Annotated in this window: 50 protein-coding genes (1 of these 50 running past the window's edge); 19 read left to right on the top strand and 31 right to left on the bottom strand. The window is 64.2% G+C overall.

Translation table 11 applies throughout. From position 1 onward, the window contains the following. Nucleotides 1–531 carry the 3' portion of an SDR family oxidoreductase gene (locus tag AC27VQ_RS13810; protein WP_488716711.1) on the top strand. 246 nt of this gene lie to the left of the window's left edge, so 531 of the gene's 777 nt are visible here — the last part of the coding sequence; its start codon lies off the left edge, out of view; the stop codon is at nt 529–531. A 3-nt stretch (nt 532–534) separates the two neighbouring features. Here AC27VQ_RS13810 and AC27VQ_RS13815 read toward each other — a convergent pair whose 3' ends face one another. Further along, nucleotides 535–792 (bottom strand): hypothetical protein, encoded by a 258-nt coding sequence (locus AC27VQ_RS13815; protein ID WP_421593047.1) that lies wholly within the window; start codon nt 790–792, stop codon nt 535–537. Nucleotides 793–857: 65 nt separating this feature from the next. Continuing rightward, nucleotides 858–1,706 carry a LysR family transcriptional regulator gene (locus AC27VQ_RS13820; RefSeq protein WP_488716712.1) on the bottom strand — a complete coding sequence of 283 codons (849 nt, stop codon included), beginning with the start codon at nt 1,704–1,706 and terminating at the stop codon, nt 858–860. A gap of 129 nt (nt 1,707–1,835) precedes the next feature. Between AC27VQ_RS13820 and AC27VQ_RS13825 the strand changes: the two genes are divergently transcribed. The 4 genes from AC27VQ_RS13825 to AC27VQ_RS13840 are packed head-to-tail and all read left to right on the top strand — an operon-like array spanning nt 1,836 to nt 9,106. Beyond that, nucleotides 1,836–4,286 carry a GcvT family protein gene (locus AC27VQ_RS13825; RefSeq protein ID WP_488716713.1) on the top strand — a complete coding sequence of 817 codons (2,451 nt, stop codon included), beginning with the start codon at nt 1,836–1,838 and terminating at the stop codon, nt 4,284–4,286. Beyond that, nucleotides 4,283–6,730 (top strand): GcvT family protein, encoded by a 2,448-nt coding sequence (locus tag AC27VQ_RS13830; RefSeq protein WP_488716714.1) that lies wholly within the window; start codon nt 4,283–4,285, stop codon nt 6,728–6,730. The genes AC27VQ_RS13825 and AC27VQ_RS13830 overlap by 4 nt, the downstream gene beginning before the upstream one ends. After that, nucleotides 6,727–7,572 carry an isocitrate lyase/PEP mutase family protein gene (locus AC27VQ_RS13835; RefSeq protein ID WP_488716715.1) on the top strand — a complete coding sequence of 282 codons (846 nt, stop codon included), beginning with the start codon at nt 6,727–6,729 and terminating at the stop codon, nt 7,570–7,572. Before AC27VQ_RS13830 ends, AC27VQ_RS13835 begins: the two co-directional genes overlap by 4 nt. Continuing rightward, nucleotides 7,565–9,106: a trimethylamine methyltransferase family protein gene (locus AC27VQ_RS13840; protein WP_488716716.1), complete on the top strand. Its 1,542-nt coding sequence runs from the start codon at nt 7,565–7,567 to the stop codon at nt 9,104–9,106. Before AC27VQ_RS13835 ends, AC27VQ_RS13840 begins: the two co-directional genes overlap by 8 nt. Nucleotides 9,107–9,166: 60 nt before the next feature. Here AC27VQ_RS13840 and AC27VQ_RS13845 read toward each other — a convergent pair whose 3' ends face one another. Continuing rightward, complete coding sequence (locus tag AC27VQ_RS13845; RefSeq protein ID WP_488716717.1) at nt 9,167–9,613, bottom strand: Lrp/AsnC family transcriptional regulator; 447 nt, start codon at nt 9,611–9,613, stop codon at nt 9,167–9,169. Between the two features lie 109 nt (nt 9,614–9,722). On the opposite strand from AC27VQ_RS13845, the gene AC27VQ_RS13850 reads away from it, so the two are divergent. Further along, the gene (locus AC27VQ_RS13850; protein ID WP_488716718.1) at nt 9,723–10,283 is read left to right on the top strand and encodes a cysteine hydrolase family protein; all 561 of its coding nucleotides are present in this window, start codon (nt 9,723–9,725) and stop codon (nt 10,281–10,283) included. On the opposite strand, the gene AC27VQ_RS13855 is transcribed toward AC27VQ_RS13850, so the two are convergent. The 10 genes from AC27VQ_RS13855 to AC27VQ_RS13900 form a co-directional block, all read right to left on the bottom strand. Beyond that, nucleotides 10,280–10,795, bottom strand: a complete 516-nt coding sequence (locus tag AC27VQ_RS13855) for a hypothetical protein (protein ID WP_313530000.1) — start codon at nt 10,793–10,795, stop codon at nt 10,280–10,282. The genes AC27VQ_RS13850 and AC27VQ_RS13855 overlap by 4 nt on opposite strands. Before the next feature lie 59 nt (nt 10,796–10,854). Then, on the bottom strand, nt 10,855–11,958 hold the full coding sequence (locus tag AC27VQ_RS13860; RefSeq protein ID WP_488716879.1) for an ABC transporter substrate-binding protein: 1,104 nt from the start codon (nt 11,956–11,958) through the stop codon (nt 10,855–10,857). Nucleotides 11,959–11,960: 2 nt separating this feature from the next. Continuing rightward, nucleotides 11,961–12,638, bottom strand: coding sequence for a siderophore-iron reductase FhuF (fhuF, locus tag AC27VQ_RS13865; RefSeq protein ID WP_488716880.1), 678 nt, complete (start codon nt 12,636–12,638; stop codon nt 11,961–11,963). A 100-nt stretch (nt 12,639–12,738) separates the two neighbouring features. Continuing rightward, a complete protein-coding gene (locus tag AC27VQ_RS13870) occupies nt 12,739–14,907 on the bottom strand; it encodes a TonB-dependent siderophore receptor (protein WP_488716719.1) in 2,169 nt (722 codons plus the stop codon). 141 nt (nt 14,908–15,048) lie between these two features. Beyond that, nucleotides 15,049–15,222 carry a DUF1328 domain-containing protein gene (locus AC27VQ_RS13875; protein WP_421593055.1) on the bottom strand — a complete coding sequence of 58 codons (174 nt, stop codon included), beginning with the start codon at nt 15,220–15,222 and terminating at the stop codon, nt 15,049–15,051. A gap of 157 nt (nt 15,223–15,379) precedes the next feature. Further along, nucleotides 15,380–16,807, bottom strand: coding sequence for a gamma-aminobutyraldehyde dehydrogenase (locus tag AC27VQ_RS13880; protein WP_488716720.1), 1,428 nt, complete (start codon nt 16,805–16,807; stop codon nt 15,380–15,382). Nucleotides 16,808–16,829: 22 nt separating this feature from the next. Then, the gene (locus tag AC27VQ_RS13885) at nt 16,830–17,645 is read right to left on the bottom strand and encodes an ABC transporter permease (protein WP_313530010.1); all 816 of its coding nucleotides are present in this window, start codon (nt 17,643–17,645) and stop codon (nt 16,830–16,832) included. After that, a complete protein-coding gene (locus AC27VQ_RS13890; RefSeq protein ID WP_421593057.1) occupies nt 17,635–18,585 on the bottom strand; it encodes an ABC transporter permease in 951 nt (316 codons plus the stop codon). Before AC27VQ_RS13890 ends, AC27VQ_RS13885 begins: the two co-directional genes overlap by 11 nt. Further along, entirely contained in the window at nt 18,582–19,577 is a 996-nt protein-coding gene (locus tag AC27VQ_RS13895; RefSeq protein WP_488716721.1) for an ABC transporter ATP-binding protein, read from the bottom strand. The genes AC27VQ_RS13890 and AC27VQ_RS13895 overlap by 4 nt, the downstream gene beginning before the upstream one ends. Nucleotides 19,578–19,821: 244 nt before the next feature. Beyond that, nucleotides 19,822–20,982, bottom strand: a complete 1,161-nt coding sequence (locus AC27VQ_RS13900; RefSeq protein WP_421591405.1) for an ABC transporter substrate-binding protein — start codon at nt 20,980–20,982, stop codon at nt 19,822–19,824. 199 nt (nt 20,983–21,181) lie between these two features. Here AC27VQ_RS13900 and AC27VQ_RS13905 point away from each other — a divergent pair, with 199 nt between their 5' ends. Next, the gene (locus tag AC27VQ_RS13905) at nt 21,182–22,243 is read left to right on the top strand and encodes an acyltransferase family protein (RefSeq protein ID WP_488716722.1); all 1,062 of its coding nucleotides are present in this window, start codon (nt 21,182–21,184) and stop codon (nt 22,241–22,243) included. Between the two features lie 9 nt (nt 22,244–22,252). Here AC27VQ_RS13905 and AC27VQ_RS13910 read toward each other — a convergent pair whose 3' ends face one another. Then, entirely contained in the window at nt 22,253–23,161 is a 909-nt protein-coding gene (locus AC27VQ_RS13910; protein ID WP_488716723.1) for a LysR family transcriptional regulator, read from the bottom strand. Nucleotides 23,162–23,284: 123 nt separating this feature from the next. On the opposite strand from AC27VQ_RS13910, the gene AC27VQ_RS13915 reads away from it, so the two are divergent. Genes AC27VQ_RS13915 through AC27VQ_RS13925 form a run of 3 tightly spaced genes read left to right on the top strand, consistent with a single transcriptional unit; the run spans nt 23,285 to nt 24,959 of the window. Beyond that, nucleotides 23,285–24,196: an alpha/beta hydrolase gene (locus tag AC27VQ_RS13915; protein ID WP_488716724.1), complete on the top strand. Its 912-nt coding sequence runs from the start codon at nt 23,285–23,287 to the stop codon at nt 24,194–24,196. Further along, on the top strand, nt 24,193–24,612 hold the full coding sequence (locus AC27VQ_RS13920; RefSeq protein WP_488716725.1) for an ACT domain-containing protein: 420 nt from the start codon (nt 24,193–24,195) through the stop codon (nt 24,610–24,612). Before AC27VQ_RS13915 ends, AC27VQ_RS13920 begins: the two co-directional genes overlap by 4 nt. Further along, complete coding sequence (locus AC27VQ_RS13925) at nt 24,609–24,959, top strand: PAAR domain-containing protein (protein ID WP_488716726.1); 351 nt, start codon at nt 24,609–24,611, stop codon at nt 24,957–24,959. Before AC27VQ_RS13920 ends, AC27VQ_RS13925 begins: the two co-directional genes overlap by 4 nt. A 198-nt stretch (nt 24,960–25,157) precedes the next feature. Here the strand turns inward: AC27VQ_RS13925 and AC27VQ_RS13930 are convergent, their stop codons facing one another. The 9 genes from AC27VQ_RS13930 to bcoG form a co-directional block, all read right to left on the bottom strand. Further along, nucleotides 25,158–26,789, bottom strand: a complete 1,632-nt coding sequence (locus tag AC27VQ_RS13930) for an ABC transporter ATP-binding protein (RefSeq protein WP_488716727.1) — start codon at nt 26,787–26,789, stop codon at nt 25,158–25,160. Continuing rightward, nucleotides 26,782–27,609: an ABC transporter permease gene (locus tag AC27VQ_RS13935; protein WP_488716728.1), complete on the bottom strand. Its 828-nt coding sequence runs from the start codon at nt 27,607–27,609 to the stop codon at nt 26,782–26,784. Before AC27VQ_RS13935 ends, AC27VQ_RS13930 begins: the two co-directional genes overlap by 8 nt. Further along, on the bottom strand, nt 27,606–28,715 hold the full coding sequence (locus AC27VQ_RS13940; RefSeq protein ID WP_488716729.1) for an ABC transporter permease: 1,110 nt from the start codon (nt 28,713–28,715) through the stop codon (nt 27,606–27,608). The genes AC27VQ_RS13935 and AC27VQ_RS13940 overlap by 4 nt, the downstream gene beginning before the upstream one ends. Beyond that, nucleotides 28,715–30,304 (bottom strand): ABC transporter substrate-binding protein, encoded by a 1,590-nt coding sequence (locus AC27VQ_RS13945; RefSeq protein ID WP_488716730.1) that lies wholly within the window; start codon nt 30,302–30,304, stop codon nt 28,715–28,717. Before AC27VQ_RS13945 ends, AC27VQ_RS13940 begins: the two co-directional genes overlap by 1 nt. Before the next feature lie 275 nt (nt 30,305–30,579). Beyond that, a complete protein-coding gene (locus AC27VQ_RS13950; protein ID WP_488716731.1) occupies nt 30,580–31,362 on the bottom strand; it encodes a carnitinyl-CoA dehydratase in 783 nt (260 codons plus the stop codon). Then, nucleotides 31,359–33,419 carry an acetate--CoA ligase family protein gene (locus tag AC27VQ_RS13955; RefSeq protein ID WP_488716732.1) on the bottom strand — a complete coding sequence of 687 codons (2,061 nt, stop codon included), beginning with the start codon at nt 33,417–33,419 and terminating at the stop codon, nt 31,359–31,361. Before AC27VQ_RS13955 ends, AC27VQ_RS13950 begins: the two co-directional genes overlap by 4 nt. Nucleotides 33,420–33,426: 7 nt before the next feature. Then, on the bottom strand, nt 33,427–34,587 hold the full coding sequence (locus tag AC27VQ_RS13960) for an acyl-CoA dehydrogenase family protein (protein ID WP_488716733.1): 1,161 nt from the start codon (nt 34,585–34,587) through the stop codon (nt 33,427–33,429). A 132-nt stretch (nt 34,588–34,719) separates the two neighbouring features. Continuing rightward, complete coding sequence (locus tag AC27VQ_RS13965) at nt 34,720–36,213, bottom strand: carnitine 3-dehydrogenase (protein ID WP_488716734.1); 1,494 nt, start codon at nt 36,211–36,213, stop codon at nt 34,720–34,722. Continuing rightward, complete coding sequence (gene bcoG / locus AC27VQ_RS13970; RefSeq protein ID WP_488716735.1) at nt 36,210–37,121, bottom strand: 3-dehydrocarnitine:acetyl-CoA trimethylamine transferase BcoG; 912 nt, start codon at nt 37,119–37,121, stop codon at nt 36,210–36,212. The genes AC27VQ_RS13965 and bcoG overlap by 4 nt, the downstream gene beginning before the upstream one ends. A 114-nt stretch (nt 37,122–37,235) precedes the next feature. Between bcoG and AC27VQ_RS13975 the strand changes: the two genes are divergently transcribed. Beyond that, a complete protein-coding gene (locus AC27VQ_RS13975; RefSeq protein WP_488716736.1) occupies nt 37,236–38,210 on the top strand; it encodes a GlxA family transcriptional regulator in 975 nt (324 codons plus the stop codon). Here the strand turns inward: AC27VQ_RS13975 and AC27VQ_RS13980 are convergent. Beyond that, nucleotides 38,207–39,361, bottom strand: a complete 1,155-nt coding sequence (locus AC27VQ_RS13980) for a LysR family transcriptional regulator (protein WP_488716737.1) — start codon at nt 39,359–39,361, stop codon at nt 38,207–38,209. The two genes, AC27VQ_RS13975 and AC27VQ_RS13980, sit on opposite strands and share 4 nt — an antisense overlap. Before the next feature lie 167 nt (nt 39,362–39,528). On the opposite strand from AC27VQ_RS13980, the gene AC27VQ_RS13985 reads away from it, so the two are divergent. The 6 genes from AC27VQ_RS13985 to AC27VQ_RS14010 all read left to right on the top strand — a co-directional run bounded on the left by AC27VQ_RS13985 (nt 39,529) and on the right by AC27VQ_RS14010 (nt 47,740). Next, on the top strand, nt 39,529–41,067 hold the full coding sequence (locus AC27VQ_RS13985) for an aromatic amino acid lyase (protein WP_488716738.1): 1,539 nt from the start codon (nt 39,529–39,531) through the stop codon (nt 41,065–41,067). Between the two features lie 10 nt (nt 41,068–41,077). Continuing rightward, entirely contained in the window at nt 41,078–42,454 is a 1,377-nt protein-coding gene (gene ertD, locus AC27VQ_RS13990; RefSeq protein ID WP_488716739.1) for a hydantoin-5-propionate amidohydrolase, read from the top strand. A 2-nt stretch (nt 42,455–42,456) separates the two neighbouring features. Beyond that, entirely contained in the window at nt 42,457–43,725 is a 1,269-nt protein-coding gene (locus AC27VQ_RS13995) for a Zn-dependent hydrolase (protein WP_488716740.1), read from the top strand. Beyond that, nucleotides 43,725–44,813, top strand: coding sequence for a thiohydantoin desulfurase (ertC, locus tag AC27VQ_RS14000; RefSeq protein ID WP_488716741.1), 1,089 nt, complete (start codon nt 43,725–43,727; stop codon nt 44,811–44,813). Before AC27VQ_RS13995 ends, ertC begins: the two co-directional genes overlap by 1 nt. Nucleotides 44,814–44,847: 34 nt before the next feature. Continuing rightward, complete coding sequence (gene ertB, locus AC27VQ_RS14005) at nt 44,848–46,515, top strand: thiourocanate hydratase (protein WP_488716742.1); 1,668 nt, start codon at nt 44,848–44,850, stop codon at nt 46,513–46,515. Nucleotides 46,516–46,699: 184 nt separating this feature from the next. Beyond that, nucleotides 46,700–47,740, top strand: a complete 1,041-nt coding sequence (locus AC27VQ_RS14010; RefSeq protein WP_313532293.1) for a glycoside hydrolase family 25 protein — start codon at nt 46,700–46,702, stop codon at nt 47,738–47,740. Nucleotides 47,741–47,765: 25 nt separating this feature from the next. Here AC27VQ_RS14010 and AC27VQ_RS14015 read toward each other — a convergent pair whose 3' ends face one another. Continuing rightward, the gene (locus tag AC27VQ_RS14015; RefSeq protein ID WP_488716743.1) at nt 47,766–48,365 is read right to left on the bottom strand and encodes a YdeI/OmpD-associated family protein; all 600 of its coding nucleotides are present in this window, start codon (nt 48,363–48,365) and stop codon (nt 47,766–47,768) included. Nucleotides 48,366–48,529: 164 nt separating this feature from the next. Between AC27VQ_RS14015 and AC27VQ_RS14020 the strand changes: the two genes are divergently transcribed. Continuing rightward, on the top strand, nt 48,530–49,252 hold the full coding sequence (locus AC27VQ_RS14020) for a L,D-transpeptidase (RefSeq protein ID WP_313532296.1): 723 nt from the start codon (nt 48,530–48,532) through the stop codon (nt 49,250–49,252). Between the two features lie 57 nt (nt 49,253–49,309). On the opposite strand, the gene AC27VQ_RS14025 is transcribed toward AC27VQ_RS14020, so the two are convergent. From AC27VQ_RS14025 to AC27VQ_RS14045, 5 genes are all read right to left on the bottom strand, one after another. Beyond that, on the bottom strand, nt 49,310–50,071 hold the full coding sequence (locus AC27VQ_RS14025; protein ID WP_117366595.1) for an SDR family NAD(P)-dependent oxidoreductase: 762 nt from the start codon (nt 50,069–50,071) through the stop codon (nt 49,310–49,312). Between the two features lie 5 nt (nt 50,072–50,076). Next, a complete protein-coding gene (locus AC27VQ_RS14030; RefSeq protein WP_488716744.1) occupies nt 50,077–50,901 on the bottom strand; it encodes an ABC transporter permease in 825 nt (274 codons plus the stop codon). Continuing rightward, entirely contained in the window at nt 50,901–51,767 is an 867-nt protein-coding gene (locus AC27VQ_RS14035; RefSeq protein WP_421591428.1) for an ABC transporter permease, read from the bottom strand. Before AC27VQ_RS14035 ends, AC27VQ_RS14030 begins: the two co-directional genes overlap by 1 nt. A gap of 90 nt (nt 51,768–51,857) precedes the next feature. Continuing rightward, the gene (locus AC27VQ_RS14040) at nt 51,858–53,018 is read right to left on the bottom strand and encodes a polyamine ABC transporter substrate-binding protein (protein WP_488716745.1); all 1,161 of its coding nucleotides are present in this window, start codon (nt 53,016–53,018) and stop codon (nt 51,858–51,860) included. A gap of 38 nt (nt 53,019–53,056) precedes the next feature. Beyond that, complete coding sequence (locus AC27VQ_RS14045) at nt 53,057–54,130, bottom strand: ABC transporter ATP-binding protein (protein WP_488716746.1); 1,074 nt, start codon at nt 54,128–54,130, stop codon at nt 53,057–53,059. A 196-nt stretch (nt 54,131–54,326) separates the two neighbouring features. Here AC27VQ_RS14045 and AC27VQ_RS14050 point away from each other — a divergent pair, with 196 nt between their 5' ends. Beyond that, nucleotides 54,327–55,124: a helix-turn-helix transcriptional regulator gene (locus tag AC27VQ_RS14050; RefSeq protein ID WP_488716747.1), complete on the top strand. Its 798-nt coding sequence runs from the start codon at nt 54,327–54,329 to the stop codon at nt 55,122–55,124. A 280-nt stretch (nt 55,125–55,404) separates the two neighbouring features. On the opposite strand, the gene AC27VQ_RS14055 is transcribed toward AC27VQ_RS14050, so the two are convergent. Further along, nucleotides 55,405–55,908, bottom strand: coding sequence for a 6,7-dimethyl-8-ribityllumazine synthase (locus AC27VQ_RS14055; RefSeq protein ID WP_488716748.1), 504 nt, complete (start codon nt 55,906–55,908; stop codon nt 55,405–55,407). Between the last annotated feature and the right edge of the window lie 31 nt (nt 55,909–55,939).

Genomic DNA, 55,939 nt, shown 5'->3' on the forward strand with positions numbered 1-55,939 from the left:
AAGCGGGAATTCGGCCGGCTCGACGTACTCGTCAACAATGCCGGCTCCAATGTGTCGCCGGCCCTGCTGGAGGACATTCCCTTCGAGGAATGGTCGAGCATCCTCGCCGCCAACCTCACGGGCGCCTTCCTCTGCACCCAGCATGCCTTCCGGATCATGAAGGCGCAAGCGCCGCGCGGCGGGCGCATCATCAACAACGGCTCGATTTCCGCGACCGCGCCGCGCCCGAATTCCGCGCCCTACACAGCGACGAAACACGCCATCACCGGCCTCACCAAATCGACGGCGCTCGACGGGCGCAAATACGACATCGCCTGCGGCCAGATCGATATCGGCAACGCCGCCACCGACATGACATCGAAGATGAATGCCGGCGTGTTGCAGGCGAACGGCGAGGTCGCGAGCGAACCGACCATGTCAGTCAAGCACGTCGCCGAGGCCGTGATCTACATGGCGAGCCTGCCGCTGGACGCGAATGTTCTGACGATGACCGTGATGGCGACCAACATGCCGTTCGTCGGGCGGGGGTAGGGGTTATCGCCGCCGGGGCTCGCCCCCCTCGGCATAGACCGTCTTCTGCTGGAACTTGAAGATGTGGCCGCAGCGGCAGCGGATCATGTGCCTGTCTGGATATTTCGACGGGCGCTCCGTGAGGAAGCCCGGCGGCAGCGCGTCGATCTTGAAATCCGGGTCCTTGCGCGTCGGCATGTCGTCTTCCGAGACTTCAGCATAGCCGGAATTGCCGCACATGGCGCATTCGAGTTTGCGCGAATAGCGGTCGCGGGCGGCCATGGGCGATTCCTTCGTTGGGTGCGGTTTGCCCGTTAATAGGCATCGCGCCTGTTGGTTTCAATGCCTCATGCCGCAAGCAGCGCCTGGAGCACGGCGATGATGCGCCGGTGCTGGTGGGCGTGGCGGGTGCGCACGTTGACGGCGGCATAGACGGCCTGGGCGATCGGCTCGGCGCCTCCCACGCGGCTGACGGCGCCAGTTCGCAGTAGCCGTTTCGCATCCGCCTCCGTCACGAAGGCCGAGCCGCCGAGTTTCTGCATCAGGGCCAGGATCGCCGTCGTCTCGCCGCTGGCGATCGGCGCGGTGGAAAGCGCCGGATGGGCCTGCCGGTGCAGCCGGTCGAAGGCGGGGGAATAGACGGCCTGGATATAGTCCTCCGGCCGCACATCCTCGATCCGGCTCACCTTGTTGCTCACCATCTCGTAATGCACGTCGCCGATACGCTCGTAGTGCAGGTCGGGCAGGTAATGCGGCGTGAAGAGGATGGCGAGATCGAGGTCTCCCGCGCCGAGATCGCGGTTCATCTGGCTGGAATAGTCCACTTCCAGATAGATCGAGGTTCCCGGCAATTCCTTGCGCACCGCCGCCAGCCAGTCACCGGCATAATGGGCGGCCAGATCATGCTGCAGGCCGATGCGCATCGAGCGTTCGTAGGCGCCGGCCGTCTCCACCGCGCGCGTCGCCTCATGCCATTGATGTTGTAGGGCTTTCGCGTGGTCGAGAAAGCGCAGGCCGGCGGCGGTCGGCTGCGTGCCGCCCTTGTTGCGGGCGAAGAGTTTTCGCGCAAACAGCGCCTCCAGCGCATTGATGCGATGGGTGACCGTCGATTGCGTGATGTTCAGCCGCTCCGCCGTCCGGTTGAAGTTGCGGGTTTCCATCAGGTCGAGGAATGTCTCAATCAGAACGATCTGCATGAATGCGCCGTGTTTTTCCGAGTGTTTGACGGAAGTGTAATCGGTACTGTCGATTAATAAAGCGATTTTCGCCCGCTTGCCGCAAAGGCCTTTGGTTGCCACAAATCCGGGGCAACGAAGGGGAAAAGAATGTCTGCACTGCCAAGCCATGCCCGTGTCGTCATCATCGGTGGAGGTGCCATCGGGGCGTCGGCGCTGTATCATCTAGCCAAGGCCGGATGGACGGATTGCGTGCTGCTGGAAAAGAACGAGCTGACTGCCGGCTCGACCTGGCATGCCGCCGGCAACGTGCCGACCTTCTCGTCTTCCTGGTCGATCATGAACATGCAGCGCTATTCGGCATCGCTTTATCGCGAGCTGGGCGATCTGGTCGATTACCCCATGAACTACCACGTCACCGGCTCGATCCGCCTCGGCCATTCCAAGCAGCGGTTGCAGGAGCTCAAGCGCGTCGTCGGCATGGGGCGCTATCAGGGCATGGACCTCGATATCCTCTCGCCCGACGAGATGCGCTCGAAATATCCTTTCCTCGAAACGCATGACCTGACCGGCGCACTCTATGATCCCTATGACGGCGACATCGACCCCGCGCAGTTGACCCAGGCGCTCGCTAAGGGCGCGCGCGATATGGGCGCGAAGATCTTCCGCTTCTGCCCGGCCACCGGCGCGCGCCGCGAGGGCGACGAATGGGTGATCTCCACGCCGCAGGGCGAGATCCGCTGCGAGAAGGTCGTCAACGCCGCCGGTTATTATGCCCGCGAGGTGGGGAAATGGTTCGGCCGCGATGTGCCGATGATGGTGATGAGCCATCAATATATGCTGTTCGAGGAAATCCCGGAACTGGCCGCCTGGTCGCGCGAGGCGGGCCACAAGCTGCCGCTGCTGCGCGACGTCGACAGCTCCTATTACCTCCGTCAGGAAAAGACGGGCATGAATCTCGGCCCCTATGAACGGAACTGCAAGGCGCATTGGGTGACGCCTGATGATCCGATGCCCGACGATTTCTCGTTCCAGCTTTTCCCCGACGATCTCGACCGTCTCGAATGGTATCTGAACGACGCCGTCGAGCGCGTGCCGATCCTCGGCACCGCAGGCCTGTCGCGCATGATCAACGGCCCGATCCCCTATGCGCCTGATGGCAATCCGCTGCTCGGCCCTATGCCCGGCGTGCCGAACGCATTCGAGGCCTGCGTCTTCACCTTCGGCATCTGCCAGGCAGGCGGTGCCGGCAAGGTGCTGGCCGAATGGGTAACGGAAGGCGAGACGGAGTGGGACATGTGGTCCTGCGATCCGCGTCGCTACACGTCCTTTGCCGCCGACAAGGACTATTGCGTCGCCAAGGGCATGGAAATCTATGGCCACGAATATGCCATGCACTTCCCCAAGCACGCCTGGCCGGCCGGTCGCGACCGGAAGCTCTCGCCGATCCATGACCGCATCAAGGCACTCGGCGCGCAGTTCAAACCCTATAACGGCTGGGAGCGCGCCAACTGGTATGCAGCGCCGGGCGATGATCTCTCGGAGCAGTCGACCCAGACCTGGAACCGCGAGGGGCCGTGGCGGCCGCGCATCGAGGCGGAGTGCCGCGCCGTCACCGAGGCCGCCGGCATTCTCGATCTTCCCGGCTTCTCGCGCTTCCGCGTGAAGGGCGAGGGGGCGACGGCTTGGCTCTCATCCCTCATCACCGGCAAGGTGCCGAAACCCGGCCGCATCGGCCTTGCCTATTTCTCCGACGACAAGGGCCGCATCGTCACGGAAATGTCGGTCATGATGCTGGACGAGGATTTCTTCTTCCTCATCACCGCCGCGACCGCCCAGTGGCACGATTTCGAATGGCTGCAAAAGCACTTGCCCAAGGATACCGCCTTTACCATCGACGACGTGACGGAAAACTTCTCCTGTCAGATCCTGTCCGGCCCGAAGTCCCGCGCCATTCTCGCGGATGTCACCGATGCCGACCTTTCCAAGGGCTGGCTGACGCATCAGAGCTGCCAGATCGCCGGCCGCTGGTGCCAGCTGGTGCGCGTTTCCTTTGCCGGCGAGCTTGGCTGGGAAATCCATACGAAGGTGGAAGATACTGCCGTGATCTTCGATGCCGTCTGGGCCGCCGGCCAGAAGCATGGCCTGAAACCCTTCGGCATGGAGGCGCTGGACAGCCTGCGCATCGAGAAGAGCTATCGCGCCTGGAAGGGCGATCTTTCGACCGACTACACGATCCTGCAAGGCGGCCTCGACCGTTTCGTCGATTGGGCGAAACCCGATTTCAAGGGCAAGGCGGCGTTGGAGCGGGAGAAGCAGCAGGGCGTGACCAAGCGCTTTGTGACGCTGACGGTGGAGGCCGGCGAGTGCGATGCGCCCTACATGTCGACGCTCTGGCATGGCGGCAAGGTGGTCGGCGAGACGACCTCCGGCAACTGGGGCTATCGCGTCGGCAAATCCATCGCGCTCGGCATGCTGAGGGCTGAGCTTGCCGTGCCGGGCACGGAAATCGAGGTGGAAATCTACGGTGAGCGTTTCAAGGCGGTGGTCCAGCCCGACGGCCCGCTCTTCGACCCGAACAATGAAAGACTGCGCGCATGAGCAAACCCATTCCCTCCAAGGCGAGAGCCGTCATTATCGGCGGCGGTGTCTCCGGCTGCTCGGTCGCCTACCATCTGGCCAAACTCGGCTGGACGGATGTGGTGCTGCTGGAGCGCAAGCAGCTGACGTCGGGTACCACCTGGCATGCCGCCGGCCTCATCGGCCAGCTGCGCGCCTCGCAGAACATGACGCGGCTCGCCAAATATTCCGCCGATCTCTACACCAAGCTCGAGGCCGAGACCGGCATCGGCACGGGCATGCGCCAGTGCGGCTCGATGACGGTCGCGCTGACGGAAGAGCGCAAGGAAGAGATCTACCGTCAGGCCTCGCTCGCCCGCGCCTTCGATGTCGATGTGCGCGAAATCTCCGTCGACGAGGTGAAGGCGATGTATCCGCACCTCAACACGGCGGATGTGAAGGCGGCCGTGCATCTGCCGCTCGACGGCCAGTGCGATCCGGCCAATATCGCGATGGCCTTGGCAAAGGGCGCGCGGCAGAACGGCGCGACCGTCATCGAGAACGTCAAGGTGACCTCCGTCGTCACCAAGGACGGCCGCGTCACCGGCGTGACCTGCGAACAGAACGGCGAGACCTTCACCATCGAGACGGAGAATGTCGTCAACGCCGCCGGCATGTGGGGGCGCACACTGGCCGATATGTCCGGCGTGACGCTGCCGCTGCATGCCTGCGAGCATTTCTACATCGTCACCGAGCCGATCCCGAACCTCCAGCGCCTGCCGGTGCTGCGCGTTCCCGACGAATGCACCTATTACAAGGAGGATGCCGGCAAGATGCTGATCGGCGCCTTCGAGCTGAAGGCCAAGCCGTGGGGCATGGACGGCATTTCGGAAGATTTCTGCTTCGACCAATTGCCGGAGGATTTCGATCACTTCCAGCCGATCCTCGAAAACGCCATCAACCGTTTGCCGATGCTGGAAACCGCCGGCATTCACACCTTCTTCAACGGACCGGAAAGCTTTACGCCCGACGACCGCTACTATCTCGGTGAAGCGCCGCAGCTGAAGGGCTATTGGGTCGCCGCCGGCTACAATTCCATTGGCATTGTCTCCTCCGGTGGCGCCGGCATGGCGCTGGCGCAGTGGATGAACGATGGCGAGGCGCCCTTCGATCTCTGGGAGGTCGATATCCGCCGCGCCCAGCCCTTCCAGCGCAACCGCACCTATCTGAAGGATCGCGTCTCCGAAACGCTTGGCCTGCTCTATGCCGACCATTTCCCCTACCGCCAGATGGCGACGGCGCGCGGCGTGCGGCGCTCGCCGCTGCATGAGCACCTGAAGGCGCGTGGCGCCGTCTTCGGCGAAGTCGCCGGCTGGGAGCGCGCCAACTGGTTCGCCAAAGAGGGGCAGGAGCGGGAATACCGCTATTCCTGGAAGCGGCAGAACTGGTTCGAGAACCAGAAGGAAGAACACCTCGCAGTCCGCAACGGCGTCGGCTTGTTCGACATGACCTCCTTCGGCAAGATCCGCGTGGAGGGCCGCGATGCGCTGGCCTTCCTGCAAAAGCTGTGCGCCAACCAGATGGATGTCGCGCCTGGCAAGATCGTCTATACCCAGATGCTCAACGCCCGTGGCGGCATCGAGAGCGACCTGACGGTGACGCGTCTTTCGGAGACGGCCTTCTTCCTCGTCGTGCCCGGCGCGACACTCCAGCGCGACCTTGCCTGGCTGCGCAAGCATCTGAAGGACGAGTTCGTCGTCATCACGGATGTGACGGCGGCGGAAAGCGTGCTCTGCGTCATGGGGCCGAAGGCGCGCGATCTGGTGCAGAAGGTCAGCCCGAACGATTTTTCTAATGCGGCGCATCCCTTCGCTTCGGCGCGCGAGATCGAGATCGGCATGGGCCTCGCCCGCGCACACCGCGTCACCTATGTCGGCGAACTCGGCTGGGAGCTTTATGTCTCCACCGACCAGACCGCGCATGTCTTCGAGGCGCTGGAGGAAGCGGGGGCCGATGTCGGTCTGAAGCTCTGTGGCTTGCATACGCTGGATTCGTGCCGCATCGAAAAGGCCTTCCGCCATTTCGGCCACGATATCACCGACGAGGACCATGTGCTGGAAGCTGGCCTCGGCTTTGCGGTGCGTACCAAGAAGGGCGATTTCATCGGCCGTGATGCGGTGCTGCGCAAGGAGGAGGAGGGGCTGAAGCGCCGCATGGTGCAGTTCAAGCTGACCGATGCCGAGCCGCTGCTCTTCCACAATGAGGCGCTGGTGCGAGACGGCCAGATCGTCTCGACCATCACCTCGGGCAATTACGGCCATTTCCTCGGCGGCGCCATCGGCATGGGCTATGTGCCTTGCGCCGGAGAAAGCGAGGCGGATGTGCTGGCCTCGAGCTACGAGGTCGAGATCGCCGGCACACGCGTGAAGGCGGAAGCCTCGCTCGTGCCGATGTACGATCCGAAGTCGGAGAGGGTGCGGGCATGACCAGTCTTGCCGCACGCCACCAGCGTTTCCACGACCTGCATCAGTCGGGTTGCTTCGTCATCCCGAACCCCTGGGATATCGGTTCCGCCCGCATGATGGCGGCGTTGGGCGCCGTGGCGCTCGCCACCACCTCCGCCGGTTTCGCCTTCACGCTCGGCCGGCCGGATATGGGCCGGGTGACGCGCGAGGAATCCTTGAGGCACGCGGAAGACATCGTGCGCGCCACGCCGCTTCCCGTCTCCGGCGATTTCGAGAACGGCTTTGCCGATGCGCCTGACGATGTTGCCGAGACGATCCGGCTTGCCGCCGAAGTCGGCCTGTCCGGTTGCTCCATCGAAGACACGCAAATGGTCGACGGCAATCCGGCCTATGCGTTCGACCTTGCCGTCGAGCGCATCCGCGCCGCCGTCGATGCCGCCCGCTCGCTCGGCCGCCCCTTCATTCTCTGTGCCCGCGCCGATGGCGTGATGAACGGCGTCTATGATCTCGACGAGGCGATCCGCCGTATCCAGGCCTTCGAAAAGGCCGGCGCCGATCTCGTCTATGTGCCGGTACCGCCGGGCGAGGCGGAGTTGCGCCGCGTCGTGCAGTCGGTGTCGACGCCGGTCAATGCGCTGGCCGCCGGGCCGCTGCGCCAGCTCACTGTGCCCGAGCTTGCCGCCATGGGTGTGCGCCGCATTTCGCTCGGATCGATGATCGCCCGCGTCACCCACGCGGCCATCGCCGAGCAGATGGACGCCATCGTCAAGGATGGCAGTTTCGCTAAATTGTCCGCCGCTGCGTCGGGGGACCTCATCAACAGAATGCTTGCCGCGGGAGCGGGGGAGACGGATCATGAGTGAAGCAGCAACCTTGTCCTCCCGCCGCGCCGGCGGCCGCGCCGCCCGCGTCGCCATGCGTGCCGCGCCGCTCGCGGAAAACGTTCGGCCGATCCGTCCGGGCCTGCCCGGCGGCCAGTACAAGCCGCTGACGGATGCGAATGTGCGCCGCATCCACGAGGCGGCCCTCGATGCGCTGGAAAATATCGGCCTTGCCAATGCCCCGAAATCCGGCGTGGAGATCATGACCCGCGCCGGCGCCATCCTCGGCGAGGATGGGCGGTTGCGTTTCCCGCGTGCGCTGGTGGAGGACATGCTGGCTATCGCAGCGCGCGACATCACGCTGCATGGCCGCGATCCGAAATACGACCTCGAATTGTCGGGCACGCGCGTCTATTACGGCACGGCGGGTGCTGCGGTGCATATCGTCGATGTCGAGAAACGGGAATACCGCGAATCGACGGCGAAGGACCTCTTCAACGCCGCCCAGCTCGTGCACCATCTCGACAACATCCATTTCTTCCAGCGCGCGATGGTCTGCCGCGACGTGGCCGACAATTTCCTGATGGACATCAACACGCTCTATGGCTGCTGCGCCGGCACGTCCAAACATGTCGGCACCAGCTTCTCCGATCCGTCGCATGTCGCCGGCTGCTTCGACCTCATCCACATGATGGCGGGCGGCGAGGACAAGTGGCGGGCGCGGCCCTTCGTGTCGAACTCCAACTGCTTCGTCGTGCCGCCGATGAAATTTGCCGAAGAGAGCTGCATCACCATGGAGGCCTGCATCCGGGCCGGCATGCCGATCCTGCTGCTCTCGGCAGGGCAGGCGGGCGCGACGGCCCCGGCGCCGCTCGCCACGGCCATCGTGCAGGCGGTTGCCGAGTGCCTCGCGGGCGTCGTCTATGTCAACGCCATGGCGCCCGGCCATCCGGCAATCTTCGGCACCTGGCCCTTCGTCTCGGATCTCAGAACCGGCGCGATGTCCGGCGGCTCGGGCGAGCAAGCGCTGCTGACGGCCGGCTGCGCGCAGATGCACCAGTTCTACGGCCTGCCGGGCGGTGCCGCCGCCGGCATCGCTGATTCGAAACTGCCCGATATGCAGGCCGGCTGGGAACAGGCGATCTCCAACGTCATGGCGGGCCTTTCCGGCCTCAACATGGTCTATGAATCGGTCGGCATGCACGCCTCTCTGCTCGGCTTCTGCCTTGAAAGCCTCGTGCTCGGCGATGACCTGCTTGGCCAGGTACAGCGCTGCGTGCGCGGCATCGATGTCACGGAAGACTCCGTCTCGCTGGAGACGATGCGCTCCGTCTGCCTCGATGGCCCCGGTCACTATCTCGGCGACCCGCAGACGCTGTCGCTGATGCAGACGGAATATGTCTATCCCGTCGTCGCCGACCGCACGAGCCCGAAGGAATGGGCCGAGATCGGCCGGCCGGACCTTGTGCAGAAGGCCATCGAGCGCAAGAACCGCATCCTCTCCGAGGCCGGCGGGCCGCTCTTCGACTTCGCGACGGACCAGGCGGTGCGCGAGAAGTTCAAGATCTATTTCTGAACGGATGGGTGAGCGCTCTCGTGCATTGATTCACGGAAGCGCTCCATCCCTTTGATTTGCCTAGCCCGCGCGGCGATCGAAATGGGTGCGCAGCGAGACATGTGTCTGCACGGTCGCGATGCCCGGCGTCGTCGCGATCTGGCGGCGCACCGTGTCCAGTTCGGCATTGGACGTGCATTCGACGAGCAGCATCAGATCCGTCGGCCCCGCGAGCGACCAGCAGGTCACGACATTGGGGATACCGGTGAGATGCGGCACGATATGGTCGCAGTTGCGGCCCTGCTGGAAGCCGACGGCGATTAGCGCTTCCACACCGGCGCGGTCCCTGTCGATGCCAAGCTTCACCGTATAGCCGGCGATCACGCCCTTCGCCTCCAGCCGCCGGATGCGCTCGTGCACGGCACTGCGCGAAAGGCCGGTGTGGCGCGCGAGCTCCACGAGGCTCTGGCGGGCATCGGCGCGAAGGGCGGCGATGAGCAATCTGTCCTTCTCATCAAGCTCGTTCATCCGGAAAATTCTCCTCCGGCCGGACGATCGTCCGGCACTCCGTCTCCTTGCTGCGCGAAACCGGACGGAAAAGCAACTATTCGTCTGGTATCGCTTCAAGGAGAAACCGATGCCGACCCTACCCCACAATGCCGTCCTGATCCCGATCGACATGCAGCAGGCTTTCGATGCCGCGCCCTGGGCGTCGCGCTGGAACGACAGGCTGGACGAGAATGGCCTTGCGCTTCTTGCCGCCTGGCGCGGCGCCGGCCGGCCGGTCATCCATGTCTGCCACGACAGCGCGGAGCCGAACTCGACGCTGCGCCGTGAAAACCCCGGCAACGCGCTGCGCCCCGGCTTCGAGCCGCAAGCGGATGAGCCGCTGGTGCGCAAGAGCGTCAACGCCGCCTTCATCGGCACGGATCTCGATCTGCGCCTGCGCCGCCTCGGCGTCGATACGGTCGTGTTGTTCGGCATTTCGACGGATATGTGCGTATCGACCAGCGTGCGCGTCGGCGCCAATATGGGCTATCGGGTTCTGCTCGTGGAGGATGCCTGCGATTGCTTCGACCTGCCGGACGGCGCCGGCGGCACGATTGCCGCGCGCGATGTCCACCGCACCCATATCGCGACCCTGCGGCACGAGTTCGCCACGGTGCTCAGGACCGCCGACGTTCTGGCCGCCCTTTAACGGGTGAGGGCGCGCACGTTCCTGACGCCGTAGTCGAATTTCGGCGCCGTGATGGGCGTGAGATCGCTGCCGGGGAAGACGGCGAAGGTCGAGAAATCGGCGCTTTCCCCCGGCAGCACGCGCAACACGATGAGCGCATCGTCGCGCCCGACCTCGCGGCAGGTGCCGGCGGGGCAATCGGAGAACACCACGTCCAGCCAGAAGGATTGCATCGGCACCGTGCCGCTGTTCGTCACCTGGCCGGTGACGCGGTAGCTGGTCTTCGGCTGGCCGACGGTCGCCTGCATTTCGGAGAGCGTGACGACATCGGCCGACAGCGCCGGGGTCTCGGCGGTGGGGGTAGCGACCGTGCCGGACGGGCTGCGGTCCTCGACGAACCAGATGAGCAGGGCGGCGGCAAGGCCGATGGCCACGACGATGGTGAGGACGGGCTCGACCCAGCTCTGAAACCGCCGGAAGCGCAGTGCGAGATAAAGAATGGCCGCCGCCGCAACCGCAAATGCCCAGATCATTCAGGTCCTCCTGGGCATGATATAGCCTGCGCGGCGGATCACCGGAAGGGTGGAGCCGTTCAATTCGGCTTGAGCGCGATCCAATAGGCGCCGTCGAAGGGCACGGCGGCGAACTTTTCGTTGATTTCCTTCAGTGTCGCATCGGGATCGACATCGGCAAAGAGGTCCGGGCGCAGCCAGTGGGCGAAGGCTTCGGCGGCGAGCACGTTGAGCGGCACGGCGTTGAAGAAGTTCCACAGGCCGTACACGCGCTCTTCCTTCACAGCCTTCAGGCCTGACAGCATGGGGCCTTTCACGGCGCGGCCGAGCGTCTCGCGCGCTTCGGCGGGATCCACACCGGGGCCGACGGAGAAGGTACTGTAGGTGCCGCCCGGCGAGGCCGTCGCGATATAGACATCCGGCTCCGCCGCGACGATGAATTCCAGATTGACGATGCCACCCTGCGCCGGCAGGCTTTCGGCGATGTTGCGGCTGCCGGTGATGGCGATGAAGGCGCCGAGGCCGCCGGTGCCATAGGCATAGCAGCACTTTTCCGGGTTCGGGAACGCGTCCATCAGCACGCTCGGGCCGGGCTCCGGATGGTCTGCCACGCGATCGCGGATGCGCTTGACGCGGGCGTTGTAGAAATCGGCGAAGGCATTGGCCTGCTCCTCGCGGTTCAGCACCCTGCCAAGCAGGCGCATGTTGCCGGCGGTGTTGTTCAGCGCATCGCTATTGAAGTCGACGACGACGACGGGAACGCCGGTCTGTTCGAGATAGCCGATCGCCTGCCTGCCGAGTTCGGTGTCGGCCTGCCAGTTGGCGAGGATGGCGAGATCGGCCTTCAGCGAGAGGGTCGCCTCGAAGGACATGGTGATACCGTCGCCAATGATCGGCACCTGCTCGATGGCGGGGAACTTGTCCTTGAAACGGGCGTAGATTTCCGGGTTGTCGCCCTTCATGTCGCTGGCCCAGCCGGCAAGCAGGCTCACCGGATCGGGATGGATCAGCGACAGCGCCACCAGATTGAAACCGCTGCCGAGGAGGATCGCCTTCGGCTGTGCCGGAATGGTTACGTCGCGGCCGAGCGCATCCTTGACGGTCAGTGGATAGTGCACCTCCGCGCGAAGGGGCAGGGCGGCGACCAGCAGGAAGGCGGCGGCGAGGAAGGCGAGGATGCGCATGGTCATTGCTTTCGGGGTTCGGGCTTTCTCAGTTCAGGCAGGGCGCAGAGTTCACCGCAGCCGGGAATGCCCGGCAGCATGTAGCGCAGGCAGCAGACCTTTCGGCGACACTGCGTGGTGCCGGCGTCGAGTTCGTGGCGCAGGCATCCGTGGAAAGGGTTGCGGCTGCCGTTGGCCAGCAGCGGGCAGTCGAAGAGCGGGCGCGAAGGCCAGGGATCGTCGCCTTCCGGCGGCGCGCGGTCCGTCACGTTGAAGGCATAGTCGATATAGACGGCGGCGTTGTTCCAGGCGAGTTTCGGCGCGATGCCGGATTTTTCCTTGAGGAGCGCCACGGCACGAGCAAGGTGTGCGTCGACCAGCGGCGTGATGAAGCCGAGGAGATCGTCGCCCTCGCTCCAGTCCCCCTCATGCGGCAGGCCGAAGGCGCGCGGCAGGCCGTCATCGCCGATGGCGATGGTCATCTGATCGAACGCGATCGGCAGCGCGCGTTCGGCCCGGCGCGCGATGATATAGGGGATGGTCAGGGTCGAGAAATAATAGAGCGACCAGAAGGAGGCCGCCGCGCGCCGGTCCGCATTGCCGTAGCCTGCGGCGAACCGGTCGAGCGTTTCGGAAAAGCCGCTCCCTGTCAGGAAATCGGCAAGCGGTATCGCGCCCTCGAGGTCCGACGAGAGCATCATCTTCTCGCCGCACCAGGCATGTTCACCGGTAAACACCGCTTTCAGGCCATCAGGCCTGAAAGCGGTGTCGCGGTCCCCTGAGGAGAGCGTCGTCAAGGGCTTACCACGAATATTTCAGGCTGCCGATGACCGTGCGGCCCTGATCGCGGTAGCAATAGCCGGCCGAGCAAACGGAGTCCTGCCGGTTGAACAGGTTCGTCGCGTTGACCTGGAGCTTCAGGCCTTCGTAGTCCTTGTTGATAGCCGAGAAATCGAAATCGATCGCGGCATCGACGAGGGCGCGCGACTTGTTCTTGCTGATATTGGCGTCGTCACCATAGCTTGCGCCGAGGAAGCGGACACCGGCGCCCAGCCCAAGGCCGCTCAGCGGGCCATCTTCCGGCATGTCGTAATGCGCCCAGAGCGATGCCATGTGGCGCGGCACGGAGGACACTTCGTTTCCGATCGTGCCGGTCGGGCCGTCCAGGATTTCGGTCTGCGTGTAGCTATAGGACGCGATCAGCGAGAGGCCGTTGTCCAGCGAGGTGTTCGCCTCGAATTCGAAGCCGCGCGAGCGGATCTCGCCACGCTGCACCTGAATGTTCGCCGGGCCGCTCGGCAGGTCGACGACCTCGTAATAGAGGCTGTTCGACTGGTCGATGTTGAAGAGCGCAGCCGTCAGCAGCGTGTTGCTGTCCGGCAGCAGGTACTTCACGCCGACTTCTTCCTGCTCGCTTTCCGTCGCTTTGAACGGGTTGCCGGTTTCCTGGTTGACGCCTGCATTGGGAGAGAAGGCGGTCGAATAGGTGGCATAGGGGGTAATGCCCCAAGGCGTTTCGTAGGTCACGCCTGCACGCCAGGTAAAGGCGCGGTCCTTCTGGTTGATGGTATCCAACGCGCCGGAGGCGAGATCCGTGTTGTCGGTATCCGTCGAAACCCAGTCGTAGCGGCCGCCCAGTGTGAAGGTGAGGGCGTCGTAGCGAATCTGGTCCTGCAGATAGACGCCGGTGATGAGCTGGTCCTGTACGCTCTTCGTCTGGAAGGCGATCGGATCGGTCGGCCGGCCGGCCGTCGGGTTCTTCGTGTCGAGCGGCGGCGTCGAGCCGTAGCCGTTGAGCGATTTCCAGTAGATCTTGGTGAAGTCGATGCCACCGATCATCGTGTGCTCGAGCGCGCCGGTATCGAACTTCGCTTCGAGCTGGTTATCGACCGTATAGGTGTTCAGCCATTCCTCGAAGCTGCCGGCGCTGCTGTCGAGCAGCGTGGGATCGACGGCGTTCGGCTGGTAGGCGAAGGCCCAGTCCGCATCGACATTCAGCCACGAGGCGCGCGCGTTCTGGCGGAAGACGAAGGTGTCGTTCAGGCGATGTTCGAATTCGTAGCCGATACGGCCCTGGTTCTGGATGGAATCATTGAAGGCGGGGTTGCCAGCGAAGAAATCGCTCACCTCGGTGCCGTCGAAATAGTAGGCCGCCGTGCCGCCGGTCTTGGTGCGGGAATATTCGCCCAGAATGGTCAGCTTGGTGTCTTCATCCGGCTTCCAGGTGAAGGCCGGTGCGATATAGGCGCGGTCGTCGGGAACGCCGACTTGCTCGGTGTCGGAGCTACGCAACAAGCCTGTCAGGCGATAGTAGAAGGGGTCTTCCTCATTGATCGGTCCGGAAACGTCGAACTGGCCCTGGTAGCGGTTGTGGGTGCCGTACTGGACCTCCACCTCGCGAAGAGCCTCTTCCGTCGGGCGCTTGCTGACGAGATTGTAAAGGCCGCCCGCGCCGGCCGGGCCATAGAGTGCGGAAGACGGGCCGCGCAGGATCGACACGCCTTCCAGGCCGTAAGGCTCCGTCTTGAACAGGGAAGATCCGGCGCCGGGCTGGCGCAGGTTGTCGCGGAAAATGCCGATATAGGTCATGTCGAAACCGCGCAGCGTGAAGCTGTCGAAGCGCGGATCGAAACCATAACCGCCAACCCGCACACCCGGCGTATAGGAGACGGCGTCGAGAAGGTTCTGCGGCTTGCGGTCTTCCAGCTGGTCCTTGGTGACCGAAGAGACCGACTGGGGCGTCTGGACGAAGGGCGTGTCGGTCTTGGCGCCCGTCGCGCTGCTCTTGCCGACATAGCCGTCCGCGGTGATGACGCCGCCGCTGCCGCCGTTGACCACGACCTCTTCGAGAACGGTCGCGCCGTTATCGGCGGTCGCGGCCTGGTCCTGTGCCGAAGCCATGGCGGCCAGCGTCAGGAGAGAGGTTCCGGCGAGCGCCAGCCGGAGCAGCGTGCGGGTGCGGTTTTGCATGCGGGTCACTTTCTGATGGGACGATCTATAAGATGACCGTTTTTATCAGGATTCCGTGCGCTGCAAAATATTATATGACTGTTGTAGTCATGATTTCGCCACTGTTGCGTGGGCGCAACAGTGGCTGGGGATGATTTGCACTCAAAACACGAGGCTGCCTGCTGTCAATGCAAGCACCAGGAAGATCAGGAAGATGATGAGTGCGATCGCGAAGAGCACCTTGGCGACGGTGGCGGTGGCGGCGGAAACGCCGGAGAAGCCGAGGAAGCCGGTGATCAGCGAAATAACGAGAAAAATCAGGGCCCATTTCAGCATGGTCTTGTCTCCGAATTGATCGCAGATAAGACGCATGAAAGGCAAAAAAGTTCCGGGACGTGGAGGACGCCCCGGAAGGTGGCCGCGCTTACTCTTTGCAATTCCGCACGCAAAACCGCTTCGCAGTTTCGCCGGAATTGCCCGGCGGCGGGGAGGATCAGCCGTGATTGATCATGACGTGGCGCACGGCGGTGTAGTCCTCGAGCGCATAGATCGACATGTCCTTGCCGTAGCCCGACTGTTTGACACCGCCATGCGGCATTTCGGTGGTCAGCATGAAATGCGTGTTGATCCAGGTGCAGCCGTATTGCAGGCGCGAGGCCGCCTTCATCGCCTTGCCGATATCCTTCGTCCAGACGGAGGAGGCGAGGCCATAGTCGCTGTCATTGGCCCAGTTGATCGCCTGCTCGGCTTCGGAGAAGCGCGTGACGGAGACGACAGGGCCGAACACCTCGCGGCGCACGATCTCGTCGTCCTGTGTCGCGCCGGAGACGACCGTCGGCTGGAAGAAGTAACCCTCGTCGCTGCCGGTGCGGCCGCCGGCGGTGATCTCGATATGCTTCACTTCGGCGGCGCGCTCGACGAAGCTTGCGACGCGGTCGCGCTGGCGCTTGGAGATCAGCGGACCGATCTCGTTCAGCGTGTCGTCGGGATCGTTATACTTGATGGTGGAGACGGCGGCCGAGAGGTCGGCAACGAGCTTTTCGTAGATGCCGTCCTGCGCATAGATGCGGCAGGCGGCCGTGCAGTCCTGGCCGGCATTGTAATAGCCGAAGGCGCGGATGCCGGCGACGACGGATTCGAGATCGGCATCGTCGAAGACGACGACCGGGGCCTTGCCGCCGAGCTCCAGATGGGTGCGCTTGACGGTCTTGGCGGCGGCGGCCAGCACCTTCTTGCCGGTCGCCACGTCGCCGGTGATCGATACCATGTTGATCTTCGGATGGTTGATCAGCGCATTGCCGACCGTCTCGCCGCGGCCGAGCACGATGTTGACCACGCCCTCCGGCAGGATATCCGCGAGCAGTTTCGCCATCTTGAGCGCCGTCAGCGGCGTCTGCTCAGAAGGCTTGAAGACGACGGTGTTGCCGCCGGCAATGGCCGGCGCCAGCTTCCAGGCCATCATCATCAGCGGATAATTCCACGGCGCGATCGAGCCGACGATGCCGATCGGGTCGCGGCGCACCATGGAGGTGAAGCCGGGCAGGTATTCGGCGGCGACGGGGGCTTGCAGCGTGCGGATCGCACCGGCGAAGAAGCGCCAGCAGTCGACGATGGCCGGCAGTTCGTCATTGCGGGCGGAATTGATCGGCTTGCCGCAGTTCAGCGATTCCAGCGCGGCGAAGGCGTCGGCGTCCTTCTCGATGGCGTCGGCGATGCGAAGAAGATAGCCGGAGCGTTCGGCGGGCGTCGTCGTCGCCCAGGAGACGAAGGCCTTTTCAGCGGCGTCGACGGCGGCGTCGATCTGGGCGTAGGACGCCTCGGGCAGATCGACGATCTTGCCGCCGGTCTTCGGGTTGAGAATATGCTCTTCCGCCTCGGTGCCGGCTTCGAAGCGCGCGCCAATCAGCATCTGGGTGTCCATGAACGTTCTCCCTATCGTTGGGTTATTTGCCGCCGCCGGCGACCTGATCGCCATCGCGGGTGAGGTAGTAGGCGCCGAGGATCGGCAGGAAGGTGACGAGCACCACGAACATGGCGACGACATTCGTCACCGGCCGCTGGCGCGGGCGCACGAGCTCTTCCAGCATCCAGATCGGCAGGGTCGATTGCTGGCCGGCGGTGAAGGTCGTCACGATCACCTCGTCGAAGGACAGCGCGAAGGCGAGCATGCCGCCGGCAAGCAGCGCCGTGCCAATATTCGGCAGGATGATGTAGCGGAAGGTCTGGAAACTGTCGGCACCGAGATCCATCGAGGCTTCGATCAGGGAGCCGGAGATACGGCGGAAGCGGGCCACCGCATTGTTATAGACGACCACGACGCAGAAGGTCGCGTGGCCGAGCACGATGGTCCAGAACGAGAAGGGCATCTCCACGAAGGAAAAGGCCGAGCGCAGCGCGATGCCGGTGATGATGCCGGGCAGCGCGATGGGCAGGATGACGAGCAGCGAGACCGTTTCCCGGCCGAAGAATTTCGTGCGGCTGACGGCGGCGGCGCAGAGCGTGCCGAGCACCAGGGCGACAGCCGTCGAGATCGAGGCGACGCGGACCGAAAGGCCCATGGCTTCCCAGACATCCGGCCGGTTCCAGGCCACTGCGAACCATTGCAGCGTGTAGCCCGGCGGCGGGAACTGGTAGCTCTTCTCCTCCGTGGTGAAGGCATAGAGGAAGATGAGCAGGATCGGCAGGTGCAGGAAGGCGAGGCCGAGACCGGCGGCGACCTTCAGGCCGAGGGGGGCGGAGGCGTTTCTATCAGAGCGCATCGAAGGCTCCCTGTCGTTTGGCCATCCAGAGATAGAGGCCCATGATGACGATCGGCACGACGGAGAAGGCGGCGGCGAGCGGGATGTTGCCCGCCGTGCCCTGCTGGGCATAGACCGCCTGGCCGATGAACAGCCGGGACGAACCGATGATCTGCGGAATGATGTAATCGCCCAAGGTCAGCGAGAAGGTGAAGATCGAGCCGGCGATGATGCCGGGCAGCGCCAGCGGGAAGAGCACGAAGCGGAAGGTCTGCGCCGGGTTGCCGCCAAGGTCTGCCGAGGCTTCGATCAGGTTGCCCGGCACGCGCTCCAGCGAGGCCTGGATCGGCAGGATCATGAAGGGCATCCAGACATAGATGAAGACGATGAAGGTGCCGGTATAGCTGATCGATAGCGAGGAGCCGCCGACGACCGGGAGCGCCAGCCAGGCATCGAGCAGCCACAGGAGGTGCAGCTTGGCGAAGACCCAGGTGAGGATGCCTTCTTTGGCGAGGATCAGCTTCCAGGCATAGATCTTGACGAGGTAGCTCGACCACAGCGGCAGCATGACGCCGAGATAGAAAATGACCTTCCATTTCCCCTTGGCGTAGCGTGCCGCGTAATAGGCGATGGGGAAGGCGATGACGGCGGAGGCGAGCGTTACCAGCACGGCCATCAGGACGGTGCGCAGGATGATGTCGAAATTCGAGGGGATCAGCAGCTGCCTGTAGGTGGCGAGCGTGAACTCGTAATTGATCAGCCCGGAAAAGTCGTCGATCGAGAAGAAGCTCTGCAGCAGCAGGGCGAAGAGCGAACCGAGATAGATGATGCCGAGCCAGAGCAGCGGCGGCGTCAGCATCAGGAGCAGCAGGATCTTGGGGTTGCGCCAGAAGAAATCCGAGAGCCGCCCGGAGGGGCCTTGCCGGCCCGCGAGGATGGAGGTGTCGATGACCGTGCTCATTGGGCGCCGTCCATCGTGTGCAGGTCCTGCGGCAGGAAGGAGAGAGTGACCACCTCGCCCTGTGCGGGAACGGCGGCGGAAGCTGGCAGCATGGCGGCGACGCGCGCGCCGTTCGTCTCCACCGTCACGCGGTTGGCAGCACCCAGGAAGCTTGCGGCCGTGACGCGGCCGGCGAATTGCTTGCGGCCGGGGCCGTCGCCGAGGCCGATGTCTTCCGGCCGGAGGCTGGCATAGTGTTTGCCGAAACCGAGATGTTCCACGAAATCCGGCGGCAGCACGTTGGAGGAGCCGACGAAATCGGCAACGAAGCGCGTCTGCGGCCGCTTGTAGACCTCTTCCGGCGTGCCGAGTTGCTGGATTTTTCCATCGCTGAAGACCGCGATGCGGTCGGCCATCGACAGGGCCTCGCCCTGGTCGTGGGTGACGAAAACGAAGGTGATGCCGAGCGACTTCTGCAACGATTTCAGCTCTTCCTGCATCTGCTCGCGCAGTTTCAGGTCGAGTGCGCCGAGCGGTTCGTCAAGCAGCAGCACGCGGGGGCGGTTGACGAGGGCGCGGGCGAGCGCCACGCGCTGGCGCTGGCCGCCGGAGAGCTGGCCGGGGCGGCGCGTGCCGTAGCCCGGCAGCTTCACCATGGCGAGTGCCTTTTCGGCTGCCTTCAGCCGTTCGGCCTTGCCTACCCCTTTGACCATCAGGCCATAGGCGACATTTTCGAGGATCGAAAGATGCGGGAAGAGGGCGTAGTCCTGGAACACCGTGTTGACGTTGCGCCGGTAGGGCGGCACGCCCTCCGCCGTCTCGCCGAAGATCTCGATATGGCCCGCGGTCGGCTGTTCGAAACCGGCCATCAGGCGCAGGCATGTCGTCTTGCCCGAACCGGAGGGCCCGAGCATCGCGAAGAATTCGCCCTCGGCAATGGCGAGATCCACGCTGTCGACGGCGCGGACAGCGCCGAAATGGCGGGAGACTTGCTGGAACAGGACGGCGGTCATTGGGGGCTCCCGGTGGTTTGGAGGCGATGGGCGCGGCGAGCCAATCGCAAAGGGTCATGAGCAGGAAAACGGCGCACCTATCCGATCTCCCCCCCTTGTGGGGGAGATGCCCGGCAGGGCAGAGGGGGGTAAAGCCGCCCGCATGGTCAAATATTGCCGCTTCGCGGCCACCCCCCTCTGTCACCTTCGGCGACATCTCCCCCACAAGGGGGGAGATTAGAGGGAGTATGCCGCGTCGATTGCGTTAGCGGCCGCCGATCACGCCGATATAGTCGGAGACCCAGCGGTGATAGGGCACGCATTCGCCCTGGCTTTCGCACTTCGAAACCGGCGTGCGCCAGAAGGCGATTTTGTCGAAATTGTCGAAGCCGTTGGTCGCGCAACCGCCGTCGGTCAGGAGCGCATTGCCCTTGCAGGCGGCCGGAACCGAGGGAACCGCGCCGAACCAGGCGGCGGCATCGCCCTGCACCTTGGCCGACAGCGAATGTTCCATCCACATATAGGCGCAGTTCGGATGCTGGCTTTCGGCATGCAGCATGGTCGTATCCGACCAGCCGGTGACGCCTTCTTCCGGGAAGGTCGAGGCGATCGGCTGCTTTTCAGCCTGCATCAGGTTGACCTGGAACGGCCAGGAGCCCGAGGCGACGACGCCTTCGTTCTTGAAGTCGTCGATCTGGATCATCGCATCGTGCCAGTAGCGGCCTACCAGCGTGCGCTGAACGCGAAGCAAGTCGAGGGCGGCCTTGTACTGGTCTTCGTTGAGCTCGTAAGGGTTCTTGATGCCGAGTTCCGGTTTGTGCGCCATCAGATACTGGGCGGCATCGGCGATGTGGATCGGGCCGTCATAGGCCTGCACGCGGCCCTTGTTGGACTTGCCGTCGGGCAGCGTCATTTCCTCGAAGACGACCTTCCAGCTCTTCGGCGCTTCGCCCTTGAAGGCTTCGGTGTTGTACATCAGCACGTTCGGTCCCCAGAGATAGGGCGTGCCGTAGTGAACGCCGTTGACCGTGTGCCACGGCGCGCTCTGCAAGCGCTCGTCGATGGTCTTCCAGCTCGGGATGAGATCGGTATTGATCGGCTGGACGCGCTTGCCGGCAACGAGGCGGAGCGACGCATCGCCCGAGGCGGTGACGAGGTCGAAACCGCCTTCGTTCATCAGCGCGACCATTTCGTCCGACGTCGCGGCGGTCTTCACGGTGACCTTGCAGCTCGTCTTCTTCTCGAAATCGGTGACCCAGTCATAGGCCTTGTCCGTCTCGCCGCGCTCGATATAGCCGGCCCAGGCGACGATGGACACTTCGCCTTCGCCGGCGCCGAGCTCCTTCAGGGGCTCCTGTGCGATGGCGGCTGTGGTGAAGGCGAGCGAAAGGGTAAGCGCGGTGCAGGAATGCAGAAGTCGCTTCATGACAGTCTCCCGGTTTGGCCGCTTTTGAGCGGTATTGTTCCCGGTTGAAAAGGTGCCGCGATTTTGCCGCTTTCGCAAATTCATTAATCAGAATGTCGCTATCGGAAATTCCGAATGCTCTATGAAGCGGGCGACCTTAATCGTCTGTAAAGCAGCCATGGAGGAAGCTCTCGCTTTGCACGATAGGGAGCAGGCGACAATGGGCCGGCCGGAACACATTGCCAGTCTCGATGGCTTGCGCGGCCTTGCGGCGGTGCTGGTCGTCATGGCGCATATCGGCCTTGTCTTTCCCAGCATGGCCGCTCTCCATCTTCCCATCATGGGCAGCGAGGCCGTCGGTCTGTTCTTCGCCCTGAGCGGTTTCCTGATGGCCTATCTCTATGGCGGGCAACCGGTGACGCGCGCCGCCGTGCTCGACTTTCTCGTCAGCCGCTTTGCCCGCATCTATCCTGTCTATCTCGCCGCCGTCGTCGTCGTGATGATCCTCTCCGTCGCGCCGGGTCTCGACTACATCCAGCCGATCCAGGGCATGAAGGATTTTGTCCGGCATGTCGTGCTGCTCGGCTCGAGCGGCGTCTTCTGGTCGGTGCCGCCGGAAATCCAGTTCTATCTCTTTTTCCCCGTGCTCTGGCTTTGCCTCGGCCAGCCGCGCCGGTTTCCGGCTCTGATCGCCGTCCTGATGGCGTTCGTCGCCATCGATGGCCTGCTCGGCCTGCCGGGGCCGGGTATCCTGCTTCCCTCGAAGCTGCCCTATTTCCTGTTCGGCGCCGTCGCCGGCCGCCTTCATGCGCTCTGGGGGCCGGCTTCCCGGTCGCCGCTCATCGGGGTGCTGGCGCTTTCGCTGCCGATCCTGTTCATGAGCTATCGTTACGTCCTGCCGGCAGTCGATCCCGGTTTCTGGGGCGTGCACAGCGCGTTTGCCTCAGCCGTCATCGTCGCGCTCGTCGCCTGGCAGGCGCCGCTATCGGCCGGAATCTTCGCCTCCGTGCCGCTTCGTTTTCTCGGTGCGATCAGCTTCTCGCTCTACCTCTTCCACGTGCCGGCGATGTTTCTTGCGCAGCACACGCTGAGCGGCCTGCTTCCGGAGCCGCTGGTCATTCCGCTGACATTCGTCATCGCTGGCCTTGCCGCGTGGTTTCTGCATGTGACGATCGAAGTGCCGGCCCGGCAATGGCTGGTCGGCCTGTGGCGCAAGAGCGGGCTGCGCAGCGGCCTGATCGATAGGCCCGCCGGGAAAATAGAAGCTCCGGCGTCCAGCTAAGGCGGATCGTCAGCGCCCGCGCCCGCCGCGCAGCGCTTCCGCCAGTCCCACGAAATCCCGCGCCGCCTGCGGCAGGCTGGACCCCTTGCGCCAGACCATGCCGATCTGCACCACCGGCAGCGCGCCGGAGACGTCGCGGCTTTCGATGCGGTCGCCTTCCAGCGACCAGGGGCGGTAGACGAGATCGGGCAGCAGCGCGATGCCGGCCCCCGTCGCGACCAGGCTGCGCACGGCTTCCACGGAGCGCGTGCGGAAGGCGACATGCGGGCGGGCGCCAAGGGCCGAGAGCAGCTTTCCGGTGTTCTCCTCGATTTCATCGACCGTCAGCATGATCAGGGGCTCCCTGGCGATATCGCTGACGGAGATGATATCGGCCGAGACGAGCGGATGGCCGATCGGCAGCCAGAGCCGGTAGGGCGAGGTCTCGATGATCTCCGCCTGAAGCGCCATGCGGTCGCGCAGGTTGGAGATGACCATGACGGCGACATCCAGTTCGCCGCCGACGAGCAGGTGTTCGAGATAGGACCCGTTGTCCTCGATGGCGCTGACATCGATGCCGGGGAAGGCGCGGCGGTAGCGCGAGAGCAGATCCGACAACACGTAGCCGGCGACGAGCGAGGTGACACCGAGATTGAGCTGTCCCTTTTCCGGCGTGCGGCTGTCGGAGAAGGAGGAGCGGGCATCCGACACATTGGCGAGGATTTTCGTGGCGTGGCGCAGGAACTGGTGGCCGTTATGCGTCGTCGTCAGGCCACGCGGATGGCGTTCGAAGAGTTCGACGCCGAGATCCGATTCGAGCTCCTTGATCGCCTCGGTGATCGAGGATTGCGAGATCGAGAGGTTCTGCGCGGCGCGCGTCACGGAGCCCTGTTCCGCGACGGCGACGAAATATTGCAATTGCCGGAGGGTGAATGCCATGGCGGCAGTTAATATGCCGGCGGCAGGTCAGGCAAGCGCCGAAAATTCCTTGGGAAAGCCGTTTGCGGGGCAGGCGGTGGGGAAGGGCGCTGCTATGCTACCGGGACAAGACGAGGAGCCGCCATGACCGAACGTCCCATGCCGACCGAGGAGGGCATTCTGACCTTCCACAAGCGCTGCGAGGATTTCTACCCCACCGATGCTGTCGATGCCGATATCACGCAGCAGCGTGCCTGGTACGATGCCCTGTGCGCTGCCTTCGATGCGCCGCCGCCGGCCGGCATGGTCAAGGAGGATGGGCTGGTGGCGGGGCGCATTCCGGTGCGGCGCTACCGGCCGGCCGCTGTCACGACGGGGACGCGGCTCTACTATTTTCATGGTGGCGGGTTCGTTGTGGGATCGCTCGATAGCCACGATGCGATCTGCGCCGAACTGTCCGAAGCGGCGGGTGCCGAACTCTTTTCCATCGATTATCGCCTGTCGCCGGAGCATGTCTGGCCCGCCGCCTTCGAGGATTGCTGGGCAGTTCTCGTCTCGCTTTTGCAGGACGGTCAGCCGGTCGTGGTCATCGGCGACAGTGCCGGCGGCAATCTGGCGGCCGGGATCGTGCTGAAGGCGCGTGACGAGGGGCTGAAGGGTATCGTCGGGCAGGCCTTGATCTATCCCGGTCTGGGGGGCGATCTGGTTTCAGGCTCCTATGTGGAGATGGCCGATGCGCCGGGCCTTTCCACCGCCGATGTCGCCTATTACCGCGATGTCTACAAGGCGCCTGACGATGCGGCCCATGCCTTTCCGCTCCGGGCGGCCGAGCTGGCCGGCCTGCCGCCGGCCTTCATCACCGGCGCCTATTTCGATCCGCTGCGCGACGATGCGCGGGCCTATGCGGCGCGGCTGATCCTGGCCGGCGTGCCGGTGGAGTATCGTGAGGAAAAGCAGATGATCCATGCCTGGCTCCGGGCCCGCTTCATGAGCGAGGGGGCAAAGGCCTGCTTTGCGGCACTGTGCGATGCCGTCAGCCGGATGGCGCGCGCATGAGCGGCGTCACCGATCTCGATGAACTCCTGAAGACGATGGAGCCGGCGTTGGCCGAGGGTTGTTTCGTCTATGCCTGCGTGCCGGCCGACGGACTGGCGCGTCACCTTTACCGGAAACCGATTGGTTTCTTCCAGGAGGCGGAGGGGTTGACGCTGATCGTGCCGATCGCCGCCGCCGAAGGGCTTTCCGCCAGCCCGCCGATGCGGATGATCACGCTGACCGTGCATTCCTCGCTGGAGGCGGTGGGACTGACCGGGGCCTTCGCCGCGGCGTTGACGCGCGAGGGCATCAGCGCCAACGTGGTTGCCGCCTACCATCACGACCACATATTCGTGCCGGAGCGGGATGCCGAACGGGCGCTGGACGCCCTTCGCGCACTCTCCCGTTCGGCGCGGGAAAAGGGAGAGGGACGATGAGATTTTTCCGGTTTGCGGGAGCTGTGCTGGCTCTTGGCCTTGCAACGGCGTCGCCGTCCCTATCCGTCGCCGAGGATGCGGCGCCGCCGATCCCGGCCTGTGCGCTGACTGGTGCCCAAAGCGTCTTCATCGGCGGCGCGCCGGCGCTCAGGCTGTCCGACGTGGTGAACTGCCCGCCGGAACTTTACGAGATCGTGCCGAGCATCATGATCGAGGGCCAGCCCATGGTGAAGTTCCGCAGCGGCGTGGGCGAGAAGGGCAATTGCACGGCGCGCGGCGAAGAGACCGTGATGGCCGAGGGCGAGACGACGAGCCGCGTCGGGGACGTGAACTGCACGCAGAAGTGAGTGAATGAGCGTGGCGAGCGGTTTTTGCTAAGAAGGTCGCCCCACCCTCAACGTCATCCTCGGGCTTGATCCGAGGATCCATGCCACGGGCAGGACGGTGCGGATGCGTGGATCCTCGGGTCAAGCCCGAGGATGACACGTAGAGAGGCTTGTGGCGTGTTCAAAAATAAACGGGCGACCCGAGGCCGCCCGCTTTGATCAGTTGCCGGCGCTTGCCATGCGCCGCGTGGTGAGAACTTTCTCCAGCCAGCCGATCTCCATTTCCGGAACCGATTTCAGCAACAGGTCCGTATAGTCGTCGAAGGGCGGCGAGAGCACCTTCGATTTCGGGCCGAAGCGCACGAGCTTGCCGCGATGCATCACGGCCACCGAATCGGCGATGGCGCGCACGATGGCGATGTCGTGCGTGATGAACATGTAGGAGACCTGCGTTTCCTCCTGAAGTTTCAGGAGAAGTTTCAGGATGCCTTCGGCCACCAGCGGGTCGAGGGCGGAGGTCGGCTCGTCGCAGAGGATGAGCTCGGGCTTGGCCGCCAAGGCGCGGGCGATGGCGACGCGCTGTTTCTGGCCGCCCGAAAGCTCGGCCGGATAGCGGTCGGCAAACCGGCCGCCCATCTCGATCTGCTCCAGCAGTTCCTTCACCCGCTCGGTCTTCTGCTGGCCGCGCAGGCCGTAATAGAAGGTGAGCGGGCGGCCGACGATGTCGCGCACCGTCTGGCGCGGGTTCATCGCGGTGTCGGCCATCTGGTAGATCATCTGGACGCGGCGAAGCTCGTCGTTCGACCGGCCCTTCAGCGCCTTCGGCAAAGCTTTGCCGTCGAAGCTGATCGTGCCGTCCTGCGGCGGCAACAGGCCGGTGATGACGCGGGCAAGGGTGGATTTGCCCGAGCCCGATTCCCCCACCACCGCCAGCGTCTGGCCCTTCGGCAGATGCAGCGAGACGTTCTGCAACACCTTGAAGCCGTTGGAATAGCCGGCGGTGATGTTGTCGACCTTGAGCAGCGTATCCGTCTGGTCGGGCGCCTCATCCCGTCTCGTGCCGCGCACATTGACCAGCGCACGGGTATAGTCCTGCGTCGGGGCCTCGATGATCTGCTTCACCGAGCCGTATTCCACCATCTTGCCGTGGCGGAGCACGAGGATATCGTCCGTGATCTGCGCCACGACCGCGAGATCGTGGGTGATGTAGAGCGCGGCCGTGTGGGTCTCCTCGATCGCGTGCTTGATGGCGGCAAGCACGTCGATCTGCGTCGTCACGTCGAGCGCGGTCGTCGGCTCATCGAAGACGATGAGCTCCGGGTTGGGGCAGAGCGCCATGGCGGTCATGGCGCGTTGCAACTGGCCGCCGGAGACCTGGTGCGGATAGCGCTGGCCGAAGGTTTCCGGGCTTGGCAGGCCGAGCACCTTGAACAGGTAGAGCGCGCGCTTTTCCGCCTCCGCACGGCTCATGATGCCGTGTTTCAAGGAGGCCTCGATCACCTGTTCGCCGAGCCGGTGGGCGGGGTTGAAGGCCGCTGCCGCCGACTGTGCGACGTAGCAGACCTTGGCGCCGCGCACCTTGCGGATGCCAGCGGGGCCGAGCTTCAGCAGGTCCTCGCCGTTGAGCTTGACCTCGCCGCCAGTGATCCTCACCCCGCCGCGCCCATAGGCGAGCGCGGTGAGGCCGATGGTGGACTTGCCGGCGCCGGATTCGCCGATGAGGCCGAGCACCTTGCCCTTTTCGACGTCGAAGTTGACGCCTTCGACGAGGGTGACGGTCTTCGGCGGCTCGCCCGGCGGATAGCTGGTCGCCTCGATCTTGAGGTTACGGACGGAAAGAAGATCAGGCATCGCCGCGCCCTCCCTTGAGGCTCGAGGTGCGTTTCATCAGCCAGTCGACGACGAGGTTGACGCAGATGGCGAGCCCCGCAATCGCACCGCCCGGAATGAGGGCGGCCGAAATGCCGAAGATGATGCCGTCCTTGTTGTCCTTCACCATGCCGCCCCAGTCGGCGGCCGGCGGCTGGATGCCGAGGCCGAGGAAGGAGAGGGTGGAGAGGAACAGGATCGAGAAGGCGAAACGCAGGCCGAATTCGGCGAGCAGCGGCGAGAGCGTGTTGGGCAGGATTTCCCGAAAGATGATCCAGCCCGTGCCTTCGCCGCGCAGCCGTGCGGCTTCCACGAACTCCATGACGGCCACATCGAGCGCCACGGCACGGCCGATGCGATAGACGCGCGTGCTGTCGAGCACCGCCATGACGAGGATGAGGATCCAGAGCTGCTGCGGCAGAACGGCAAGCACGACGAGGGCGAAGATCAGGGTCGGGATCGCCATCATCAGGTCGTTAAAGCGCGAGAAGGCCTGGTCGATCAGTCCCCCCGTCACCGCTGCCGTGAACGACAGGAGCATGCCGAGCGAGAAGGAGAGCACGGTTGCCGCCAGCGCCACGAAGATCGTGGTGCGGGCGCCGAAGATCAGACGCGAGAATAGGTCGCGGCCGAGATTGTCCGTGCCGAGCAGGTAGTCGCCGCCCATCGGCTGCCAGACGGAGCCGACGATTTCGCTTTCGCCATGTGGGGCGATGAACGGTGCGAAGAGGGCGCAGAAGAGGGCAAGGGCAATGCCCAGGATGCCGACCCATGCGCTGACGGGGATGGAAGAAAGTCTCATCGCGGATGCCTCAATCTCGGGTTCGCGACGATCGCAAGGATATCGGCGAACATGTTGAGGAAGATGTAGAAGGCGGCGAAGATCAGGCCGCAGGCCTGCACGACCGGCATGTCACGCACCGTCACGGCGTCGACCATGTACTGGCCCATGCCGGGATAGACGAACACCACTTCCACGACGACAACGCCGACCACGAGATAGGCGAGGTTGAGCGCGATGACGTTGATGACCGGCGCCAGCGCATTCGGCGCCGCGTGCTTGGCGATGATGCGCAGGCCCGAAAGGCCCTTCAGTTCCGCCGTCTCGACATAGGCCGAGGACATCACGTTGAGGATCGCCGCCCGCGTCATGCGCATCATGTGGGCGAGCACGACGAGGACGAGGGTTGCCGTGGGCAACGCGATGGCCGACAGGCGCTGGCCTAGTGTCATCGAGTCATAGACGGTCGCCGGGAAGGTCGCCACACCCAGCTGCACGGCGAAGAACAGGATCAGCAGGTAGCCGACGAAGAATTCCGGCAACGAGATCGCCGCAAGCGAGATGACGTTGATGATCTTGTCGGGCAGGCGGTTTCGATATTGCACCGCCAGCATGCCGAGGCCGACTGCAAGCGGTACCGAGATGATCGCGGCGAAGAAGGCGAGGAACAGCGAATTGCCGAGGCGTTTGCCGATTTGCTCGCTAACGGAGTTTTTCGACGCCCAGGACTTGCCGAAATCGCCCTGGACCGCGCCGCCGAGCCATTTGAAGTAACGCGTCGTGGCCGGCTGGTCGAGGCCGAGATCCTTGCGGATGTTCTCGATGGCCTGCGGGGTGGCCGACTGGCCGAGATAGGTGGTGGCGAAGTCGCCGGGCAAGGCTTCCACGCCGCCGAAGATCATCAGCGACACGGCGAAGAGCAACGCCACGCTGAGCGCGAGGCGTTGCAGGATAAGCGCAACCAGGGGGCTGCTCTTGCTGAGTTTCGCCCAGAACGAAGGCGTGCCTTCGATGATGGGAGCACCAGTGGACGCAACCGATCCGGCAACGCCGGCAGACTGCGGGCTATCGCCCGCAGCAGCCGTTGCTGTCAGCTCCGGACCGTGCGCCGGTCCGCCGCCGGTCATCAGGCGTCGAGCCACACACGGGTTGCGACGAAGCCGTTCGACATGTCGTTGCCGATGTCGTGGACATAGCCCTTCACCTGCTTCGAGCAGGCGTTCACGAAGTCGTTGAACATCGGCAGGATGAGGCCGCCTTCGTCACGCACCATCATGGCCATGGCGCGGTACATGTCCTTGCGCTTGGCTTCGTCCAGTTCGGAGCGGGCTTCCAGCACCATCTTGTCGAAGTCTTCGCGCAGGAAGCGCGTGTCGTTCCAGTCGGCCTTCGAGAGGTAGGCGGTGGAGTACATCTGGTCCTGCGTCGGACGGCCGCCCCAATAGGAGGTCGAGAAGGGCTGGACGTTCCAGACGTTCGACCAGTAGCCGTCGCCCGGTTCGCGCTTCACTTCGATCTCGATGCCGGCTTTCTTGGCGCTTTCCTGGTAGAGCACGGCCGCGTCGACGGCGCCCGGGAAGGCAACGTCGGACGTGCGCAGCAGAACCGAGCCGCTGTGGCCCGACTTCTTGTAGTGGAAGGCGGCCTTGTCAGGATCATAGGCGCGCTGCTCGATGCCTTCGGGGAAGAGGGCATAGGTCTCGTTGATCGGGAAGTCGTTGCCGACCTTGCCGTAGCCGCCGAGCACCTTCTCCAGCATCGTCTCGCGGTCCATCGCATATTTCAGTGCAAGCCGCAGATCGTTGTTATCGAACGGCGCCGTGTTGCAATGCATGATGAACACGTAGTGGCCGCGGCCGGAGGTGGAGAGGATCTCGACGGTCGGCGCACGCTTCAGGAGATCGACGGTCTTCGGGTCGACGCGGTTGATGTAGTGCACCTGGCCGGAAGACAGCGCTGCGATACGGGCGGTCGCGTCGTTCATGGCGATCATCTCGACCGTGTCGACATAACCGCGATCCTGGCGCCAGTCGTCCTTGTTGCGTTCGAAGGTGGCGCGTACGCCGGCTTCGAAGCTGGTGACCTTGAACGGGCCGGTGCCGATCATCGCGTTCGGATCGTCGAGGCCGCCGTTCGGCTGGATGACGAGGTGGTAGTCGGTCAGAAGCAGCGGCAGGTCGGCATTGCCTTCCGACAGGACGAGGACGAGCTTGTCGCCATCGGCCTTGATTTCCTTGATCGACTTCATGACGCCGAGCGCGCCCGACTCCGACTTCTCGTCGGTGTGGCGCTGCAGGGTCTTGATCACGTCGTCGATGGTCAGGTCCTTGCCGTCGTGGAACTTCACGCCCTTGCGGATGGTGAAGGTCCAGGTCGAGGCGTCGGCGGACGGTTCCCAGGATTCGGCGAGCGCCGGAACGGCCTTACCGGTCAGCGGCTCGGATTCGACCAGCATGTCGCCCCAGTTGCGGTTCACGACGAACATGAACTGCGAGAGCGCCTTTGCGGGGTCCTTCGAGTCGGTTGCGGCTGCCCCTTCGAGGCCGAGCTTGAGATTGCCGCCACGCTTCGGCTCCTGCGCCTTGGCGGCGGTGTCGAACATCGTGCCGGCAACGGCGAGCGTGACGCCGAAGGCCGCCGCGCGGCCCATGAACTCGCGGCGGCTCATCTTGCCGAGCGAAACCTGGTCGGTGAGGTATTTGGTGTAGTCAGTCATTCCCCTGTTCCCTTTGCTGCGCCCGTTTTGGGCATTTGTCGTTATGGTTGGCAGAATTTCTGTTTTTTGCCTCTAAGGCAACCTTACGACCGGCTTTTTGTGCAGATGCCGGTCTCGTCACGTCTCCCGGAAGCCTCCTGTTACTGCCGCCCTGCGGCTCGTGATCTATAAAGCTATCTATCCATAGGCCGTGTGTAACGCCACAAAATATCTATTTCTGCCACAAGCCAGGCTTATGGAAAGCGTTGGATTGCGCCCGATGCAGGGGCGCGCTCCTATCGTCCTTTCCATACGGGATCGCGCTTTTCGGCGAAGGCGCGCGCACCTTCGAGCTGATCCTCGCTGGAATAAAGAATATCGACCGTGCGGAACTGCCGCTTGGTGATCTTGTTCATGGTGCCCTGAAAGGTGTCGCCCTCGGCGGCGCGCACGACTTCCTTGATGGCGGCATAGACGAGCGGCGGACCGCTTTCGAGCAGGCGCGCCAGCTCCCAGGCGCGGTCGAGCAGCTTGTCGGCCGGCAGGATCTCGTTGACGAAGCCCCAGCGATGCGCCTCCTGCACATCCAGCCAGCGGCCGGTCAGAAGCATGTCCATCGCGATGTGATAGGGAATGCGCTTCGGCAGCTTGATCGAGGCGGCATCCGCAACCGTGCCGGAGCGGATTTCCGGCAGCGCGAAGGTCGCGTGCTCGGCGGCGAGGATGAGGTCCGTCGAGAGCGCGATTTCAAAGCCGCCGCCGCAGCAGATGCCGTTGATGGCGGCGATGATCGGCTTGTTGAGATCGCGCAGTTCCTGCATGCCGCCGAAACCGCCGATGCCGTAGTCGCCGTCCACGGCGTCTCCCGCGGCTGCGGCCTTCAGGTCCCATCCCGGACAGAAGAATTTCTCTCCCGCACCGGTGATGATGGCGACGCGCAGGCTGTCGTCGTCGCGGAAGTCGGCAAAAATCTTGCCCATGATGCGGCTGGTCGCGAGATCGATGGCGTTCGCCTTGGGGCGATCGATCGTGACTTCCAGAATGCCGCCTTCGCGGCGCTGTCTTATCGGTCCGGTCATGGGTTTTTCCTCAGACGGATCAGCGCGTCGGCCGCGACGACACCGTCGCCAGCAGGCAGCACCATTATGGGATTAACGTCCAGTTCTTCGATTATTGAAGCGTTTGAAACGACATAGGATGCCGCTGATGCGACGGCGGCGACAAGCGCGTCGATATCGCCCTTCGGGCCGCCGCGATAACCGTTCAGCAGCTTGGCGATCTTGAGGCCGGAAAGGGCCTCGCGGATCGTCTTCTCGTCGGTCGGCAACGTCAAAATTGCTGAATCTTCAAGCAATTCGACGAGGATGCCGCCGGCGCCGATCGTCAACACGGGGCCGGCGACCGGATCGCGCATCGCACCGACGATGAGTTCGGCGACGGGTTTCCCCACCATCTTTTCCACGAGAAAACCGGAGGCGACGCCCGCCATGGCCTTGGCGGCCTCCAGAACGGCCGCGCGGTTCGCCAGATTGAGCTTCACCGCACCCGCTTCCGTCTTGTGGGCGACGCCGAGACCTTTGAGCACGATGGGGAAACCGAGTGCTTCGGCGGCATCGGCAGCAGCTTCCGCCGTGTCGGCGGTGAGCCCCTGCGGAACGGGCAGGCCATGAGCGGCGAGCGCCTGCTTGGCCTCGTGTTCACTCAGTGTAACGGCTTCGCCTTCCCCTGCGGCGGCTTTGAGCAGGGGGGCGGACTGTGGTTTCGACCAGGCTTCGCCGATGCCGGCGGCCACGTCGGCGGCGGCCAGCGCCTCCTCGATGCCGTAGAGGGGCACGACGCCGTTCTGCATCAGCATCTCGGCGGTCGCTTCCGGCATGTTTTCACCCATCGAGGCGACGATGCCGGCATTGGCGCCAGAAGCCTTGGAGGCATCGATGACGGCGTGGCAGGTGGTGATCCAGTCGGCGGCGTCGCAGCGGTCGAGGCGCGGGAAATCGAGCACGACGAGGTTCAGGCCGTAGTCGCCCTTCATCATCGTCGTGAAAGCGTCGGTTTGCTTCTCGCGATTGCCCCAGACGAAGGTGTGGTAGTCGAGTGGGTTGGAGATGGTCACCATCTGGCCGAGCGTTTCGCGCAGCGGCTGGCGCTGGAAATCCTTGAGGTCGCGATATCCGACTTTCCGCTTCACCCCGGCATCCGCCATCAGCGAGGCCTCGCCGCCAGAGCAGGACATGGAGGAAATGTCGTAGTTCGGCAGCGGACCGGCGACATGCAGCAGCTTCAGCGTTTCCAGAAGTTCCGGCAGCGTTTCGACACGGCCGATGCCGAGGCGGGCGAGCAGGGCGGAAGAAACGGCGTCGTTGCCGGCAAGCGAGGCGGTGTGCGAGACGGTGGCGAGCTGCGCCTGTTCGGACTTGCCGACCTTGAGGGTGACGACCGGCTTTTTCAGTTCACGCGAACGGAGGGCCAGTCGCTCCAGGGATTCGAGGCTGTCGAAACCTTCGATATGCAGGCCGACGGCGGTGACGCGGGGGTCTTCGAGAACGGCGCAGGCGAGGTCGGCAAGGCCGGTCTGCGCCTGATTGCCGGCCGTCAGAATATAGGCGAGCGGCAGGCCGCGCTGCTGCATCGAGACATTGCAGGCGATGTTGGAGGATTGCGTGAGAACGGCCACGCCCTTGTCGATGCGCAGCATGCCGTGCTGGTCGGGCCAAAGCAGGGCGCCGTCCAGCATGTTGATGAAGCCGTAGCAGTTCGGCCCGAGGATCGGCATGTCGCCGGCCGCTTCCACCAGCGCCTTTTGCAGGTCGTCGCCATCGGCAAGTTCGCTGACGGCCTCGCGGAAACCCGAGGCATAGCAGACGGCGCCGCCCGCGCGGCGGGCGGAGAGATCGCGGATGATGCCGATGGTCAGTTCGCGGTTGACGCCGACAAAGGAGGCATCCGGCGCGCCGGGCAGGTCGGCGACCGAGCGGTAGCATTTGCGGCCGAGGATTTCGTCCTCACGCGGATGCACCGGCCAGATCTCGCCGGAAAAGCCCATCTTGTCGCACTGGAAGATCACCCGCCGCGCTTCCTTGCCGCCGAAGACGGCGATGGATTTGGGCCGGATCAGACGGTCGAGGGAGCGTACCATTCTCTGATTACGCTCCCAGCGGCCGCAGCAGATCGCGGCTGATGATGTGCCGCTGGATTTCCGACGTGCCGTCCCAGATGCGCTCCACGCGCGCATCGCGCCAGAAACGGGCGAGCGGCAGGTCGTCCATCAGGCCCATGCCGCCGAAAATCTGGATCGCCTCGTCGGTGACGCGAGCCAACATTTCCGTGGCATAGACCTTTGCCGAGGCGATCTCGCGGTTCGACGGCAGGCCCTGATCGAGCCGCCAGGCGGCGTTGAGCGTCAAAAGGTCAGCGGCGTCGATTTCGGTGATCATGTCGGCGAGCTTGAAGGAAACGCCCTGGTTTGCGCCGATCGGCTTGCCGAACTGCTTGCGCTCGGCGGCGTAGTTCAAGGCATAATCGAAGGCGCGGCGGGCGCGGCCGACCGAGGTTGCCGCGACCGTGATGCGGGTCGCGTAGAGCCAGTCATTGGCGATGTCGAAGCCTTTGTGCACTTCGCCGAGGATCTGTGAAGAGGGCAGGCGGCATTCATCGAAATTGAGAATGCAGTTCTTGTAGCCGCGATGCGACACCGACTCGTAGCCGTTGCGGATTTCGAAGCCCGGCGTGCCGCGGTCGACGAGGAAGCAGGTGATCAGCTTCTTCTTGCCACGTGGCGTGTCTTCCTCGCCCGTCGCGATGAAGACGATGACGAAATCGGCGATATTGGCATGGCTGATGAAATGCTTGGTGCCGTTGACGACCCAGTCATCGCCGTCCTTGCGGGCAAAACACTTCATGCCGCGCACGTCCGAGCCGGCATCCGGCTCGGTCATGGCGAGCGCATCGAATTTTTCGCCACGCACGGCCGGCAGAAGATACTGTTCGCGCTGCGCGTGGTTGCAGGCCATCAGGATGCCCGAGGGGCGGCCGAAGAAGACGGTGAGCGCCATGGAGCCGCGGCCAAGCTCGCGCTCGACAAGCGTGAACGAGGTATGGTCGAGGCCCGCGCCGCCGACCTCTTCGGGCATGTTGCAGCCGAAAAAGCCGATTTCCTTGCACTTGCGGGCGATTTCCTGGCCGAGTTCCGGCGGGACATGGCCGGTGCGCTCGACTTCGTTTTCGTGCGGATAGATTTCCGTTTCGACGAAGGAGCGGACCGTATCCACGATCATCTGCTGCTCGTCGGTCAATGCGAAATTCATGGCATTCCCCCTCGAATTCTTTTGCTGGCCGCCTGTCGCGGCCATGCCCTTGGCGGGCGTCTCCCCCGAAGGCCGGGAGAGACTGAATGTGTCACGCCGGGCGCCGTTCCTCTCGGCGTCCGGGTGATGGCATCAGGCGCGCTTCTGCCCGACGCTGCGGCCGGCTCCATCCGGCGTCGGCAGCTTGGCGTGGGCGTCGGCGATCAGCTTGATCTCCGCCAGCACCTCCGCCGGCGCATCGACGCTCTTGCCCGCCTTGCTGTCGACATGCAGCATCATCTGCTCGGCGGTGGCGATGACATCACCGGTCGCCGCGTCGTGGATGCGGGTGAAGTAGTGCAGGCGCTTGCTGTCGGACGCGAGAATCTGCAGGGTCGTATAGAGCGCCTGGCCGAGCTTGGCTTCGCCGAGATGGCGGATGTGGGTTTCCACCGTGTAGTAGCTGTGGCCGGCCTCGACATAAGCGAAATCGACGCCGATCAACCGCAGCAGCGCGTCCGACGTGTCGCCGAACAGCTGGAGATAGCGGTGCTCCGTCATGTGGCCGTTGTAATCGACCCAGGCCGCATTGACCTTGGTGTCAACCAGGCGCAGCGGTTCGCTTGCGGAAACCTCGACCTTCGCCTTGCCGGCCTTGGCCCAGAGATGTTCCTCGAAATCGGCGAGCAGTTTGCCCGACCCCCAGCCCTTGCCATCGTCGCCGGCCTTGAGCGCATGCATGATGCCGACGAGGTTCTGGTCGCGGATGCGCTCCAGCTCGCGGATGCCGCGTGCGCCGGACTGGGCATCCGATTGGTCGGCGATCTTGTTGACCAGTTCGTCATTGAGATCGACGACATCGGTGAGCTTCGTCCACGGCCAGGACAGGCAGGGACCGAACTGGGCGAGGAAGTGGCGCATGCCGGCTTCGCCACCGGCAATGCGGTAGGTCTCGAACATGCCCATCTGCGCCCAGCGCATGCCGAACGAATAGCGGATCACGTCGTCGAGCGTTTCGGTGTCGCAGATGTCGTCCTTGATGAGCCAGAGGCCTTCGCGCCAGACGGCTTCGAGCAGGCGGTCCCCGACGAAGGCTTCGATTTCCTTCTTGATGATCACGCCCTTCATGCCGATCGGCGCGAGCTTGGCCTTGGCCGCTTCAAGCGTCGCCTTGCTCGTCTTCTCGCCGCCGACGAGTTCGGCGAGCGGTAGCAGATAGACGGGATTGTAGGGATGCGCCACGAACAGGCGTTCGGGGTGCTTCATGTCGCGTTGCAGGTCGGTCGGCATCAGGCCCGAGGTGGACGAGCCGATCAGCGCATCGGGCTTTGCTGCCGCGTCGATCTGGGTGATGACGCCGCGCTTCAGCTCCAGGCGTTCCGGCACGCTTTCCTGAATCCAGTCAGCGTCTTGGACGGCTTCTTCCAAGCTCTTGCAGAAGGTCACTTTGCCCTTCGGCGGCAGCGGCGCCATGGTGAGCATGCCATAGGCGCGCTCGGCATTGGCCATCACCTCGCCGATGATGCGCTCGGCTTCCGGATGAGGATCGAAAATCTTGACGTCGATGCCGGCGAGCGCGAAGCGCGCGACCCAGGCACCACCGATGACGCCGCCGCCGACGCAGGCTGCCTTGTTGATCTGGCTCATTTCGGTGCCCGCTTCTGGAGTTTCAGCTTCTCGCGCACTTCGGCCGGGCCGATGATCCGGGCGCCCATGCTTTCGACAATGTTGACGGCCTTTTCGACGAGCTGCGCATTGGTGGCGAGCTGGCCCTTGCCGACATAGAGGTTGTCTTCCAGGCCGACGCGGACATTGCCGCCGGCAAGGATGGACGCTGCCGGATAGGCCATGGCGTTGCGGCCGATCGAGAAGGCCGAGAACGTCCAGTTGGCGGGCACGTTGTTGACCATCGCCATGAAGGTGTTGAGATCGTCGGGCGCGCCCCACGGAATGCCCATGCAGAGCTGGATGAGGACCGGATCCTCGATCACGCCTTCCTCGACCAGCTGCTTGGCGAACCAGAGATGGCCGGTGTCGAAGGCTTCGATTTCCGGGCGCACGCCGAGATCGGTCATCATCTTGCCCATGGCGCGCAGCATCGACGGCGTGTTGGTCATCACGTAGTCGCCGAGCGAGAAGTTCATCGTGCCGCAATCGAGCGTGCAGATTTCCGGCAGGCATTCGGCGACATGCGAAACACGCTCGGTCGCGCCCACCATGTCGGTGCCGACGGGGTTGAGCGGCAGCGGCTGTTCGGTGTTGCCGAAGATCATGTCGCCGCCCATGCCGGCGGTAAGGTTCAGCACCACATCGACTTCCGCATCGCGGATGCGCTCGGTCACTTCGCGATAGAGGTCGTTGCGGCGGCTCGGTGCGCCGGTTTCCGGATCGCGGACGTGGCAGTGCACGACGGCAGCACCCGCCTTGGCGGCGTCGATGGCCGATTCGGCGATTTGCTTGGGCGAGCGCGGAACGTGGGGCGATTTGCCGGCGGTATCGCCGGAGCCGGTGACGGCGCAGGTGATGAAGACATCACGGTTCATGGCTAAGGGCATGTGGTCTCTCCCAGAATTCTTGTTGGGTCCATTACGAGCCAAGAGAAGGCGCAGTGCTTTCACTTTTCGGATCCATCCTTGACAATTCGAGAGATGAAAAAGCAGGATGCCGCCATGCTCGATCCATCCGCCGATACACTCGACATCGATATTCTCGTGCTGCCCGAGACGAACCTCATCCTCGTCGCCTCGGTGATCGAACCCTTGCGCGCGGCCAACCGCATCTCCGGCCAGGACCTCTATCGCTGGCGCATCTTCTCGCCGGATGGCGCGCCGGTGGAGACGCGCAGCCGCATTCCCGTGCCCGTCGACGGCGTGTTCCGGCCGGAGAAGGAGGTCCATCCGCTCTTCGTGCTCTCGAGCTATCAATGGCAGATGAGTGCAACGCCTCTGTTGCGACGCCAGCTTTCGCAGACGTCGCGCTACCGCTCCATGATGGCGGGCATCGAATCGGGCAGCTGGCTGCTTGCCGAGGCGAGCCTGCTCAACGGTCATTCCGTGACTGTTCACTGGGAGGACATGGAGGAATTCGCCTCGCGCTATCCGCAAATCGCGGTCATGCGCGAGCGCTACGTCATCGACGGCAAACGCATCACCACCGGCGGCTCATTGCCGACGCTCGACCTGATGCTGGAGATCATCCGCCGCCGGCAGGGCTATTCGCTGGCGCTCGAAGTCTCGCGGCTCTTCATCTACGAACACGAGCGCACGGGTGGTCTTCTGCAAGTGCCGGCGCTCGGCAACATGCGCGTCGCCGACCAGCGCGTCAGCCAGTCCGTGCGGCTGATGGAGGAGACGGTGGATGCGCCGCTCACCCTGACGCGGCTCGCCAAGCGCGTCGGCATCAGCGCCCGCCATCTCCAGGATCTCTTCCAGGAATCGATGGGCGTTGCCCCCCACCAGCACTATCTGGCGCTGCGCCTCAACGCCGCCCGGCGCAAGGTCATCGAGACCAAAGCCGAATTCGCCGACATCGCCGCGCTCACCGGCTTCAATTCCTCCTCCGCCTTCTCGCGCAGCTACCGCGCGCACTATCACGAGAGCCCGACGGAGACCCGGCGGCGGCTGAGGGCGGGGGCTAAGGGTTAGGACTTCGCGAGCAGCTTTACCATCGTCTCCGCCGCCTGCCGGGAGAGCGCGTCGCGCGGCCAGACGAGGCTAAGGGATTGCTGGTAGGCGGCGTCGAGCGGGAGCAGTGTCGGCGGTGGGGTGATATTGGCGACGGAGTGTTCCGGCAGCACCGAGAGATGGCCGTGGTCCAGCACGAGATTGATGATGACGGGGATTGAATCGACCTCGACCAGCGTCAGGCGTGAACGTTCGGCTGGAGAAAGGGTCGCTTCCAGAAAGCGGTCCGTCATCTGGCGCAGTCCGCTCCTCGGGCTTGGAACGGCGATGGGATAGCGGCGCAGCAGGGCGGCGAGGTCCTGCCGCTCGGCGTTGTCCAGCGCGCGCGGGGCGGCGAGGGCCAGTTGAGAGCGGCCGATCAGCTGTCCGTCGAATTCAGCGGGAAAGCGGTCCGTGTCGAGCAGGATCAGGTCGAAGCGGCGATTTTTGAGCCCGGAGACGAGTTCGTCTGCGGTGGTGGAGGACAGAAAGAGCGGCTGGCGGGGCCGTGCGCTTCGCCATTCCACGGCAAGACGCGCCAGCATGGCGGCGATCTCGCTTTCGTGGCCGAAGGGAATGATCGTGCCGAGCCGCCAGGTGGCGGCGCTGCGGCGGAAGCGCTCGGCGGAGGCGGCGAAGAGCTGTTCCCAGGCCGCACCGATGCCTTCGGCAAGCACGAGCGCCTCCAGGCCTTCAGGCGTGCAGCTTATGCCGGATGCCGAACGGTCGAGCAGTTTGCAGCCGATGGCCGCTTCCAGATGGCTGAGCTGGCGGGTGAGTTGCGGTTGGCCGAGGCCGAGGCTTTTGGCGGCGGCGTTGATGCTGCCGGCGCGGGCCGTGGCTGCGAAACGGGCGAGGGCGGTGAGCGGGATGGTGCCGTCGCCGTCGCCGAGCGCGGTGAGTGCCGCGGCGGCGCGGGCGATCTCGGCGAAGCGCGGCAGGCGGGCTTCCGCCTCGAGAGTCGGCACAAGGGCCTGGCCATCGCGGCGCACCAGCGGCACGGACAACACGGTCTCGACCCGCCGAAGGGCGGCACTTGCGCTGGAGGCCGGGCGGCGGCAGGCGACCGCTGCCCTGCGGATGCCGCGTTCTTCGAGAATGCTGTGCACAAGGCAGAGAGTGGATAGATCCACGGGCGGGTCCTTCGGCTTCTTCCTGGCTGTTCGACCTATAGCATGAACCGTGCGGGTTTTGGGATATACGCTCCGTTCAGGTTCCGCATAACATCCACACGCAATTCCTGATGCAAACCGCATCTGACTGCCTCGGTATTGCCTCGGAAAAACAGGCTCTTTGAAACATGCTCGCTTCCGCCGATACGCTCTATCTTACCGGCCAACCGCTCGATTTCGCCACGCTGGAGGCGATCGGCACGGGTGCGCGGCGTCCGGTGGCCTGCGAGATCGGCATGGGCCGTGTCGGCACGTCGCGTCTTGTGATCACCGACCGTCTCGCCACGGGCCTGCCGATCTACGGCGCCAATACCGGCGTCGGGTCGATGAAGGACAAGCTCTGGACGGCGGACGATCTCGTCGAGTTCAACAACAATCTCGTCAAGGCCCACCATTTCGGCACCGGCGAGCCCTTCACGCTGCCCATCGTGCGCAAGGCGATGGCGATCCGCGTCAACACCGCGCTCGGCGGCTATTCCGGCTGTAGCCCGGAGCTGATCGATGCCTTCCTGGCGCTGCTCGAAAAGGACGTGGTGCCCGTCGTGCGCCGGCATGGCTCGATGGGCTGCGCCGATATCGGCCTGATGGGGCAGATCGCCGCCGTCATGACCGGCGAGGGCGAGGCCTGGTATGGCGGCGAGCGCCTGCCGGCGCCGGAAGCGCTGAAGCGTGCGGGCCTGAAACCATACCTTATGCAGCCGCGCGATGCGCTGGCGGCGCTCAGCGTCAACGCGATCTCGCACGCCGCCGCCGCCAATGTGGTGCGCGAGGCGGCAAAGGCGATCCGCAATCTGATGGTGACGGGCGTGCTCTCGTCGCTGGCGCTCGGCGCTTCGGCCGATCCGTGGCGGGTGGCCGCAAGGCTTTCGGCCCATGGCGAGGCGCTGGCCGGCACCTGGTTCGAGGCGCAGGCGACCTCCGGTCACTGGCCGAAGCCGTCGGCCATCCACGATCCGCTGAGCCTGCGCATGACGGCCCAGGTTTTCGGCGCGTGCCTGGATACGTTGATGACCGCCGCCGAGCGGCTCGTCGAGGCGACGGCACAGTCGGACGACAACCCCGTCGTGATGGACAATCACGTCATGGCCTCGGGCGGCTCGTTGCCGCTCTCGACCACGCTCTATGTCGAGGCGGCGCAGACCGGGTTTGCCCATCTTGCCCGCAATGTGCTGAACCGCTGCGTGCTGCTGTCCAACGGCGTGCGCCGCAATCTGCCGGTCAATCTCGTTGCCCCCGGCGAGGCGGCCACGGGGTTCGGCCCACTGCTGAAGCTGGCTGTCGAACTCTACATGCGCATCCAGTCTCTGGCCGTGCCGATCTCGGCGCAGTCCATCGTGGTGGCCGGCGGGCTGGAGGAGGAGGCGACCTTCCTGCCGCTCATCGTTGAGCGCATGGAAAGCCAGGTGCGGGACCTGCGCCAGCTCGCGGCCCTGGAAGCCATGCTCTCCGCCCAGGCGATCGATCTTTCCGGCGACAATGTCGAAGGCGTTGCCGCCGTCGCCTACCAGCGTACGCGGGCGATCAGCCCCTTCTACCGCAAGGACCGGCCGCTCTCCGCCGAAATCGAGGCGCTCGACCGCGACCTTGCCAGCCCCGAAGCGCTCGCCGCCTTCGTCGATGCTGCGCCGATGGCTGACGTCGACAGCTTCTTTGCCCTGAAACCCTGAGGATATTCCGATGGCCGATTTCGATCTCGTTCTGAAAGGCACCGTGGTTCTGCCGGACCGCATCGTCGAAGGCGGCCATGTCGCGGTGCGTGACGGTAAGGTGGTGCATGTCGGCCAGGGCGCGATGCCGGCGGCCAAGGAGCGGCACGACCTCTCCGGCGCGCTGATCCTGCCCGGTGCCATCGATGCGCAGGTCCACTCGCTCTCGCAGAAGAACCAGGAGGATTTCATCTGGTCAACACGGTCGGCGGCGGCCGGCGGTGTCACCACCATCGTCGACATGCCCTATGACGAGGGCAATCTCGTCTGCTCGGCCGAGGCGGTGAAGATCAAGGTGGATCATGCATCGCCGCAGGCGCGTGTCGATTTCGCGCTCTATGGCACCGTCGATCCCGAGGAAGGACCGGCGCGCATCGCCGAAATGGTCGAGGCGGGCGTCGCGGCCTTCAAGTTCTCCACCTTCGGCACGGATCCGAAGCGCTTTCCGCGCATTCCGGCGGCACTGCTGGAGGATTGTTTTCGTGCCATCGCGCCGACGGGGCTGACGGCCGGTGTGCACAACGAGGACGACGAGGCGGTACGCGCGGCGATCGTCAAGGTGAAGGCGGCGGGTATAACCGATTACCGCGCGCACGGCCTGTCGCGACCGCCGCTGACGGAGCTGCTCGCTTCCAACCAGATCTATGAAACCGGTGCCGAAACGGGCTGCCCGGCCCATGTCGTGCATTGCTCGCTCGGCCGCGGCTACGAGATCGCCGCGGCCTATCGTGCGCAGGGTTTTCGCGCGACCATCGAATGCTGCATCCACTATCTTGTTCTCGACGAGGAGAACGACGTCGCCCGGCTTGGCGGCAAGGCGAAGATCAATCCGCCGATCCGCCCGCGCGCCGAGGTGGAAAAGCTCTGGCGCCATGTCGCCGCGGGCAATGTCACATTGGTTTCGACGGACCATGTCAGCTGGTCGGAGGACCGCAAGACCAATCCGGACATGCTGGCGAATGCCTCCGGCGTGCCGGGGCTGGAGGTCATGGTGCCGCTCTTCGTCAAGGGTGCGCTGGAGCGCGGCATTCCGTTGACGCGCGCCGCCGAACTGATGACGCTGAACCCGGCCCGGCATTTCCGGCTCGACCATGTGAAGGGTGCGCTGGAAGCCGGCAAGGATGCGGACATCACCGTGCTGACGCCCGAGCCCTATACCTATGACGCGGCGGCAAGCGGCAACAATGTCGTCGGCTGGTCGCCCTATCACGGCATCCGGCTGCCGTGGCGTGTCTCCGCGACCTATTTGCGCGGGAAACTCGCCTTCGACGGCACGAAGGTGCTTTCCGAACCCGGCACCGGCGCCTTCGTGCGCCCGCTGCCGACACTCGTTTCTACGGGGGCCTGATCATGGCCCGCGCGAGCAATCTGCCGGTCGATCCCGCGCGCATCGCGGATGTGATCGACGGGCTGGCCAAGCTCACTGAGCCCGGCCGGCCCTACACGCGGCGTGCTTTTACCGCTCTGTTCCCGGCGGGGCGGGATTTTCTCGACGAAAGGTTTCGGGCCGCGGGGCTCGAGACACGCGTGGATGCCGCTGGCAATCTCATTGCCCGGCGGCCGGGCAAAAAGTCCGGTCTCGGCACGATCATGCTCGGCTCGCATTCCGACACGGTGCCGGATGGCGGGCGTTATGACGGCATTGCCGGTGTCGCGGTGGCGCTGGAAGTGGCGCAGGCCCTGGCCGATAAGGGCATCGACCTGGATCACGATCTGGAGGTCGTCGATTTCCTTGCCGAGGAGGTCTCGATCTTCGGCGTCTCCTGCATCGGCAGCCGAGGGATGGCCGGCGTGCTGCCTGCGGACTGGCTGTCGCGCGAGCGGGACGGGCTGACGCTGGAGCAGGGTATTCGCGCTGTCGGCGGCGATCCCGCGCGTATTGCCGCCGAAGCGCGCAAGGATATCGCGGCCTTTCTCGAATTGCATATCGAGCAGGGGCCGGTTCTGGAGACCGAAAAGCTGGATATCGGCGTGGTGACGGCGATTGCCGGGATCACGCGCATCGAGATCATTGTCGAGGGCCGGGCGGATCATGCCGGCACGACGCCGATGGGATCGCGCGCCGATGCGCTAGCCGCCGCTGCCCGGCTGGTCTCGGGCATCGAGGCGCTGGCGAAATCGCTCTCGGAAGGGCCGGGCCATTTCACGGCGACGGTCGGCGAATTCTCCATCGAACCGAATGCCGCCAATGTGGTGCCGTCGCGCGCCCGCCTGCTGATTGATGCGCGGGCGGAAGAGCGCAATGCGATGGACCTCTTCGTCGCCTCGGTCGATCAGCTTGCCGATGGGATCGCGCGGGAGACCGGCACCGCCATCGCCGCGCCGCGCCGCATCTCCGACAACATGCCGACGCCGGGCGATCCGCTGCTGCTCGATGTGCTGGACGCGGCCTGCGAGACGGCCGGCGCCAGCCATCGGCGGATGGCCTCGGGCGCGGGGCACGACACCGCCTTCATGGCGAAAGTGACGCGGTCGGCGATGATTTTCGTGCCGTGCCTTGGCGGTCGCAGCCATGCGCCGGAGGAATTTGCCGAGACCGACGATATCGCGCTCGGGGCGGCGGTGCTTTTTAATGCAGTGATTCAGCTGGATGAGACATTGAGTCAGGAGAGCGTCTAATGGGCCGGATTTTAAAGGAAAAAGACGTCGAGGCGGCGGTCAAGGGCGGCTCGGTCTATGCCGCCGGCGGTGGCGGCTGGGCCGATCATGGGCGCATGCTCGGCTATGCCGCGGTGTCGATCGGCAAGCCGGAACTCGTCTCCATCGATGAACTCTCCGATGACGACTGGGTGGCGACGGCTGCCGCCATCGGCGCCCCGGCCTCGACCACGCCCTGGGAAATGCGCGGCGTCGATTATGTGAAGGCGGTGGAGCTTCTGCAGGAGGCGCTCGGCGAAAAAGTCGCAGCGTTGATGGTCGGCCAGAACGGCAAGTCCTCGACGCTGAACGGCTGGCTGCCCTCGGCCATCCTCGGCACCAAGGTTCTGGATGCCGTGGGCGACATGCGTGCGCATCCGACCGGCGACATGGGCTCGATCGGCATGGCCGGCTCACCCGAGCAGATGATCCAGACGGCCGTCGGCGGCAATCGCGACGAGAACCGTTACATCGAGCTCGTCGTGCGCGGCGCGACGGCAAAGGTCTCGCCGATCCTGCGCACCGCCTCCGATATGTCCGGCGGCTTCATCGCCTCCTGCCGCAACCCGCTGCGCGCCTCCTATGTGCGCAAGAATGCGGCGCTCGGCGGCATCTCGCTGGCGCTGACGCTTGGCGAGGCGATCATCGCGGCGGAAGGCAAGGGCGGCTCGGCGATCATCGACGCCATCGTCAAGACGACCGGCGGCGCGATCCTCTCCGAGGGCGTGATCACCGACAAGTCGGTGGTCTATACTAAGGAGGCCTTCGATATCGGCACGGTGACGGTCGGCAAGGGCGACACCGCCTCAGTGCTGCATGTCATGAACGAATATATGGCGGTGGAATCGGCGGACGGAAAACGCCTTGCGACCTTCCCCGATGTCATCACCACGCTGTCGCCCGAGGGCGAGCCGCTGAGCGTCGGCCAGCTCGAGGTCGGCATGAGCGTTTTCGTGCTGCATGTGCCGAAGTCGATCATCCCGCTCGCTTCCAGCGTGCTCGATCCGACGGTCTATCCCTCGGTCGAAAAGGCGATGGGCATCGATCTGGTGAGCTACGCTCTCGCTTGAGGCAAAGCTGAAAAAGATACTTGAGGAGACGTCCATGCCCAAAGCCAATCCGCGCCATCCGAACTATCCGATCCCCAGCGGCGATGTGCTGCGTGCCAAGGGCTGGCGGCAGGAGGGGCTGTTGCGGCTGCTCGAAAACGTGCTGTCGGTCGGCGAGGACCCGGACAATCTCATCGTCTATGCTGCACTCGGCAAGGCGGCGCGCAACTGGGCGGCGCACCGGGCCATCGTCAAGGCGCTGACCGAGATGGACGAGGACCAGACGCTGGTCATCCAGTCCGGCAAGCCGGTCGGGCTCTTGAAGACCCATGCGAAGGCGCCGCTCGTCATTATGGCGAATTGCAACATCGTCGGGCAATGGGCGAAGGCGGAGGTTTTCTATGACCTCCAGCGCAAGGGGCTGATCTGCTGGGGCGGGCTGACGGCCGGCGCCTGGCAATATATCGGCAGCCAGGGCGTCATTCAGGGCACCTATGAAATCTTCATGCGCATTGCGGAAAAACGGTTCGGCGGCAGCCTGGCCGGTCGTTTCATCCTGACCGCCGGGCTTGGCGGCATGGGCGGCGCGCAGCCGCTCGCCGGGCGCATGGCGGGGGCGGCCATTCTCTGCGTCGATATCGATCCGGCACGTGCCGCCGCCCGCAAGGCGGTCGGCTATCTCGAACATGTGGCGCCAGATCTCGATACGGCGCTCGCCATGATCGACGAAGCGGTGAAGGAAAAGCGCGCGACCTCGATCGGCCTCGTCGGCAATGCGGCGGAGATTTATCCGGAGATCGCCCGGCGCGGAATCGTGCCCGATATCGTCACGGACCAGACCTCGGCGCACGATCTTGTCTATGGCTACGTGCCGAAGGGCATGAGCCTCGATCAGGTGAAGGGCCTGCGTGATGACGGACAGGGGCAGCTGATGGCGGCAAGCCGCGCTTCGATCGTCGAGCATGTCTCGGCCATGCTGGAGTTCCAGAAAATGGGCTCGGAGGTCTTCGACAACGGCAACCTTATCCGCACCCAGGCGCGGGAGGGCGGTGTGGCCGCTGCCTTCGACATTCCGATCTTCACCGAAGCCTATCTGCGTCCGCTCTTTGCGCGTGCCATCGGGCCGTTCCGCTGGATGGCCCTGTCGGGCGAGGAAAGCGATATCGCCCGCATCGACGATCTCGTGCTGGAGATGTTCCCGGACAATTTCATCGTTACCAACTGGATCCGCCTTGCCCGCGAGAACGTGCCCTTCGAGGGCCTGCCGGCACGCATCGCATGGCTCGGCCATGGCGAGCGCACGGAGCTTGCACTGGCGGTCAACAAGCTGGTGGCATCGGGTGAACTCAAGGGGCCGATCGCCTTTTCGCGCGACCATCTCGATGCCGGCGCCATGGCGCATCCGAACATCATGACGGAGCGCATGAAGGATGGTTCCGATGCCATCGCCGACTGGCCGCTGCTCGATGCGATGCTGCTCTCATCCTCCATGGCCGATCTCGTCGTCATTCACTCCGGCGGCGGCGGTTATGCGGGTTACATGACGAGCTGCGGCGTGACGCTGGTGGCCGACGGCACGGCCGGCGGGGCAGAGCGACTGCAGCATGCGCTGACCAACGATACATCGTTGGGCGTAATCCGCTATGCGGACGCCGGCTACGAGGAATCGCTCGACGAGATCGAAAAGAAGGACATCGGCTATGTCAGGATCGGTAACGCCTGACGGGCTGCCGGACACGCTTTCGTGACCGAAACCAGCAGGAGTAGTGAAGGTAAGTGCCGCTAAGTGCCGGAAATATCACGGCCGGCGTAAACCTTGCATTTAACATTTCGCGGTAATCTTCCGTTAGTAATTCCGTCTGCGTGCTGTGGGCGGGGGCTTCGGTTTGTTTTGCGTGCGAGTGCCTATGCGTCTTTCGGTCCTGACAGCGATCCTGCTCGGCTGCGCCTCCATGGCGGGCTGTGCTTCGAGTTCCAATCCAGAGACTGCCCTGTCGATAAAACCGTCCTCGGAAGTCACAAGCTCCGTGAAGGCGGGGCCTGTGCCGGAAGTCGCGGTCGGCGAAGGCAAGGTAAAGGCTGAGGGCGGTGCTGACATGCTCGCCTGGGCCGGCGCCATGCCGGAAAACCACGTCTTCGAAACCATGGAAAAGCAATCGGCCGTTCCCGAGACGCGGCCGGAGAATGCTGTCTTCGCTGTCGAGCCTTCCGTCGGGCGCTCGGCCAAGCGCTCGCGCGTCTATAGCCAGCAGTTCCGAGATGCCAAGCCGATCAACTTCGGCAAGCGCGCGCCGAAAAACTACCAGGTGCATGGCGTCGATGTTTCGCGCTGGCAGGGCGATATCGACTGGATGAAACTGCGCACGCAGGGCGCCAACTTCGCCTTCATCAAGGCAACCGACGGCGGCGATCATCTCGACCCGATGTTCCAGAAGAACTGGCGTCTGGCGAAGGAGGCTGGCATCCGGCGCGGCGCCTACCACTTCTTCTACTGGTGCCGCGTGGCAAGCTCGCAGGCCGAATGGTTCATCCGCAACGTGCCGCGCGATCCCGACGCGCTGCCGCCGGTCATCGATGCCGAATATAACGGCGATTCCGCCTGCAAGGCGCGTCTCTCGCGGGCCAAATATGTCGAGAAGATCAAGGTTTTCGCCGAGATGCTGGAGCGCCACTACGGCAAGCGTCCGATCATCTACACGGCGCCTGATTTCTATGAGGACAATCTCTCGGGCGAACTGACGCAATATCCGTTCTGGCTGCGCTCGGTCGCAGCCCATCCCTCGAAACGCTACCCGAATCGCCGCTGGACCTTCTGGCAATATTCTGGCTCGGGACTGTCGCACGGCGTTTCCGGCAAGATCGACCTCAATGTCTTCGCCGGCAGCGAGAACGACTGGCACAATTGGCTCGCCGGCCAGTATGGCACACGCACGGCCAGCGCTAACTGATCGCCAATCGGCTTAACGGGACGGTCTATTTCTGTCTTTGCGGATAGATCGTCTCGCCGCGTTTCAGCATCTCCACGAAAGCCTCGATCCGCCGCTTGCGCGCAGCCTCCGTCTTGACGTTGTGCACGCGAAAGGCCAGCGCGAAGCGGTTCTGCTCGGTCAGTTTGCCCAGCATTTCCTTGGCCGCAGGTTCTGCATCGATGGCGGCCTGGAAATCGACGGGGATTTTCAGGTCCTTGCCGCTGCCATAGGCCTTGTCCCAGCGCCCGTCGGCCTTTGCGGCCTCGACGTGTTTCAGGCCATGTTCCGTCATCCGCCCGCTTGCGATCAGCCGGCCGACAGTGTCGACGTTTTTCTTGCTCCACACGCTTTTCTTGCCGCGCGGGCAGTAGCGCTGGAAGAAGCTCTTGTCGTCATGGCTCTTGCGGATGGCGTCGATCCAGCCCCAGCAAAGCACGGCCTCGATCGCCTCTTCGGAGGTGATTGACGGCAGGCCGGAGGCCTTCTTGTGGAGCTTGATCCAGACCTCCGGCGCGCTGGCATGGTTCTCGGCGAGCCAGCGATAGAAGCTGTCGAGATCGACAAATTCGCGGACATGCGCCGGATTGATTTCCACAGGGGCCATCGTGTTTTCCTCATTCTGCCGGGCCGGGCGTGGCTGCTTTGCATCGCCTCGGTGAAACGAAGGGCCGATGCCGAAGATGTGAAGCCCGTTCTTCTTGCCAGCCACCCGACGCTTTGGATAGCCATCGGCCTTAACCCGTCTATCCCATTGGAGTCCTATCGAGAATGTCTACGGTATGCACTTTGTCGCGCAGAGCCTTCTTCCTTGGCGCCGCCGCGACGCTTGCGGGCTGCGCGACCACGCAGCCGTCGACCAAGATCGTTCCGGTTCCGCAGAAGGTCCGCTATCCCATCACGCCCGCCACGGACGAGGAACTGGCCGCACGCTATGCCGCGCTGGAAGACGGCGGCCACCAGATCCCGGCCATTCCCTATACGCAGATCGATCCGAAATATTATCGCCAGCGCGTGCAGGACCCGACGGGCGAGGCCCCCGGCACCGTGGTCGTCGATACGCCCAACCGCTTCCTGTATGTCGTGGAGCCGGGCGGCACGGCGATGCGCTACGGTGTGGGCATCGGCCGCGATGGCTTTGCCTGGGAAGGCGAAGGCGTCATCCAGTGGCGCCAGCCCTGGCCGCGCTGGAAGGTGCCGGCCGACATGATCGCCCGCACGCCGAGCCTTGCGAAATATTCCGTCGAGAACGGCGGCATGGAGCCGGGCATCAAGAACCCGCTCGGCGCGCGTGCGCTCTATATCTTCCAGAACGGCAAGGACACGCTCTATCGCCTGCACGGTTCGCCGGACTGGAAGTCGATCGGCAAGGCGACCTCGTCGGGCTGCGTGCGCCTGATCAACCAGGATGTGCTCGATCTCTACAAGCGCGTGCCTTACCACGCGCGCATCGTGGTGCATCAGGGCTCGCTCGGCACGCCAGCCGGCGTGTAAACTTTCCTGTTGACGCAATTCCGGACGCAAAACCGCTTCGCACTTTTGCTGGAATTGCTAGGTCACCGTCTCACCACCATCGACCACGAGAATCTGGCCGGTCATGTAGCTTGACCGGTCGGAGACGAGGAAGAGGATCGGCTCGGCGATCTCCTCCACATCGGCCCAGCGCCCCATGGGCACCTTTTCCTTGATATAGCTTTCGATCGCCTCGCGTCCGCCCATCTGGGCGATGAAGGGTGCGTTGAAGGGTGTGTCGACCCAGCCGGGGCAGAGCGCGTTGACGCGGATGCCGTGGCCCGCATAGTCGCCGGCCATCTGCTTGGTCATGGCGATGACGGCGTGTTTGGTCGTCGTATAGGCGATCATCTCGCGGTCGTAGAGCACGCCGGACGAAGAGGCGGTGTTGAGGATCACGCCCTTCTTCTGCGCTTTCATGACGGGCATCACGTAACGCGCCGCCATCAGATGGGCGCGCACATTGAGGTTCCAGGAGAAATCCAGCCCGTCGATCGGCACGGTTTCGAGATCGCCGGCCACCTGCGCGCCGGCATGGTTGTGTAAGATATCGATGCGGCCGTGGCGCGATAGCACCGAGGCGACCGCCATCTTCAGCTCCACATCGTCGGTGACGTCGACGATGACGGTTTCCGCCTTGCCGCCCTCGGCGCGGATGAAATCGACCGTTTCCTGCGCGCGCGTTTCGTCGAGATCGGCGACGCAGACGGTGGCGCCCTCGCGCGCCATGATGCGCGCGCCGGCCCGGCCGATGCCGGAGCCCGCTCCGGTGACGATGGCGACACGGTTCTTCAGGATCATCGGTCTCACTCCCCGGCAGGCGATTTCTGGGTTTTGTCCCGCATCAGAAGGCGGGAGATCAGGATGAGCAGCAGCGAGGCGACCAGCACCATGGTGGCGATGGCGTTAACCTCCGGCGTCACGCCGCGGCGGATCGAGGCGAAGACGTAGATCGGCAGCGTCGTCTTCGAGCCCGCGACGAAGAAGGCCACGATGAAATCGTCGAAGGAGAAGGTGAAGGCGAGCAGGAAGCCCGACAGCACCGAAGGCAGGATCTGCGGCAGCACGATATCGCGGAAGGTGGTGAGCGGCGTGGCATAGAGATCGGCGGAGGCTTCGACGATGTCGCGGCCAAGCGTGGCGATGCGCGCCTTCACGATCATGGTGACGAGCGCCATGGTGAAGAGGCCGTGGGCGGCGATGATGGAGCCATAGCCGAGGCCGAGCTGGGGCGGCGCCTCACCCGGCCAGAGAGCGGCGATGGCGGGGTTGATGGCGCCGAAGACGGCGACCAGGGCCACCAGCGTCGCGATGCCGATGACGACGCCCGGCACGACGATGGCGGCGGCCAGCAGGCCGTCGAAGATCGCACGGGTGCGGGCACCCAGGCGCTCCAGCCCGAGTGCGGCCATGGTGCCGAAGACGGCGGCGAGCGTGGCGCTGACGACGGCGATGATCAGGCTATTCTGCAACGCCGTGACGAGGAACGGATTGGCGAGTGCCTTGCCATACCATTGCGCGGAGAAGCCGGTGAACTCGCTCGCATTGCGCCCCGCATTGAAGGAGAACAGCACGACGAGCGCGATCGGCGCGTAGAGGAAGAGATAGACGGAGGTGATCAGCGCGCGCATCAGATGAGATCCACCTGTCTGGTGCCCGATATGCGCCAGGCGATGCGCATGGCGACCATCAGCACCACCACGACGATGGCGACGAGCGTGACGGCAATCGCCGAACCGAAGGGCCAGTTGCGCGATTGCAGGAAGAGATCGACCAGCGCATTGCCGATGAAGAAGACCTTGCCGCCGCCGAGCAGCTGCGGGATGAGATATTCGCCGAGCAGCAGGATCGTCACCAGCGCGACACCCGTCATGACGCCGGGCAGCGACAGCGGAAGGGTCACGGAGAAGAAGGTGGAGACCGGCTTTGCGCCGAGATCGGCCGAGGCTTCGAGCAGGCGGCGGTCGAGCTTTTCGAGGCTGACATAGATCGGCATGATCATCAGCGGCAGGTAGCCATAGACGATGCCGAGCAGCACTGCACCCGGCGTGTTGAGCAGGCGCACATCCGCAATGCCGATCATGTCGAGCAAGTTCGGGATGCCGCGCGAGCCGAGAATGTACATCCAGGCATAGGTGCGCACCAACAAGCTCGTCCAGAACGGCACGACGACCAGCGAGACCAGCAGCAGCCGGTGACGCGGGCTCGCCTTGACGGCGAGGTAATAGGCCGTGGGATAGGCGACGACGAGGCAGAGGAAGGCGCCGACGGGCGCGAGCATCAGGGTGTTCCAGTAGGCGGCGGAACGGGCCGGCAGGTTCAAATATTGCGCGAAGGTGAACGCCGCCTGATAGCCGCCCGCCGGTCCGCGCTCGCCGACGGAGAAGACCACCATGGCGATGAACGGCAGCACGAGAAAGACGAACAGCCAGAGCGACGCCGGCGCCAAAAGCGCCGTCGTCACAAGCCGTCTCTTTGCCGTCATCGTCAAAGCCATGGGAAATCCGTGTTGTGTCTGGAGAATACCGGCCCCCGTCCGGTCCGCGCGACCGCTCCTTGCGGAGCGGCGGGCGGGGGCCGTTACGCTTTAAGCCGACTTGAAGCGTGCCATCAGTTCAGCGCGTGCCGGATCCGTCAGGGTCACGGCGGCGCCGAACTCCAGCGGGGTGAGTGCCGCTTCGTCCGGATAGACGATCTTGTTGCCTGTGATCTCGGCCGGCAGCAGCGCGAGAACGCGGCTGTCGGTGGTCGGCGCGCCGTTGGCGATGTGCTCCTTCACGGCGTTTGCCGGATCCATCAGGAAGTTGAGCAGCGCATAGCCGGCCGGCTTGTTGGTGGCGCTCTTCGGGATCGCGTAGAAATCCGACCAGATCTCGCCGCCATCCGTGCCGAGCGCGAACTGGATTTCCGGGATGTCGCGGTTGAGCTGTGCGCCGTCATTGGTCCAGCACATGGTCATCCAGGCATCGGTGGCGCGCATGGACGGCTGGTAGTCGCTGTTGATGGCGTACAGATGCGGCTTGACCTTGATCAGCAGCTCCTCGGCTTTGGCGAGCTCTTCCGGCTTGATGGAATTGAACGAGAAACCGAGCGAGACCAGTGCGTTGCCGATGGTGGTGAGCTGGTAGTCGTGCACCATGGCACGGCCGGTGGCCTCGCCCTGCGCGACCTCGAAGAACTCCTTCCAGCTCGTGACCTTCGACTTCACCTTGTCGGAATTGAAGGCGATACCCGTCGTGCCCCAGTTCTTCGGCAGGGCGAAAACCTTGCCGTCGACCGTGCCCTCATTGGTGAAGCGGGTGTTCTGGGTCTTGGGATCGAAATTCGGCACCTTGGAAAGGTCGATCGGTTCGATCAGGTCGAGGCCGGCATAGGTGGAGATCGTGTAGTTCGTTGGCACGAACAGGTCCCAGCCGGTGCCGCCGGCCTGGAGCTTCGCCAGCATTTCCTCGTTCGAGCCGAAGACGTTGACCTCGACGGCAACGCCTGTCGCCGCCGTGAAGGCCTCGAAGGTCGCCGGATCGTGGTAGTTCGGCCAGGTCGCGAGCGACATGGTGGTGCCCAGGTCTTCGGCATAGGCCGGCGAGGCGAAAAGGCCGGGCTGGCGGGCGAGCACGGCCGCGGCAAGGCCAAGGCCGGTAATACCGAGAAAGTGGCGGCGGCTGACGGAGCCACGTTTCAGCCGCATGAACTCGTCCGTCAAATCACGGGCGCTGATCGGGGCATTCTCTCTGAACCATTTCGACATCACACTGTTCCCTTGTTGTTGTGACGGGCCTGTTTCCCTCAGGCCGGAAAGATATGCGCTGTACCGGGATCGAAGCTTATTGCGACCCGCTCGCCCGGCGCGACGAGGTCGTTTTGTGTCTGGCGTTCGGCGGTGACGAGCATGTCGCCCAGGCCGTCGATGGCGATGGAATATTCGGCGGCGGAGCCGAGGAAAATGCGGTGCGTGACGGTGCCTTCCAGCGTCGCTGCACTTCCCGTTCCGCGCGACAGGCGGATCGCCTCGGGGCGCAGCGCCACCGTGACGGCACCGGGGGCGAGATCGTTGCGAGACACGGGGAGCGCCGCGCCGTTGCCGAGCCGGATGGTGCCGCCGGCTTCCAGCGTGCCCTCGAAGCGGTTCGTCTTGCCGACGAAATCAGCAACGAAGAGATCGGCCGGGCGGTCGTAGACCTCCTGCGGCGTGGCGAGTTGGCGGATGCGGCCGGCGCTCATCACGCAGACGAGGTCGCTCATCGACAGCGCCTCTTCCTGATCGTGCGTGACGAGCACGAAGGTAATGCCGAGATCGCGCTGCAGGGTCTGCAACTCGATCTGCATGGCGGTGCGCAGCTTCTTGTCGAGGGCGGCGAGCGGTTCGTCGAGCAGCAGCACGGAGGGCTTGTTGACCAGCGCGCGGGCAAGCGCCACGCGCTGCTGCTGGCCGCCGGACATTTCATGGATGCGCCGCTTGGCAAAGCCTGACAGACGCACCATTTCGAGCGCCTCGCCGACCCGGTGGGATATCTCCGCCGCGGGCAGTTTCGGCCGCAGTTGCTTCAGGCCATAAGCGACGTTCTTCTCCACGTCGAAATGTGGGAAGAGCGCATATTGCTGGAAGACCATGTTGACCGGGCGGCGATAGGCCGGCACGCCATTGGCCACCTTGCCCGCGATCAGCACCTCGCCCTCGCTCGGCTGTTCGAAGCCGCCGATCATGCGCAGGCATGTCGTCTTGCCGCAGCCGGAAGGGCCGAGCAGGGCCACGAAGGCGCCTTTCGGCACGGAAAGGTTGATGTCGGAGACCGCGGTCACCGCGCCATAGCGCTTGGTCACCGAACGGAACTCGATGTCGTTCGTTGGGGCGGATATCACGTCTGTTCCCTGCGGTTGTTGGTCTCTGAGCGCTCTGTGTCGCCTTGGCCACCGTCATCGCAAAGCTAGTCATCCGCTGGCCGGTTGGTATATACCCCGAGAGAGGTATTTTATCCGTAAATTGGCTGTGGGAGGAGTATATCTCAGCAGCGGCGGTAAACGCCTCCTGCGGGCAAATCGGGGAGCGAAAAACGCCATGCGGGTCGATTTCACGGCATTTTTCCGGTCGCTTGCCGATTGGACCAGCGGTTCGGAGCGTTCCGACCGGCAAACGGGCGAAACCCTGCTTGCCATGATGCACGCACTCGTGCGTTTCGACGATATCGTTATTTTCGCCTATCGCGACAAGGCGCGGCCGATCGACCTGTTCAGCACCTTCGAGGCCGAGGATCACAATATCTTCGTGACGCTCTATCAGGCCGGCCCCTACCTGCTCGATCCGTTCTTCCATACCACGCGCGCCGGCCGCTCGGGTGTTTTCCGCATGCGCGAGCTCGCACCCGACCGCTTCTTCTCGAGCGAATATTACCGCACCTACTACTCGCAGACCCGTCTTGCGGAAGAGCTCGGCTTCTTCGTGCCGGTAGCGGATGGCGTTACGGTGGTGGTATCCCTGATGCGCCGCGAGAAGACCGGTGTCTTTCCGGCTCAGGAATTCGTGCTGCTCAACGATGCCGAACCCTTCGTCGCTGCCTTTGTTCGACAGGCCTGGAGCGATCTCGCCCGGCGTTTCGCCGAGACGGGGCAGGGGCGCGGGCGGCGCAGCGAACCGGTCAGCGAGGCCGATAAGGTGTGGCGCAAGCTCAACCTCACCGACCGCGAGGCCTCGATCATCGAACTGGTCCTGCAGGGCCATTCCTCGGAATCGATCGGCCTCAAGCTCGACATCTCCACTGGCACGGTGAAGGTCCATCGGCGCAACGTCTATCGCAAGCTCGGCATCTCCTCGCAGATCCAGCTGCTGTCGATCTACCTGAAGAACATTCAGGGGTAAGTGGAGGCGGCCGCGGTCGCAAGGCGTGTGGGGATGTGGCGTTCGCAGTTGGACGCTCCAACGCCCGCCTCCTCTCCATCGTCATCCTCGGGCTTGACCCGAGGATCCACCCATCTGCACCGCCTCACCTGTGGCATGGATCCTCGGGTCAAGCCCGAGGATGACGGAGGAGGGCGGGGTGGAAAAGAAAAAGCCCGGCATCATTGCCGGGCTCTCCGAGTCTTTTCAAAGGCTTGTCCGTCAATCCTTGCGGATCGATTCCGATTGTTCAGACTTCGATTCAGGCAACGGTAGCCAGCGCCACCTTTGCGCGGGCGTCCAGAATCTGGCGTGCGGCGTGGGCGGCTTCCTTGCCCTTGATGACGAAATGGTCGCGGAAGAAGGCGATGTGGGCTTCCGATTCCTGGAAATTGTGCGGCGTCAGCACGGCCGAAAGCACCGGCACATTGGTGTCGAGGCCGACGCGGACGATGGCATCGACGACGGTGCCGGCGACGAAATCGTGGCGGTAGATGCCGCCATCGACGACGAGGGCGACGCCGAGGATGGCGGAATACCGGCCGGTCCTGGCGAGGAGCTGCGCGTGCAGCGGGATTTCAAGCGCGCCCGGCACGTCGATCACATCGACGTCTTCCGCACGGCCGCCGAGGGCTGCCCATTCGGCGACGAAGGACGTGACCGCCTGATCGACGATACCGGCGTGCCAGCGGGCACGGAGGACGGCGATCCGGGAGGAGGGGGTGGCATTCGCATTCATGTATAGGCCTTTCAAGGGTTGAGCCATTTTTCAACGGTCCCCTTGGGCGAACACGCAG

The sequence above is a fragment of the Shinella sp. 20P9.1.1 genome, assembly GCF_057798995.1.

Coding starts and splice junctions, on each gene's coding strand:
- AC27VQ_RS13815 (WP_421593047.1), bottom strand. CDS start 792: ATGGCCGCCCGCGACCGCTATTCGCGCAAACTCGAATGCGCCATGTGC.
- AC27VQ_RS13820 (WP_488716712.1), bottom strand. CDS start 1,706: ATGCAGATCGTTCTGATTGAGACATTCCTCGACCTGATGGAAACCCGC.
- AC27VQ_RS13825 (WP_488716713.1), top strand. CDS start 1,836: ATGTCTGCACTGCCAAGCCATGCCCGTGTCGTCATCATCGGTGGAGGT.
- AC27VQ_RS13830 (WP_488716714.1), top strand. CDS start 4,283: ATGAGCAAACCCATTCCCTCCAAGGCGAGAGCCGTCATTATCGGCGGC.
- AC27VQ_RS13835 (WP_488716715.1), top strand. CDS start 6,727: ATGACCAGTCTTGCCGCACGCCACCAGCGTTTCCACGACCTGCATCAG.
- AC27VQ_RS13840 (WP_488716716.1), top strand. CDS start 7,565: ATGAGTGAAGCAGCAACCTTGTCCTCCCGCCGCGCCGGCGGCCGCGCC.
- AC27VQ_RS13845 (WP_488716717.1), bottom strand. CDS start 9,613: ATGAACGAGCTTGATGAGAAGGACAGATTGCTCATCGCCGCCCTTCGC.
- AC27VQ_RS13850 (WP_488716718.1), top strand. CDS start 9,723: ATGCCGACCCTACCCCACAATGCCGTCCTGATCCCGATCGACATGCAG.
- AC27VQ_RS13855 (WP_313530000.1), bottom strand. CDS start 10,795: ATGATCTGGGCATTTGCGGTTGCGGCGGCGGCCATTCTTTATCTCGCA.
- AC27VQ_RS13860 (WP_488716879.1), bottom strand. CDS start 11,958: ATGCGCATCCTCGCCTTCCTCGCCGCCGCCTTCCTGCTGGTCGCCGCC.
- fhuF (WP_488716880.1), bottom strand. CDS start 12,638: ATGATGCTCTCGTCGGACCTCGAGGGCGCGATACCGCTTGCCGATTTC.
- AC27VQ_RS13870 (WP_488716719.1), bottom strand. CDS start 14,907: ATGCAAAACCGCACCCGCACGCTGCTCCGGCTGGCGCTCGCCGGAACC.
- AC27VQ_RS13875 (WP_421593055.1), bottom strand. CDS start 15,222: ATGCTGAAATGGGCCCTGATTTTTCTCGTTATTTCGCTGATCACCGGC.
- AC27VQ_RS13880 (WP_488716720.1), bottom strand. CDS start 16,807: ATGGACACCCAGATGCTGATTGGCGCGCGCTTCGAAGCCGGCACCGAG.
- AC27VQ_RS13885 (WP_313530010.1), bottom strand. CDS start 17,645: ATGCGCTCTGATAGAAACGCCTCCGCCCCCCTCGGCCTGAAGGTCGCC.
- AC27VQ_RS13890 (WP_421593057.1), bottom strand. CDS start 18,585: ATGAGCACGGTCATCGACACCTCCATCCTCGCGGGCCGGCAAGGCCCC.
- AC27VQ_RS13895 (WP_488716721.1), bottom strand. CDS start 19,577: ATGACCGCCGTCCTGTTCCAGCAAGTCTCCCGCCATTTCGGCGCTGTC.
- AC27VQ_RS13900 (WP_421591405.1), bottom strand. CDS start 20,982: ATGAAGCGACTTCTGCATTCCTGCACCGCGCTTACCCTTTCGCTCGCC.
- AC27VQ_RS13905 (WP_488716722.1), top strand. CDS start 21,182: ATGGGCCGGCCGGAACACATTGCCAGTCTCGATGGCTTGCGCGGCCTT.
- AC27VQ_RS13910 (WP_488716723.1), bottom strand. CDS start 23,161: ATGGCATTCACCCTCCGGCAATTGCAATATTTCGTCGCCGTCGCGGAA.
- AC27VQ_RS13915 (WP_488716724.1), top strand. CDS start 23,285: ATGACCGAACGTCCCATGCCGACCGAGGAGGGCATTCTGACCTTCCAC.
- AC27VQ_RS13920 (WP_488716725.1), top strand. CDS start 24,193: ATGAGCGGCGTCACCGATCTCGATGAACTCCTGAAGACGATGGAGCCG.
- AC27VQ_RS13925 (WP_488716726.1), top strand. CDS start 24,609: ATGAGATTTTTCCGGTTTGCGGGAGCTGTGCTGGCTCTTGGCCTTGCA.
- AC27VQ_RS13930 (WP_488716727.1), bottom strand. CDS start 26,789: ATGCCTGATCTTCTTTCCGTCCGTAACCTCAAGATCGAGGCGACCAGC.
- AC27VQ_RS13935 (WP_488716728.1), bottom strand. CDS start 27,609: ATGAGACTTTCTTCCATCCCCGTCAGCGCATGGGTCGGCATCCTGGGC.
- AC27VQ_RS13940 (WP_488716729.1), bottom strand. CDS start 28,715: ATGACCGGCGGCGGACCGGCGCACGGTCCGGAGCTGACAGCAACGGCT.
- AC27VQ_RS13945 (WP_488716730.1), bottom strand. CDS start 30,304: ATGACTGACTACACCAAATACCTCACCGACCAGGTTTCGCTCGGCAAG.
- AC27VQ_RS13950 (WP_488716731.1), bottom strand. CDS start 31,362: ATGACCGGACCGATAAGACAGCGCCGCGAAGGCGGCATTCTGGAAGTC.
- AC27VQ_RS13955 (WP_488716732.1), bottom strand. CDS start 33,419: ATGGTACGCTCCCTCGACCGTCTGATCCGGCCCAAATCCATCGCCGTC.
- AC27VQ_RS13960 (WP_488716733.1), bottom strand. CDS start 34,587: ATGAATTTCGCATTGACCGACGAGCAGCAGATGATCGTGGATACGGTC.
- AC27VQ_RS13965 (WP_488716734.1), bottom strand. CDS start 36,213: ATGAGCCAGATCAACAAGGCAGCCTGCGTCGGCGGCGGCGTCATCGGT.
- bcoG (WP_488716735.1), bottom strand. CDS start 37,121: ATGCCCTTAGCCATGAACCGTGATGTCTTCATCACCTGCGCCGTCACC.
- AC27VQ_RS13975 (WP_488716736.1), top strand. CDS start 37,236: ATGCTCGATCCATCCGCCGATACACTCGACATCGATATTCTCGTGCTG.
- AC27VQ_RS13985 (WP_488716738.1), top strand. CDS start 39,529: ATGCTCGCTTCCGCCGATACGCTCTATCTTACCGGCCAACCGCTCGAT.
- ertD (WP_488716739.1), top strand. CDS start 41,078: ATGGCCGATTTCGATCTCGTTCTGAAAGGCACCGTGGTTCTGCCGGAC.
- AC27VQ_RS13995 (WP_488716740.1), top strand. CDS start 42,457: ATGGCCCGCGCGAGCAATCTGCCGGTCGATCCCGCGCGCATCGCGGAT.
- ertC (WP_488716741.1), top strand. CDS start 43,725: ATGGGCCGGATTTTAAAGGAAAAAGACGTCGAGGCGGCGGTCAAGGGC.
- ertB (WP_488716742.1), top strand. CDS start 44,848: ATGCCCAAAGCCAATCCGCGCCATCCGAACTATCCGATCCCCAGCGGC.
- AC27VQ_RS14010 (WP_313532293.1), top strand. CDS start 46,700: ATGCGTCTTTCGGTCCTGACAGCGATCCTGCTCGGCTGCGCCTCCATG.
- AC27VQ_RS14015 (WP_488716743.1), bottom strand. CDS start 48,365: ATGGCCCCTGTGGAAATCAATCCGGCGCATGTCCGCGAATTTGTCGAT.
- AC27VQ_RS14020 (WP_313532296.1), top strand. CDS start 48,530: ATGTCTACGGTATGCACTTTGTCGCGCAGAGCCTTCTTCCTTGGCGCC.
- AC27VQ_RS14025 (WP_117366595.1), bottom strand. CDS start 50,071: ATGATCCTGAAGAACCGTGTCGCCATCGTCACCGGAGCGGGCTCCGGC.
- AC27VQ_RS14030 (WP_488716744.1), bottom strand. CDS start 50,901: ATGCGCGCGCTGATCACCTCCGTCTATCTCTTCCTCTACGCGCCGATC.
- AC27VQ_RS14035 (WP_421591428.1), bottom strand. CDS start 51,767: ATGGCTTTGACGATGACGGCAAAGAGACGGCTTGTGACGACGGCGCTT.
- AC27VQ_RS14040 (WP_488716745.1), bottom strand. CDS start 53,018: ATGTCGAAATGGTTCAGAGAGAATGCCCCGATCAGCGCCCGTGATTTG.
- AC27VQ_RS14050 (WP_488716747.1), top strand. CDS start 54,327: ATGCGGGTCGATTTCACGGCATTTTTCCGGTCGCTTGCCGATTGGACC.
- AC27VQ_RS14055 (WP_488716748.1), bottom strand. CDS start 55,908: ATGGCTCAACCCTTGAAAGGCCTATACATGAATGCGAATGCCACCCCC.